40 protein-coding genes and 1 pseudogene are annotated in these 47596 nt (G+C 50.2%); 30 read left to right on the top strand and 11 right to left on the bottom strand.

Translation table 11 applies throughout. The annotated features are described in order from the left end of the window. The 21 genes and pseudogenes from B5F39_RS13700 to B5F39_RS14495 form a co-directional block, all read left to right on the top strand. Nucleotides 1-327 (top strand): annotated as a pseudogene (locus B5F39_RS13700) (NAD-dependent epimerase); the annotation flags it as partial. After that, on the top strand, nt 317-1552 hold the full coding sequence (locus B5F39_RS13695; protein WP_087368659.1) for a glycosyltransferase family 4 protein: 1236 nt from the start codon (nt 317-319) through the stop codon (nt 1550-1552). The pseudogene B5F39_RS13700 and the gene B5F39_RS13695, both read left to right, overlap by 11 nt. Further along, nucleotides 1545-2600 (top strand): polysaccharide biosynthesis protein, encoded by a 1056-nt coding sequence (locus tag B5F39_RS13690; RefSeq protein ID WP_087368658.1) that lies wholly within the window; start codon nt 1545-1547, stop codon nt 2598-2600. Before B5F39_RS13695 ends, B5F39_RS13690 begins: the two co-directional genes overlap by 8 nt. 30 nt (nt 2601-2630) lie before the next feature. Then, the gene (locus tag B5F39_RS13685; protein WP_087368656.1) at nt 2631-3746 is read left to right on the top strand and encodes a capsular polysaccharide biosynthesis protein CapF; all 1116 of its coding nucleotides are present in this window, start codon (nt 2631-2633) and stop codon (nt 3744-3746) included. Between the two features lie 76 nt (nt 3747-3822). Beyond that, the gene (wecB, locus tag B5F39_RS13680; protein ID WP_087368654.1) at nt 3823-4962 is read left to right on the top strand and encodes a UDP-N-acetylglucosamine 2-epimerase (non-hydrolyzing); all 1140 of its coding nucleotides are present in this window, start codon (nt 3823-3825) and stop codon (nt 4960-4962) included. Nucleotides 4963-4964: 2 nt separating this feature from the next. Beyond that, complete coding sequence (locus B5F39_RS13675) at nt 4965-6110, top strand: N-acetyl sugar amidotransferase (protein ID WP_087368652.1); 1146 nt, start codon at nt 4965-4967, stop codon at nt 6108-6110. Between the two features lie 5 nt (nt 6111-6115). Then, complete coding sequence (gene hisH, locus B5F39_RS13670) at nt 6116-6730, top strand: imidazole glycerol phosphate synthase subunit HisH (protein WP_087368650.1); 615 nt, start codon at nt 6116-6118, stop codon at nt 6728-6730. Between the two features lies 1 nt (nt 6731). Then, the gene (locus B5F39_RS13665; RefSeq protein ID WP_087368648.1) at nt 6732-7514 is read left to right on the top strand and encodes an AglZ/HisF2 family acetamidino modification protein; all 783 of its coding nucleotides are present in this window, start codon (nt 6732-6734) and stop codon (nt 7512-7514) included. Between the two features lie 21 nt (nt 7515-7535). Beyond that, nucleotides 7536-8720: a CDP-glycerol glycerophosphotransferase family protein gene (locus B5F39_RS13660; protein WP_087368646.1), complete on the top strand. Its 1185-nt coding sequence runs from the start codon at nt 7536-7538 to the stop codon at nt 8718-8720. A 35-nt stretch (nt 8721-8755) separates the two neighbouring features. After that, nucleotides 8756-9484 (top strand): IspD/TarI family cytidylyltransferase, encoded by a 729-nt coding sequence (locus tag B5F39_RS13655; RefSeq protein ID WP_087368645.1) that lies wholly within the window; start codon nt 8756-8758, stop codon nt 9482-9484. A 10-nt stretch (nt 9485-9494) separates the two neighbouring features. Beyond that, a complete protein-coding gene (locus tag B5F39_RS13650; protein WP_087368643.1) occupies nt 9495-10589 on the top strand; it encodes an NAD-dependent epimerase/dehydratase family protein in 1095 nt (364 codons plus the stop codon). A 71-nt stretch (nt 10590-10660) separates the two neighbouring features. Further along, complete coding sequence (locus B5F39_RS13645) at nt 10661-11827, top strand: glycosyltransferase family 2 protein (protein WP_087368641.1); 1167 nt, start codon at nt 10661-10663, stop codon at nt 11825-11827. 43 nt (nt 11828-11870) lie between these two features. Then, a complete protein-coding gene (locus B5F39_RS13640) occupies nt 11871-13022 on the top strand; it encodes a polysaccharide pyruvyl transferase family protein (RefSeq protein WP_158096076.1) in 1152 nt (383 codons plus the stop codon). Nucleotides 13023-14285: 1263 nt separating this feature from the next. Then, nucleotides 14286-14975 (top strand): acyltransferase, encoded by a 690-nt coding sequence (locus B5F39_RS13630; RefSeq protein ID WP_143330766.1) that lies wholly within the window; start codon nt 14286-14288, stop codon nt 14973-14975. A 58-nt stretch (nt 14976-15033) separates the two neighbouring features. Continuing rightward, nucleotides 15034-16809 carry an HAD-IIIC family phosphatase gene (locus B5F39_RS13625; RefSeq protein ID WP_087368634.1) on the top strand — a complete coding sequence of 592 codons (1776 nt, stop codon included), beginning with the start codon at nt 15034-15036 and terminating at the stop codon, nt 16807-16809. Between the two features lie 31 nt (nt 16810-16840). Then, nucleotides 16841-17077 (top strand): acyl carrier protein, encoded by a 237-nt coding sequence (locus B5F39_RS13620; RefSeq protein ID WP_087368632.1) that lies wholly within the window; start codon nt 16841-16843, stop codon nt 17075-17077. Nucleotides 17078-17132: 55 nt separating this feature from the next. After that, nucleotides 17133-18026, top strand: a complete 894-nt coding sequence (locus tag B5F39_RS14320) for a hypothetical protein (protein WP_158096074.1) — start codon at nt 17133-17135, stop codon at nt 18024-18026. After that, entirely contained in the window at nt 18023-19204 is a 1182-nt protein-coding gene (locus B5F39_RS13615; protein ID WP_255376034.1) for a Coenzyme F420 hydrogenase/dehydrogenase, beta subunit C-terminal domain, read from the top strand. Before B5F39_RS14320 ends, B5F39_RS13615 begins: the two co-directional genes overlap by 4 nt. A gap of 136 nt (nt 19205-19340) precedes the next feature. Next, nucleotides 19341-20792, top strand: coding sequence for a polysaccharide biosynthesis protein (locus B5F39_RS13610; protein ID WP_158096072.1), 1452 nt, complete (start codon nt 19341-19343; stop codon nt 20790-20792). Beyond that, nucleotides 20776-21726, top strand: coding sequence for an aldo/keto reductase (locus tag B5F39_RS13605; protein ID WP_087368627.1), 951 nt, complete (start codon nt 20776-20778; stop codon nt 21724-21726). The genes B5F39_RS13610 and B5F39_RS13605 overlap by 17 nt, the downstream gene beginning before the upstream one ends. Before the next feature lie 426 nt (nt 21727-22152). After that, nucleotides 22153-22488: a GNAT family N-acetyltransferase gene (locus tag B5F39_RS14495; protein WP_204245127.1), complete on the top strand. Its 336-nt coding sequence runs from the start codon at nt 22153-22155 to the stop codon at nt 22486-22488. Between the two features lie 129 nt (nt 22489-22617). On the opposite strand, the gene B5F39_RS13595 is transcribed toward B5F39_RS14495, so the two are convergent. Next, entirely contained in the window at nt 22618-24141 is a 1524-nt protein-coding gene (locus B5F39_RS13595; protein WP_087368625.1) for an ATP-binding protein, read from the bottom strand. A gap of 179 nt (nt 24142-24320) precedes the next feature. Here B5F39_RS13595 and B5F39_RS13590 point away from each other — a divergent pair, with 179 nt between their 5' ends. After that, on the top strand, nt 24321-24716 hold the full coding sequence (locus B5F39_RS13590; RefSeq protein WP_143330764.1) for an AlpA family phage regulatory protein: 396 nt from the start codon (nt 24321-24323) through the stop codon (nt 24714-24716). Between the two features lie 281 nt (nt 24717-24997). Here B5F39_RS13590 and B5F39_RS13585 read toward each other — a convergent pair whose 3' ends face one another. From B5F39_RS13585 to B5F39_RS13575, 3 genes are read right to left on the bottom strand one after another with little or no spacing between them, the layout of a single operon-like run. Continuing rightward, on the bottom strand, nt 24998-26518 hold the full coding sequence (locus B5F39_RS13585) for a tripartite tricarboxylate transporter permease (protein ID WP_087368621.1): 1521 nt from the start codon (nt 26516-26518) through the stop codon (nt 24998-25000). A 27-nt stretch (nt 26519-26545) separates the two neighbouring features. Beyond that, nucleotides 26546-27034, bottom strand: a complete 489-nt coding sequence (locus tag B5F39_RS13580) for a tripartite tricarboxylate transporter TctB family protein (protein ID WP_087368618.1) — start codon at nt 27032-27034, stop codon at nt 26546-26548. Between the two features lie 50 nt (nt 27035-27084). Further along, nucleotides 27085-28071 carry a tripartite tricarboxylate transporter substrate binding protein gene (locus B5F39_RS13575; RefSeq protein WP_204245126.1) on the bottom strand — a complete coding sequence of 329 codons (987 nt, stop codon included), beginning with the start codon at nt 28069-28071 and terminating at the stop codon, nt 27085-27087. A 614-nt stretch (nt 28072-28685) separates the two neighbouring features. Between B5F39_RS13575 and B5F39_RS13570 the strand changes: the two genes are divergently transcribed. Then, nucleotides 28686-29738, top strand: coding sequence for a uroporphyrinogen decarboxylase family protein (locus B5F39_RS13570; protein WP_087368616.1), 1053 nt, complete (start codon nt 28686-28688; stop codon nt 29736-29738). Here B5F39_RS13570 and B5F39_RS13565 read toward each other — a convergent pair. Then, nucleotides 29705-30655, bottom strand: coding sequence for a LysR family transcriptional regulator (locus B5F39_RS13565; protein WP_087368615.1), 951 nt, complete (start codon nt 30653-30655; stop codon nt 29705-29707). The genes B5F39_RS13570 and B5F39_RS13565 overlap by 34 nt on opposite strands. Nucleotides 30656-30737: 82 nt before the next feature. Here B5F39_RS13565 and B5F39_RS13560 point away from each other — a divergent pair, with 82 nt between their 5' ends. Beyond that, a complete protein-coding gene (locus B5F39_RS13560; RefSeq protein WP_087368613.1) occupies nt 30738-32039 on the top strand; it encodes an L-serine ammonia-lyase, iron-sulfur-dependent, subunit alpha in 1302 nt (433 codons plus the stop codon). Nucleotides 32040-32116: 77 nt separating this feature from the next. Here B5F39_RS13560 and B5F39_RS13555 read toward each other — a convergent pair whose 3' ends face one another. Both B5F39_RS13555 and B5F39_RS13550 read right to left on the bottom strand, forming a co-directional pair. Next, a complete protein-coding gene (locus B5F39_RS13555; RefSeq protein ID WP_087368611.1) occupies nt 32117-33532 on the bottom strand; it encodes a Na+/H+ antiporter NhaC family protein in 1416 nt (471 codons plus the stop codon). Nucleotides 33533-33569: 37 nt separating this feature from the next. Beyond that, nucleotides 33570-34931: an amidohydrolase family protein gene (locus B5F39_RS13550; RefSeq protein ID WP_158096071.1), complete on the bottom strand. Its 1362-nt coding sequence runs from the start codon at nt 34929-34931 to the stop codon at nt 33570-33572. 626 nt (nt 34932-35557) lie between these two features. Here B5F39_RS13550 and B5F39_RS13545 point away from each other — a divergent pair. Both B5F39_RS13545 and plsY read left to right on the top strand, forming a co-directional pair. Then, on the top strand, nt 35558-36748 hold the full coding sequence (locus tag B5F39_RS13545; RefSeq protein ID WP_087368607.1) for a dicarboxylate/amino acid:cation symporter: 1191 nt from the start codon (nt 35558-35560) through the stop codon (nt 36746-36748). 149 nt (nt 36749-36897) lie between these two features. Continuing rightward, nucleotides 36898-37491, top strand: a complete 594-nt coding sequence (plsY, locus tag B5F39_RS13540) for a glycerol-3-phosphate 1-O-acyltransferase PlsY (RefSeq protein WP_087368605.1) — start codon at nt 36898-36900, stop codon at nt 37489-37491. Here plsY and B5F39_RS13535 read toward each other — a convergent pair. Together B5F39_RS13535 and pgsA are read right to left on the bottom strand one after the other, a co-directional pair. Further along, nucleotides 37457-37981, bottom strand: a complete 525-nt coding sequence (locus tag B5F39_RS13535; protein WP_087368664.1) for an N-acetyltransferase — start codon at nt 37979-37981, stop codon at nt 37457-37459. The genes plsY and B5F39_RS13535 overlap by 35 nt on opposite strands. Before the next feature lie 106 nt (nt 37982-38087). After that, nucleotides 38088-38636 carry a CDP-diacylglycerol--glycerol-3-phosphate 3-phosphatidyltransferase gene (pgsA, locus tag B5F39_RS13530; RefSeq protein ID WP_087368603.1) on the bottom strand — a complete coding sequence of 183 codons (549 nt, stop codon included), beginning with the start codon at nt 38634-38636 and terminating at the stop codon, nt 38088-38090. Between the two features lie 301 nt (nt 38637-38937). Here pgsA and rpsO point away from each other — a divergent pair, with 301 nt between their 5' ends. The 3 genes from rpsO to dut all read left to right on the top strand — a co-directional run bounded on the left by rpsO (nt 38938) and on the right by dut (nt 42083). Then, nucleotides 38938-39204: a 30S ribosomal protein S15 gene (rpsO, locus tag B5F39_RS13525; protein WP_087368601.1), complete on the top strand. Its 267-nt coding sequence runs from the start codon at nt 38938-38940 to the stop codon at nt 39202-39204. 114 nt (nt 39205-39318) lie between these two features. Continuing rightward, on the top strand, nt 39319-41646 hold the full coding sequence (locus B5F39_RS13520; protein ID WP_087368599.1) for a polyribonucleotide nucleotidyltransferase: 2328 nt from the start codon (nt 39319-39321) through the stop codon (nt 41644-41646). Next, a complete protein-coding gene (gene dut, locus B5F39_RS13515) occupies nt 41646-42083 on the top strand; it encodes a dUTP diphosphatase (protein WP_087368597.1) in 438 nt (145 codons plus the stop codon). The genes B5F39_RS13520 and dut overlap by 1 nt, the downstream gene beginning before the upstream one ends. A gap of 771 nt (nt 42084-42854) precedes the next feature. Here the strand turns inward: dut and B5F39_RS13510 are convergent. Together B5F39_RS13510 and B5F39_RS13505 are read right to left on the bottom strand one after the other, a co-directional pair. Further along, nucleotides 42855-43625 (bottom strand): hypothetical protein, encoded by a 771-nt coding sequence (locus B5F39_RS13510; protein WP_239391301.1) that lies wholly within the window; start codon nt 43623-43625, stop codon nt 42855-42857. A 271-nt stretch (nt 43626-43896) separates the two neighbouring features. Then, nucleotides 43897-45435, bottom strand: coding sequence for an S-layer homology domain-containing protein (locus tag B5F39_RS13505; protein ID WP_087368596.1), 1539 nt, complete (start codon nt 45433-45435; stop codon nt 43897-43899). A gap of 918 nt (nt 45436-46353) precedes the next feature. Here B5F39_RS13505 and B5F39_RS13500 point away from each other — a divergent pair. After that, nucleotides 46354-47508 (top strand): site-specific integrase, encoded by a 1155-nt coding sequence (locus B5F39_RS13500; protein WP_158096070.1) that lies wholly within the window; start codon nt 46354-46356, stop codon nt 47506-47508. The last annotated feature ends 88 nt before the right edge of the window (nt 47509-47596 follow it).

Below are 47596 nucleotides of genomic sequence, written 5' to 3'. Positions count from 1 at the left end.
GATAACCGCCGCAGCATGATATACATAGACAACTTCTGCGAATGCGTGAGACAGATAATAGACGCTGCCAGAGGCGGCATATTCTTCCCTCAGAACGAGGAATACGTCTCGACGAAAGACGTGATAGTAAAAGCCAGAAAGCTGGCCGGACATCGGACGTGGATACTGCCATGCCCTCAGTTTATCATCAAACAGTTAAGCAAAAACGAGACATTCAACAAAGCGTTTGGCTCGAAAATATATGATAAAGCACTCTATGGTTATCGTAAATATAACATAGTAAGCTTTCATGACAGCTTGGCAAGGACTGGCGGATATGTCAAATAAAACGCACATACTCGTCATATCCCAATACTTTTATCCCGAGCAGTTCAGGATAAACGACATATGCTCCGAATGGGTCAGGCGCGGCTATGAAGTCACTGTCGTAACAGGTATGCCGAATTATCCGCAGGGAAAATTCTACGAAGGCTACGGATATTTCAAAAAACGCAGAGAAAACTATAACGGCGTGGAAATAATACGCCTTCCGATAATCCCTCGCGGTCACAGTTCCGTCATGATGGCGCTGAACTACCTGTCTTTTATAGTCTCAGGCTTTTTCTGGGCCAAGCTTACCTCATTAAAGGCGGATAAAGTCTTTACGTATGAGGTTTCTCCGATGACGCAGGCGCTCGTTGGAATATGGTACGCGAAGCGCAGGGATATACCTTCCGTGCTATATGTCACAGACCTTTGGCCAGAGAATGTGCAGTATGCCGGAGGCATCAACAACACGAAAATATTGAATCTGATCGGCAGTATGGTGGATTACATATACAGAAAGACAGGCTTGATACTGACGTCGTCGAAAAGCTTCATCTCCGCGATAAAAGCCCGCGGCGTCCCTAACCATAAGATAAAGTTCTGGCCGCAATATGCGGAGGATTTCTATATGCCGATAGAACAAAGCGTCAGCCTTTCGGATATTCCGAAAGACGGCCGTCTTAATCTGCTGTTTGCAGGAAATATAGGCAAATCGCAGGGGCTTGAAGTATTGCCTAAAGCAGCAAAAAGGCTAAAAGATAGAGGCATCTTAGTCAGATTCAACATCGTCGGAGACGGAAGATTTAAAGAAACGCTTATGCGCCTTGTGGACAGCATGGATGTGTCGGACTGCTTCAACTTCATAGACAGGCAGCCGGCGGCAAAGATACCGGAGTATATGAGTGTGTGCGACGTAACGCTCATAACCTTGGCTAAAAATGAAATATTCCGCATGACGCTTCCTGCCAAACTCCCGTCATGCCTTGCCTGCGGCGTCCCTGTAATCGTATGCGCCGACGGCGAAATACAGCAGGTCATTCAAGAATCGGATGCCGGCTTCTGCTGTGACGCCGGTGATTACGAGGCGCTTGCCGGCATTATAGAACAAGTCTCTAAAACGCCGGATGAAACATTGAAAGAATTAGGCAGAAACGCACGCAGATATTTCGAATCACACTTCGAAAAACAAAAACTGCTCAACCAGATAGACGTAATCTTCGCCAAGGCAGGTCATACAAATGTTTGAGAACAACATTCTCCTAATCACAGGCGGCACGGGATCCTTCGGACACGCAGTCTTGGACCGTTTCTTCGACACGGACGTGCGTGAAATCCGCATCTTCTCTCGCGACGAGAAGAAACAGGACGACATGCGCACCGAATACGGCAACAACCCGAAGATAAAGTTCTATATCGGCGACGTCAGGGACGTGAACAGCGTCAAAAACGCAATGCACGGCGTGGACTACATATTCCATGCGGCGGCATTAAAACAGGTGCCCTCGTGCGAATTCTTCCCGCTCGAAGCCGCCAAGACAAACATCATAGGCACGGACAACGTACTGTCCGCAGCGATAGAATACGGCGTAAAGAAAATAATCTGCCTATCTACAGACAAAGCCGCCTATCCAATCAACGCGATGGGTACGTCCAAAGCCATGATGGAAAAAGTGGTAATAGCCAAATCGCGTACCGTAGATCCTTCAAAGACTACGATTTGCTGCACGCGCTACGGCAACGTAATGGCCTCGCGCGGTTCGGTAATTCCGCGTTTCGTCGAGCAGATAAAAGCAGGCAAGCCGTTGACCATAACCGAACCCGCCATGACGCGCTTCATCATGAGCCTCGAAGAAGCCGTAGAGCTCGTCGTATTCGCTTTCGAACACGCGGAGAACGGGGACATCATGGTACAGAAAGCACCTGCCTGCACAATAGCGGTACTCGCCGAAGCAGTAAAAGAATTATTCAACTCGTTGGCCGAAACTAAAATCATCGGCATCCGCCACGGCGAAAAAATGTACGAGACGCTCCTCACCAAAGAAGAATGCGCCCACGCAGAAGACATGGGCAACTTCTTCCGCGTCCCCTGCGACAAACGCGACCTTAACTACGAAAAATACTTCGACAAAGGAACTCCGAAAGAGACAGCCATAAAAGAATTCAACTCCGACAACACCGAACTATTGGATGTAGAAGCCGTAAAGCAAAAGCTCCTCTCACTCAAATACATACAAGAAGAGCTCGCGTCTTGGGAAGAACATAAAAACAAGAGCAAAGATAAGGATAAGAACTAAAGAAAAAGGACAGAAAGGAGGAAGCATAAAATGAAAATCCTTGTAACCGGAGCCAAAGGCTTCATAGGCAGAAACCTAACAGAAGAACTCAAAAGACATGGACACGAGATACTATCCTACGACATAGACAATACCGAAAAACAGCTCGACGAATACGCTTCAAGCTGCGATTTCGTATATCATCTCGCCGGAGTAAACAGGCCGGAAAACCCCGAAGACTTCATGTCCGGCAACTTCGGCTTCACATCGACGTTACTCGACAGCCTGAAAAAACACGGGAACAAAGCTCCCGTAATGCTCTCCTCCTCCATACAGGCCGAGCTCGACAACCCATACGGCAGAAGCAAAAAAGCCGGAGAAGAACTCATATTCCAATACGGCAGAGACAACGATGTGAAAGTCTACGTCTACCGCTTCCCCAACGTCTTCGGCAAATGGTGCCGTCCGAACTACAACAGCGCCGTAGCCACCTTCTGCCACAACATAGCGAGAAATCTGCCCATACAGGTAAACGAGACAAACCCGACATTGACCTTGGTCTACATAGACGACCTTGTAAAAGAACTCCTAAACGCTCTTAACGGCGAAGCGAACACCTGTATGGAAGATAGCAAGTATTGTACCGTGCCAGAGCAGTATAAAGTCAAACTGCTCGACATAGTAAACATGCTCTACACCTTCAAAGAGAGCAGAAAAGACCTCTACATCCCCGACATGAGAGACCTGTTCTCGAAAAAGCTCTACGCTACATATCTCTCGTACCTGCCGGAAGACAAATTCAGCTACGAGCTCACCATGCACTGCGACGCCAGAGGCAGCTTCACAGAAATGCTCAAATCTAACGAAAGAGGCCAGGTCTCGGTCAACATATCAAAACCGGGCATAACCAAAGGCAACCACTGGCACAGTACGAAAAATGAGAAATTCATAGTAGTAAGCGGCAAAGCGAGAATATCGTTCAGAAAGATTGGTTCTGCCGAAGTCATATCCTACGACGTAAGCGGAGACAAAATAGAAGCCGTAGACATCCCGCCGGGCTACACCCACAGCATAACCAACACGGGAGAGACAGACCTCGTGACTGTAATGTGGGCGAACGAACCTTTTGATCCGAATAATCCCGACACCTACTACGAAGAAGTATAGAGAGTATCGGGTATAGGTTATAAAACAGAACATATAGCTATAGAGCAGAGTAAAGAGAATATAAGGATAGAAAAAGATGAACGATACAAGAAAATTAAAACTTATGACCATACTCGGAACGAGACCTGAAATTATCCGCCTCTCCGAAGTCATAAAGAAATGCGACAAATACTTCGACCACATACTGGTCCACACAGGACAGAACTGGGACTACACCCTCAACCAAATATTCTTTGAGGACTTAAATCTCCGTGCGCCCGACTACTACCTCGACTCGGTAGGACAGGACCTGGGAGAAACCATAGGCAACATAATCGCCAAGTCCTATAAACTCATGGCAGAAGTAAAGCCCGACGCGCTGCTCATACTCGGAGACACCAACTCCGCACTCTCGGCTATATCCGCAAAGAGACACAAGATACCGATCTTCCACATGGAAGCCGGCAACAGATGCTTTGACGAAAACCTGCCGGAAGAGATGAATAGAAGGATAGTAGACCACATAGCCGACGTGAACCTCTGCTACAGCGAACACGCCAGACGCTACCTCAACGCCGAAGGCAGGCCGAAAGAAAGGACATACGTCACGGGTTCGCCTATGGCCGAAGTCCTATCCGCGAACATAGACAAGATAAACAAAAGCAGAGTGCTGGAAGAACTCGGCATCAAGCCGAAGAAGTACATACTGCTCTCGGCGCACAGGGAAGAAAACATAGACATAGAGAAAAACTTCCTCTCGCTCATGAACGCGGTAAACGCGATGGCGGAAAAATACGACATGCCTGTAATCTACAGCACGCACCCTAGAAGCAAGAAGTTCATAGAACAGAGGAACTTCAAATTCCACAAAAACGTAAGAAGCATGAAGCCCTTCGGCTTCAGCGATTACAACCATCTTCAGATGAATGCCTACTGCGTAGTATCCGACAGCGGCACGCTGCCGGAAGAAGCTTCGTACTTCAGAAGCTTCCCCGCCGTGTGCATAAGGACCAGCACTGAAAGGCCGGAGGCCATAGATAAGGGGAACTTCATCATTGGCTCGATAACGGAAGAAAGCGTTCTGCAAGCCGTAGAGACCGCGGTGCAGATGCAGGAAAACCATGACTTAGGAACACAAGTGCCGGACTACACGGACGATAACGTATCTACGAAAGTCGTGAAGATCATTCAGAGCTATGCGAGCATTGTTGACAGGATGGTTTGGAGAAAAGCGTAAGCATGAGCAGTATCCAAAAGAGACCTTATCAGATATGCACTCGATGCGTCATGGACACCACGGACTCAAAGATAACCTTTGATGAGAACGGCGTCTGCGACCATTGCAGAAATTTTGATAAAAAGATAAAACCATACTGGCATCCGAATGAAAACCGCCTTGAGGAACTCGAAGCGATGGCTGCTAAAATTCGTGAAGCCGGAAAAGGACGTGATTACGACTGTCTGCTCGGCTTAAGCGGAGGCGCGGACAGCTCCTATATGGCCTACATCGCTAAGGAGGTTATGCGCCTTCGTCCGCTCGCGTTCGTCGTAGACACCGGCTGGAATCTGAATGTAGCCGTTGAAAATATCGAGAAGATAGTCAAAGGTCTGGATCTCGATATGTACACGGAAGTCGTCAACTGGAAAGAGATGAGCGACTTCCAATTGGCTATGTTCAAGTCGCAGATATCCTCGCAGGACGCTCCGCAGGATCATGCTATTTTCGCGGCATTGTACAATTATGCTGCAAAACACAAAATAAAATATATATTGACAGGCTCCAACAACTCAACCGAATTTATCCGTCCGCCGCTGGAATGGATCTATATGAACGACCTTACTTTGTATAAGGACATACATGAAAAATTCGGCAAGCGTAAACTTAAAACTTATCCGACGTGCGGAATATTGAAATACCGCATTCTATATAAATACGTATATGGTATGCAGCGTTTTTATCCTCTCGACTATGTTGTCTACGACAAAGCGAAGGCAGAGAAATTTCTGCATGAAAAATATGGCTGGACGAAATATGAGAACAAGCACTACGAAAATGTCTTTACCAGATTTTTCGAAGGTTATTATCTGCCAGCTAAATTTGGTTTCGATACGAGGAAGAACGTGTTTTCAACTCAAATTCTTGCTGGCACTATGACGCGCGACGAAGCGCTGGAGAAGCTCAAGACGAATCCATACGACAGAGACCAGATGGAGCAAGATAAGGAATATATAGCAAAGAAACTTGGAATTACTACAAAAGAGTTTGAAGAGATAATTGCCGGAGAAAACAAAACGCCGTTTGATTACAAAAACTCATTCTGGCTTATAAAGCTCGGCCTTTCCGTTTGCAAAATGCTTGGCATTGAAAGCAGGAACATGAGGTAAGAACGATGATAGCAATAATTGATTACGGCCTCGGCAACGTAGGATCCATCAGGAATATGTTAAAGGTGATAGGCGAGAAATCCGTCATCACCTGCGACAAAGAAGAGATCGCTTCGGCAGACAAGATAATTCTGCCGGGCGTCGGAGCATTTGACGCCGGGATGAAAAATCTGAATGAGCGAGGCTTGTGCGAGTTCTTGAAGAAAGAAGCTGCCACCGGTAAGCCGATGCTTGGTATCTGCCTCGGTATGCAGCTGCTTGGAAGAAAGAGTGAAGAAGGGAATCTCGACGGGCTCGGACTTATCCCGTTTGATAACGTGCGCTTTCGTTTCCATGCCGATACAGACCTCAAAATACCTCACATGGGCTGGGACGTTGTGACCTTCAAGCATGATTCTCCGCTGACTTATGGAATTGACGGTTCGAAACAAAGATACTACTTCGTCCACACATATCACGCGCTCTGCGACAATGAAGAAAACGTCCTTATGACATGCGATTACGGTTATGAATTTGCCGCTGCCGTCAGAAACACAAATGTTTACGGCGTGCAGTTCCACCCCGAAAAGAGCCATGACTTCGGTATGCGTCTGCTTGAGAATTTCGTAAAGAGGTGCTGACATGTATAACCGTCCTCGTATAATTCCTGTTCTGCTGATTGACGACAGAGACCTCATAAAGACGAAGCAGTTCGGCTCTCCCACATATCTCGGAGATCCTGTCAACGCCGTGAAGATATTCAACCGCAAGGGGATAGACGAAATGGCTATCCTCGACATATCGGCGACGAAGCTGGGCAAAGAGCCGGACTGGGAGCTTCTCGATGATATAGCGAGCGAGGCATTTATGCCGCTCAGCTACGGCGGAGGCATTACTACGGTTGAACAAGTTAAGCGGCTTCTTGCCACAGGGTATGAAAAAGTCGTGATTAATACTTCGTTCGTCAGAAAACTGGAACTCGTGACGGAGGCGGTAAATCTCGCCGGAGGCCAGAGTGTGGTTGTATCGATAGACGCTAAAAAAGTCGATGGACGATACAAATGCGTCATATCAGACGGACAAGAGGTTATCGACAGCACTCCTGTTGAACTGGCGCAGAAAGCTGAAGCAATGGGCGCCGGAGAAATATTCCTCAATTCCGTAGATAGAGACGGCATGATGGATGGATATGACTTGGATTTGGTCAAAAGCGTTGCGGACGCTGTAAACATTCCTGTCACGGCATGCGGCGGTGCCGCTGGCATAAATGACTTAGAGCGCGTACTGCACGAAGGCAAGGCACATGCAGCTGCCGCAGGAAGTATGTTCGTGTTCTACGGGCGGTTGAAGGCTGTGCTGATTACGGCTCCGACGGAGCAAGAACTGATTCGCAATGGAATATATATTGACCAAGCAATTAAATAAATTCAACAATGAGGAATTAAAATGCTTAGTGAACTCATAAGATATTATAAAAAAATAGCCTTGCGGGTAGCTTTATCACCTATAAAGCTGTTTCCGCAAAAGCAAAATCGTGTGTTTTTGCACAATGACTTGGCATACAACTATTCGGAAAATCCCAAATGTGTCGCAGAGTATCTTATAAAAAATTATAGTGGACAATTTGATATTGTCGTATCTGTAAAATATCCAGAAAAATACGAGTACCTTTCTCAGAAAGGAATCACAGTTGTTGGTTTTAATTCGTTGCGCTATTTTTTCTACGCTTTGACATCCAAAGTCTTTCTAACTAACAGTGGAGGATATTCATATCTTCCGCTTAGAAAAGGTACGTGTGTAATCAATACACATCATGGCGGCGGAGCATATAAAAAAATGGGCAGGTATATGTACACCGATACATGGCTGTTCAGACATGACCTATTGCTCTCTGCCAAGCAAACGACGGTGTTTTTATCGACATGTAAACGCTTCACAGAAATTGCTGTGGACTCTTTGCTGATGCCTAAAAATATATTTTGGGAAATTGGCATGCCTCGCAATGATATGCTGATCAATAGGGATGAAAAACAATATCATGCTATACGTAAAAAACTAGGACTAAAAGACGATGAGCATTTAGTTCTATATGCGCCGACATATAGGAAACCTGATGATAACTATTTTAAGGAATCTATAGCTATTTCTTACGGTATTGACTGTGAACGTGTATGCAATGCTTTAAGTAATAGATTTGGAGGAAAGTGGAAGTTTGGCTTTAGACTGCATCCGTGTGTAGTCAATAGATGTGAGTTGCCGCAGGGAGACATATTAAACCTCTCAGATTATGAAGAAATGCAGGAACTGCTTTTAGCTGCCGACGTGATGATCAACGATTTTTCATCATCTATGTGGGACTATATGCTCACTGGCAGGCCAAGCTTCTTATTTGCGATTGATCTTGATCACTATGTTCGAACGACTGAGGTTTATACTCCTGTTTCTGAATGGCCTTTCCCTAAAGCAACGACCAATGACGAATTGGAAAAGAACATATTAGAGTTTGATGAAAAATCATACAAAGCTGCATGTGCCAAACATTATAAAGATTTAGGTGGTTGCGAGACAGGCAAGGCGACACAGCTAGTTTGTGAGTATATATATAAAATTTGTTTCGGTGATAAAAGATAGTACCATCAAATAAAGTTGTGGAGATATAACACCAAATGAACATCGCCCTAATCTTCGCCGGAGGCACCGGCGTCAGAATGAACAGCGTGGCCAAGCCCAAACAGTTCTTGGAGCTGCACGGGAAAGCCATCATCATATATACGCTTGAAATATTCGAACGGCATCCGGACATAGACGCCATCGCTGTCGTTTGTCTTGGAGGCTGGGAGGACTATCTTGCCGGTCTTATAGAGAAAGCCGGTATTAAAAAAGTTCGGTGGATTGTAAAAGGCGGAGCCAGCGGGCAGATGTCCATATACAACGGGCTATCCGCTATATACGGAGATGCGTCCGTGCCGCGCGACAGCATAGTGTTGATACACGACGGCGTGCGTCCTTTAGTAACGGAACAGCTTATCACTGACAATATAGAGTCCGTGAAAAAGCACGGTTCTGCCGTTACCGTTACGCCCGCCATAGAAACCGTTATCAACATCGACCCCAATAACGAAGCTGTCGTTGACGTGCTTGACAGAAATGTCTGTCGGCTTGCCAAGGCTCCGCAGAGTTTTGTCCTCTCCGACATCATGGCCGCGCATAAGCAGGCGCTGCATGACGGACGGAGGGATTTCATAGATTCGGCTACGTTGATGAAACACTACGGGCACTCTATACACACGGTCGCCGGGGCAGTAGAAAACATAAAAATAACGACTCCTTTGGACTTCTACATATTCAGGGCGATCATGGACATAAAAGAAAACGCTCAAATCATGGGACTATAGGTGATGACAAATGGATAAAGCCATACTTGAAAGCTCTAACCCCATTTTACAGGAAGATTTAGAGAACATCGTTGAAAGAAGCATGCCTGCTCTGGAACAAATGAACGGCAGCACAGTTCTCGTCACAGGCGCGACAGGGCTGATCGGCTCCCTTGCTGTGCAGGCATTGGCCTGCGCTAACAGAGTTAAAAAGACTAACATCAATATATTAGCTTTTGTGCGCGACGAAGCAAAAGCAGAACATGTACTCGGACACATCATACATAGACCGGATGTTAAGCTGATCATTGGCAACGTCAATGAAAAAATAACAATCGGGCAAAAGGTAGACTTTATAATCCACGGTGCCAACCCGACCGACTCCAAATATTTTGTGACACATCCTGTTGAAACGATAAAGACGATACTTACAGGTACGGAGAGCATTTTAGAGCTTGCTCTTCAGAAAAAAATCAAAAGCATGGTCTATCTGTCGTCCATGGAAGTCTACGGTCAATTTCCAAACGAAGTAAAAAACGTAACGGAAGACAAGTTGGGATACATAGACATATTGGACATTCGCTCCAGTTACTCGGAAGGCAAACGTATGGCCGAGTGTATGTGCGCTTCGTATGCTGCGGAGTACGGAGTGCATGTTAAAATCGCAAGGATAAGCAGGATAATCGGCCCTGGAATTGTTGATAAAAACGACAACAGGATACTGACGCAATTTGCCAGATGTGTAGCGGAGCATCGCGATATCGTTCTGCACTCTACAGGCGAAACACTTCTTAATTACTGCTATACGGCGGATGCGCTGGCTGCCATTTTTACTCTGATGGTAAAAGGTAAGGATGGCGAGGCATACAACGTGACAAATGACAAGGATGTGTTATCTGTAAAAGAACTGGCTGAGACGCTCGCAGGAAAATATTCCGATTCAGGTATAAAAGTTATATACGACATACCGGATGATGCAAGTAAGTATGGATATAACAAAATTAGCACTCATATATTGAGTAACAATAAAGTAGAAGCGCTTGACTATATATTTGAAATTAACTTGGCGAATACATTTAAACGGTTAATTGAGAGTTTTGAACTAGGTGCTTCATTTCATAGATAGGCGCGTAAAAATGTTGAAATCTGATGTATAAATATTTGTTGAAACTTGCTTATCAGTTACGAGATACCTAAATGCTTTTGATGTGTGTTGAAATTAAAAATGTTATTAAGAAAGTGGGGGCTATAAAAATGGAGGATTTGGTATACAAAATTCCAACTATATCTATTATTATCCCAGTATTTAACATAGAATATTATCTTGATAGATGCATAAAGAGCGTTCAAAAACAGACATATCAAGATATAGAGATCATCTTAATTGACGACTGTAGTACAGATCAGAGTCCTACCATCTGTGATAAATTGGCTTCTAATGATAGAAGAATCAAGGTCGTCCACCATCAAACGAACAAAGGTGTTTCTGCGGCCAGAAATACAGGTATCAAACTTGCAACCGGTGAATGGATAATGTTTGTAGATGGAGACGATTGGATAGATCCAGATGCAGTTGAGCAGCTTTATCAACGCATTCAAGAATATTGTGACGTTGTTGTTGCCACATATACTTGGGAACGTGAAGGCGAGAGTAAGCAGGCTTCTCCTGTGGGATTTGAGGAACATATATATAAAAGCACTGACCGGAAAAAATATTTATTAGGTTTGTGTCTTGTTAGGCCTGTCGAAATACCAGAGACTTTTCCCGAAGATATGTTAAAATGTCCAACATTTGGAGGTCCTATCTCTAAATTATATAGAAAATCTTTTTTAATTAAAAATCGCATTATTTTCCCCACGAATATAAAATTTGGGGAGGATCGAGTTTTTAATTTAGAGGTAATGTATTATGCAAGGTCTGTTCAATTTTTTAATAAATCAATATACCATTATTACATAAGAACTGGATCTGCTCTTAATAGTGAGTTATCTATTTGCTTTGACAAACGCAGTGCTCATATAAAAGCAATATATTTATTTATGCATAAATATTCATTAACGCAATGTTTATCTATTTATTATAACTACTGTTGTTTTATAAATATAAGAGAAACAATACAATACATTTGTATGTCTTTAAATTCAATTCACACTTATTTTTTAGCATGGGGAGAAATAAAACATATCTTAAATTCGTCAATTTATAGAGGTGCAATTAATAATCTGCAAATTAAAAATATTCAAGCAATACGTGATAAGGTTATTCTGTCATTTTTGAAGATGAGATGGACCTTTGCGATTTTATTCATTTGTTGGACTTATTATACTGTTTATAATAATCGAAACAGACTAACAATTGTTTAGTAGTGTTATGGAATTTGTTATAAGGTTGGGAGGCAAAGTTGTTATGAATAATAAGAGGATCGGTATATTAACACATTATTATGGCTCTAACAATTATGGAGGTATACTGCAGGCGTATGCTCTTTGTCGCAAACTTAATTTAATGGGGTATTCAGCAGAACAAATCTGTTATCCGCTTCATGAACCAATGTCATTGCAGGAATTATCAAAACGATTAAATAGGAATATGTCATTAGAGAAAATACTTACTATAGTTCCAAGAAAAATACTATATATAACGAATAATTATAAAAATAGCAATATTTTATTGGACAGATATAAATCATTTAGTGAATTTCGGGAAAAGAGTATTCCTCATAGCAAAGAACTATATCTAGATTCGACTATAGCAAATTGTGTTGATGACTATGATATTTTTATTACAGGAAGCGATCAAGTATGGAACCCTATCTGGTTTAGAAAAGGCTTTTTTCTTGATTTTGTACCGAAAAAGAAAAAAAAGATTGCATACGCAGCCAGTATTGGCCAATCTACTCTTACTAATGAACAACGGACATTGATGAAACACAAACTTGCGGATTTTTATGCTATATCCGTACGAGAAAAGTCGTCAGTAAAGTTGCTTTCGGAAATTACTAGTTGCAAAATAGAGTGGGTGCTTGACCCGACCATGCTACTTCCGATGCCGGAGTGGGATGCCGTTTGTAGCGAGCAATTGGTGGCAGGTCCTTATATATTGTGTTATTTTCTTGGGAATGCCCTGTTAGGACGTAAAATGGCTGAACAATTCGCCATGCAGCATAAACTAAGCGTGGTAAATATTCCTATGTTAGGCAAATATAATAAACTAGACGGTTTTGGAGATATAAAATTATGTAATGCATCGCCGAATGATTTTATTTCTCTTATTAAATATGCAGATTGTATATTTACAGATAGTTTTCATGCCTGTGTATTTTCAATATTATATAGAAAACAATTCTATGCGTTTAATCGAGATGATGGTAGAAGCATGATTTCTAGAATAGAATCCATATTAGAAATAATCCACGGTGAAAAACGTTTAATAGAAGATAGCAATCTCTGTGGCATCGCTCAAATAAATGATATTGCTCCAATAGATTATACCGGTAATAGAGAAAAGCTAATGCTTATGCGGCAAAAGTCAGAAAGTTTTTTAATTGATAATTTATAAGATATATGGATTTAAAATAAGATGTCTACTATTGGATTGTATATTTCTATGTTTATAATATGTAGCGTCACGTTGCGATATGTTGGGATTTTATACAAACGTACAATATGTCAATGTACTGCAAAGCATATATGTATCTCAAATGACATTACTTTTAAATACTTAATGGTTGGAATGTTTTGTCTTTCGCCTTTGATTTTTTTATATGGCTTTCGCTATGGTATTGGAACAGATTATTATGCATATGAGGATATCTATTATCAGTTACATAATCTTCATTTTTTTGAGTATATAAAAAAGCATTTATCTGGAGAAATTTATCTGGAAATTGGTTACTATTTCTTAAATAAAATTGCCTATAATTATACTGCTCTACAAATAATTATAGCCATATTAATTTATTGTGTTATAGTTATATCAATTATTCGGAGTCAAGTTCATTGGGGAATGGCCATCTTAATCTATTTATGTGAGCATTTTGCCTATTCTATGAATGGGATCCGTTTTGTAATAGCATTGTCATTCATTTTATTAGGATATACATATTTAATTGATAATAAAACTCTTAGATATCTTATATTTATACTAATAGCAATGTGTTTTCATAAATCAGCTTTAATATCAATCATTTTTGTTGGATTACGGGAATTTAATTCTAAGCTATTGAATAAAATAAGAGACTGGATGTTAGTTTTGAGTATTATATGTTTTCCTTTGATAGTGCCAGTATTGTATAATCTTACTAAAAAGGTTTTAATTTTTGAGCGTTATTGTAGCATAGACATGTATGCATTTCATATACCGTCGTTAATTTCTTTTAAATGGCTATTGCATATACTTCCTGTTATTTTGCCATTAGTCATTGTGTGTAATAGAAATTTAATTAATAATGTGAAAAGTGTCATTATAATGCGGATTTTTTTATTGGAAATTCCTTTTAGGATGTTCGGATTTTATAATATATGGTATGGAAGACTGGCTAGGATCCCCCAATTAATTGAAATAATAATGATACCAATGATTTTATCAAATATAAAAGAACATCAAGTAAGATATATTTTGACTATATATTATTTTTGTTGGTATATATTCTACTTTATTTATCAAACATATTTTATAGGCAATAGTGAAGTGATCCCATATCAAAGCATTTTTACAAGATATCTTAGATAATAAATTAAAATATAATATCGAAGAGTTTGTACATTAAACTTGATTTTTTATTTAAATCTGAAAAATAAAATATCATATGGAGTGAATATAATGTTTAGATTAGTTTATCATATACATATATTAAAGAATATGAATTTTTTTAAGTTTATATTCTATAACTTCTTCTGTAATAAAGTGAAACGCCACGGAAAGGGTTGTATATTGCCTATGCGGGGCGCAGTCATCTCTTTGGGCGAAAGTTCTCAGATTGAACTTTACGATAATCATTTCCTCGTCAACACTAACAAGCCTTCCGGTTCCAGGACGGAGGCCTACGTTATAATGCGTTCCGGAGCACGCCTTGTTGTGCGCGGCACGACATCGCTGAACTACGGAGCCACGATAGAAATCCACGAGAACGCCATTGTAGAAATCGGCGGTGCATATATCAACACAGGCGCAGTCATCCTGGCCGCAAAGCATATCAATATCGGACAAGGCGTTCTTATTTCCCGCCATGTCTTCATATACGACAGCGACCATCATCCTATTTACAACGAAAAAGGCGAAATAGCCAATCCAGCGCGAGACGTTGTGATCGGAGATCACGTCTGGATCGGGCTAAAGTGTATAGTGCTGCGCGGCAGCAATATCGGCGAAGGGGCTATGGTGGCTGCGGGCTCCGTCGTCGGCGGAAAAATAAAGCCCGGCGTTCTGGCGCAGGGCAACCCGGCGCGAGGATATTCTTCCGTCATTTGGTCGGCGTCGCCTAAGCAGGATGCAGAAACTGCTGAAAAGTAGTTTGAGCGACTGTACTCGTTGATGTTCCACACCATTTTATACAAGGGCGTGATTTTTCATGGACGGTATGCAAATAAGTAAAATATTAAAGGAAGCAAGGAAGTTTGCGAAAACTGCTCTGGCCTGCGAAAAGTATGACATAAAAATCGCCGTGCTCGGCTCGTGCTCGATACAGTACTTTGTGCTGCTTTTGAGATATTATCTCTTTCAAAACGGGATAACAGCCGATATTTACGAAGGCGAGTACAACGGAATCGCCATGGACGTGCTGGACGCCGGCTCCGGGCTTTACTCGTTTGCGCCGGACGCAGTGATCATTCTGCCTGATTACCGTGACATCAAAGCCTACCCAAAGCTATTATGCGATGAAGACGCGAGCCAACTCTGCGCCGGTTTTATAGACGGCTATAAGAAAATGTGGGCAGCGCTGACAAATCGCCTTCCTGGGATAACGGTGCTCCAAGGCAACTTCGTCCTGCCGCTCGAATCTCCGTTAGGGAATTTAGAGGCTAATTATAAATTCTCACGCCGTAGCTTTATCCGGCGGATAAACGGCGAGTTGCTGAACGTCAGGCCCGCTAACGTCATCTTGGTCGATATGGAATATCTGGCGTCGGCCATAGGCAAGAGGACGTGGTTCGACAATTCGCAGTACTTCCTTACGAAAATGCCATGCAGCCTCGAATGTCTCTGGGATTTGACGGAACTGTTCGCGAAGCAGATACTGGCGTTAAAAGGCAAGGTTAGAAAATGTCTTGTGCTCGACTTGGACAACACCCTGTGGGGCGGCGTCGTAAGCGAAGAGGGCTGCGATGGGATCAATCTTGACCCGAACAACGCAGTCGGCGAAAGCTACCTCGCATTTCAGCAATATGTGCTGCCGTTGAAGGAAAGAGGCGTGATCCTCGCCGTGTGCAGTAAAAACGACGAAGAAGTCGCCAAAGAACCTTTCATGAAGAACAGATACATGAAGCTGAAGTTGACTGACATCGCCTGCTTCGTCGCCAACTGGGAAGACAAGGCGTCGAATATCAAGCGCATAGCCAAAGAACTGAATATAGGCCTGGACAGTATGGTTTTCTTCGACGATAACCCTGCAGAGCGCGAAGTGGTAAGACAATTTCTCCCGATGGTGGAAGTTATAGAAGCCCCGGAAGACCCGTCGGATTACGTAACGGCGCTTGACGAGGCTATGGCCTTTGAATGGACTCAGCTTACCAAAGAAGACATCGCACGGAATCAGTCATATATTGCCGAAACCCAGCGCAGGGAAATGGCCGGCAGCTTTGTAGACTACGGCGACTACCTGAAAGCTCTCGATATGCGCGCAAGAATCGGCATTGTCTTGGACAATCAGATCGCGCGTTTTTCGCAGCTCATCAATAAGTCAAATCAGTTCAACCTTAGGACGCAGAGATACTCGGAACAGACAATAGCGGAGTATATGAAATCGGACGACGCAAAATGTATATCTGCGGAACTTAGAGACAAATTTTCCGACTACGGGCTTATCTCCTGCGTCATCCTGCGCAGGGCCGGAACGGTCTGTTTTATAGACACGTGGGTAATGAGCTGCCGAGTTCTCAAGCGCGGGCTGGAGTACATGATGTTTGAGCATATCCTCTCGGCCGCGCGTGAATGGGACTGCCGCGCCGTCGTGGGCGAATATATCCCGACCGCAAAAAACGGCATGGTAAAAGACCTCTACGAAACGCTTGGGTTTGTCCCAGCAGAATCAGTCGAAGAGATACATAAAACTACGGACGACAGCGCGCTGTACAGTTTCGATACAGCCGCGGAACCGTCGAAAAAATACTATATATCGGCAGAATAAACAAAAAATACATAAAGAACGGAGAATAAAAATGAATATAAGAGAAGAATTACAGGAAATATTCAGGGATTTGTTCGACGACGAGACGATAGTCCTCTTCGACGAGATGACCGCCGACGACATCGAGGACTGGGATTCGCTGTCGAACATCAGCCTTATCAACGATATTGAGGCGCATTTCAAAATAAGATTCACGACGGAAGAAATCATGTCGTGCAAAAACGTCGGCGCGTTCATCCGCCTTATTGAGGACAAAGCGGATAAATAATAAGGTGCGTCCCTTTAGTGATATTGGTGTGCTCACTGTGAGTATATGCTGTACTTTGGCGCGAAATCTGCGGCTTTACAGAAACGCCGCAGCGGGGGCGCGGAAATATGTCGGCGATATACCGGACGGGCTGGAGTATTACGTTCTCGGCTCCACAACCGCGTCGTGTGCCTATGACTTCCAGGCAGTTGGGGGCAACGGGTTCAACGGCGCCGTCGCGCCGCAGACAGTAAGTTATGATTATAGGCTGCTGGAGCAGTATCATACGAAAATGAAGAAGGGCGGTACTGTTATATGGTCGCCTTGCGTTTTTTCTCTGTGTGTTCCTGAATATGAAAAAACAAGGATGCATCTGAGATACTGTTATGTATTTGAAAAGGCAAATATATACAGAGCAAACGGACTGACTGAAATACTTGCCGCTGTATACCCAATAATTTGTTTGGCGGCATTGCCTGTACGGCGTTATGCTTTTCCGATAGCCAGAAGGATAAAACATAAGTTATTGGGGAACGGAAAGTCAGTACCCATGGATGCGGCGTCTCGCCTGGCGGCAAGCGCCGAAGGCAGCTGCCGCGGGTGGGAAAAAGAATTTATGCTTAACGAGATGCACATTTCGGCTCTTTCGGATATGAAGCGGCGTATGGAATACTGCTTGTCTTACCTTCGTAAAATAAAAAAATTATGCGAGGAAAATCAACTGAATTTTGTCATCGTGATACCGCCTGTAAGCCGCGCCATGCTTGCCCGCCTGTGCCGCGACGACTTGGAGCGGTTTCTGCTGCGGCCGATTGAGGAGTCGGGCGAGAGTTTTAGGATATGGAACTACTTCGACGACAAGTTTTTCTCGGACGACAAGTTCTTCGACACGGCTATCTGCATGAACGATACCGGAAGGCGGCTGTTTACCAAAGAAGTAATAAAAAGAATCGGAGCGGAGATTTTATGATTGAACTGGCGAGCGTTACTGACTGTACCGGGTGCAAAGCGTGCGGAGACGCGTGTCCTGTGAACGCGGTTAAATTTCAAACGGATGCAAAAGGTTTCTGGCATCCGGTCATTGATCATTCGGCGTGCATCAAATGCGGCAGATGCCGCAAAACTTGCGTCGTGCTGAAAGATAGCCAGTCCGACATACAGAAAACTACGCCAGTAGTATATTCCGCATACAGTAAGGAATTTGCTGTGAGGGAAAAAAGCACGTCGGGCGGGATGTTTTACGAACTGTCCGCCCATGTGATCAGTCATGGCGGCGTGGTCTGCGGCTGCCGGTTCAGCGACGATTACCGCGCGGCTTACCACACTTTTGCGGAGAATATGGACGAGCTTGAGCCTCTGCTGAGTTCCAAATATTTCCAGAGCGACACCGGCGGCGTTTACAGGCGAGTACGAGGCTTTCTTCAGGACGGGCGTAAAGTGTTGTTCTGCGGCGCTCCCTGCCAGTCCGCGGCTTTGCAGCGGTATCTCCCTGCAAATCTGCTGGAAAATTTGATAACGGTGGATTTTATCTGTCTCGGTATAAATTCCCCAAAGGGTTATCTAAAATTCGTCGACGAACTGGAAGATCGGTACGGGGCAAAGGCGCGCAAAGTCCGATTCAAGGATAAAAGCAGAGGATGGCAGAACCTCGGAACGAAAGTATGGTTTGAAAACGGCAAAGAATATTACGGCAACCGCTACACCGACGCATGGGTAAACAGTTACGTCGTCGGGAAATTCATGATAAGGCGTTCATGCGCCGTATGCCGCTTCAAGGGCTTGCCGCGGGTGAGCGACATAACGATAGGCGACTTCTGGGGCGGCGACTACACGTGCGACGAGCGCAAAAACGGCGTGTCGCTGGTTCTGCTGAACTCGCCCAAAGGAGAAGAACTTTTCCGCGCGGTACAACCAAAGCTCGTTATAAATAAAACAACGCTTGAAACAATAGGAGCGGGCAATCCGATGATGGAAAGCAGCGTCAAGCTGAACGGAGAACTTCAGGATGCGTTTTTTAAGAGGCTTGAGAATGAGAAATTCAGTGAAGTAGCCTGGTCGCTTCTGCACAGGCCTGTATGGAAACGATATGCGAGATGGTACGCAGATTTGTTGAAAGATATGGTGAGGCGCGCGGTACGCGGCAAATAATGCGAATATGGCTCTTTTATAACGGTGGTATTTAATGCAGAAATCTATGAGAGTCCTCCATAACATCTTTTGGGGAGTTGTAAACAGGTTCTGCCATATGCTCTGCCCTTTTATCATAAGGACTGTCATCCTGTATATGATGGGTACTCTGTATGTCGGGCTGGACGGGCTTTTCCTGTCTATCCTCGGCCTGCTGAGCTTGGCGGAGCTTGGATTCGGCTCCGCACTGACTTATTCAATGTACAGACCGCTCGCCGAAGGCGACGGCCAAATGGTGTGCGCTTTGCTGCGTTTTTACAAAAAATGTTACCGTATTATCGGCTGCGTGATATTGGCTATAGGGCTTGCGCTGCTTCCGTTCATAAAATATCTCATACGCGGCGAATACCCCGCCGACGTTAATATATATATACTTTATCTGGCGTATCTTTCAAACAGCGCAGCGAGCTATTTCCTGTACGCCTACAAAAATTCGCTTTTAACGGCGATGCAGCGTTACGATATAGTGAATAACATAAACTCCATCGTATATATCATACAGTCGGCGCTTCAGATTGCCATACTGCTGGCCTTCCGTAATTACTACGGTTACGTTGTCTTGATGCCTATATTTACGGCTATAACGAATCTGGCGACGGAACGTTACTCGTCGAAACACTACCCGCAATATCAGTGCAGAGGAATACTGCCGGCTTCCGTTCAGCAAGATATCATGACCAACGTAAAGGGGATAATCTTTCAGAAAATCGGCGGAGTCGTCTTAACCTCCGTTGACAGCATCGTGATTTCGATGTTCTTAGGATTGAATATATTGGCAATATATAATAATTACTATTATATTATACTGGCTTTGTTCAGCGTTTCTGGGACTCTTATGCAGTCTATGATTCCGACAGTAGGGAATTCATGCGTCGTGGAATCCAAAGATAAAAACTTTGGAGATTTCAAGAAATTCAATTTCATGTATATGTATATAGCGGCATGGGGAAGCTCATTTTTGCTTTGTCTTTATCAGCCGTTTATGAAGCTGTGGGTCGGCGAAGAGCTCATGCTCACTTTCCCGTATGTCGTGATGTTTACAGTTTATTTTTTCATATATAAATGGATGGATATGCTGCATGTCTATACTCAGGCTACGGGCATATGGTGGCAGACAAGATATATTCCGCTTATCGCAGCGGCGGTCAATCTTACATTTAATATTATTCTTGTAAAAATAATTGGGCTGCCAGGGGTTATCATATCGACGATAATAAGCATATTATTTATATATAATCTCGGATATTTGATTGCCATGTTGAAACTTTATTTTAACAAGGTAAATCTGCTGCCAAGGATGATATTACGCCAGATGTATTATTTATCCGTCGTCGTGATAAGTTCCGGGCTAACATATTATATTGCGGCTCTGTTCGGCGGAGAAGGGGTAATAGGGGTTATCTGGCGCGTTGTTGTGTGCTTGACTGTCCCTAATATCGTGATGCCTTTGTTGTTTTGCAGGCTTGCCGAGTTTAATGCGGCAAAATGGTTTTGTGCCGCTGTCTTGAAGAATTTTATCGGGAGGAAGACTAATGTCACGAGAAGTTAAGCCGGTTGCTTTGTCAAACGGCGTACAGCTGCCGTCGATAGGATACGGCACAGGCGTCATACGTAAATATTCACGTAACAAACTCCTATTTGCTAAAAGCAACGTTCACGCCGCGTTGAGCTCTCTGAAGCATGGAAGACTGAATAAGCAGTTAAGGATGGATGTTTTCGCCGAAAGCATAATCAGAGATGCGTATTACGCTGGTTTCAGGTTGTTTGATTCAGGCAGAATATACGGATATTCCGAAAAGATGATTGGCGACAGCCTGCGTGAGATAGACAGGAAATCGTTTTGCCTGGTTACAAAGATATCGGACATGGACCTAGAACGGGAATGCAGCCCAAATACTGTGCGTGAGAATCTTGCTGTTTCTCTGGAATATTTGCGCACTGATTATGTCGATGCGTATCTGCTGCACTGGCCGCACGGCGACTGGATAAACATATATCTTAATATGGAAAAGGAGTATAGAGCCGGGCGTACAAAGTCGCTGGGCGTTTGTAATTTTACGGAAGCGCATTTTGAACAGTTATTTGCTAAATGCAGTGTCATTCCACACATTTGCCAGACGGAGCTGCATCCGTTCAACTCTAAACCACGGCTGCGTGAGTTTTGCCGTAAACATGGTATTACACTGATGGCGCACACGCCGACGGCCAGGATGTGTGACAAAGCAAGAAATTGCAGGACTCTGACTACGCTCGCAGAAAAATATAATAAAACAGCAGCGCAGATTATTATAAGATGGCATATGCAGAATGGCGTTATCCCCATCGTCGCGAGCGTATCACGAGCACATATGACAGAAAATATAAATTGCAGTGATTTTATGCTTTCGCGAGACGATATGGAGCAAATAGAGCTGCTGAATGAAAATTACGTAATGTTGAAATCCGATGGGATAGACGATCCTAATTACGCATATAATCTCTAGCCCATAATTTGCTTAACATAAAAATCCTGAAATATAGATATTACGATTATCAAAGAGGATCCCATAATGAACAAACGACTCATCGACCAATGGCTCTCTTCTCACGGCATAACGCTTGAACAAGGCTTTGTACCGGCTCTGAAAGATTACGCCCGGGCCTATAAAAAAAGACCGGTCTCGGTATGCTTAAGATATATGCGCTGTTAGGATGTTCAAAGCAACAGCTATCATACTGGCAGATAAATCCCTACTCAACAAGCACAATATATAACAAGACAAAAATTCTTGTTATACAAAGAGCACAGAAACTCTTTTCACTCTCTCCTAGATTTTCAAGGAAGAAGTTCGACTGCGGCGAGGAGGCGCTGAACTTGTACCTCAAAAACATAGTTTCTCAGGATGTGAGGCGAAATCCCGCAGTATGTTATGCTTCCTGGTGGACGCGACGAAGTAATCGGATATTACACGCCCTCGGCAGCCTCTGTATTGCTGGACTCCTTGCCGGGATACAGAGCTGGAAAGCTGCGCTATCCGGTGATCCCGGCGGCTTTGCTTGGCCGCCTTGCAGTCGCCCATCGCTTTATTGGTGAAGGGCTCGGCAAGGTGTTGCTCTACGACGCTATCGAACGGACGAGACGAGCGGAGATCGCCTGCTATGCCGTGATAGTCGACGCGAAGGACGAGAAAGCAAGGGATTTCTATATTGCTTTCGGATTCGAACCTTTCAAGATATCACCGCTGAAACTTTTCTTTGTACTCTAATCTGCCGCATATCTTACGATCCACTAGCAATACTCAAGCTGATGAATAAGCAAGTCAGGTGTATTAAAAATTCCGCAATCACAAACGCAGAAAAAGAGATTTGAGTCTACATTATCGCTGATCCTTCCATTATTCGCTGACGGAATCGCTGATTTTTGAATCGCTGATTTTATATTTACGATTTCGATTGTTTCCTTCAGCTATTATAAGGCCTTTATCGGCCAATTCATTGAGGATTTGCCGCGTTCTCGGCGCTTTAAGGCCCAGATATTCAGCGATTTCGTGTGTAGTACATTCTGCTCTATCCCGCAGCAATTGAATTATTTTTGCTGTTTTGTGATTCGCCTTCTCATGTAGATTTTGTTTAGGAGCGGCATCGACCGTTTTTTCATCAGATACATGGCTTTTCTTTTTCGAGTCGCTCATAGGCAGTATCAAAACAGTCCTGTCCGGATTGTATGACTCTTCTACCTCCGGCTCTCTCCAGCCCTGTTTTTTCCACACGGCGTAGATGTCGGGGACGCCGCTGCCGGCGCGCTCTCCTATGCCTATAAGATTTAGCATCTTCATTATTGTTTTGTTGCGCGGGTCCGACACACCTCCTTTGAGCATTTGCGCCTTTCCGATTCTTATTCCGCCAGGATTCTCAAAAACAATGCGGTCTGGGTGCTTCAAGATGACGATACCTTTAGGCAGGAAAAAATCAGCATTGATGATACAGTTGGCAAATGCCTCCCTCATGGCTCTATGTACGGGGGTATCATCGACTCTTACTATTCCATCCAGCTTAAACGGAATTTTGATGTCTTGAGTAAACTTAGGGATAACGCGGAACAGAAACTCATATAAATTCCCAGACCAATCTCCGGTGCCGCTATACACTCTGTCAGTCCAACGCGTCGCCGGGTCAAGCTCTTCCCTGTAGTCCAGAAAATATTCAGGGAATTCATAGTTGATCCTGTAATCGTATCCGAACATAAGCAGCCCGGCCGCCGTGGGATATAGCGCGCCGTCGTCTCCTATCTTAGCGGCCCCGATGCGCTCAAGGTAATCGTGGTCCTGCAAATCTCTCCAAACATGCGTCTCTTTATGAGCTACATGGCGGTTGCGATAGCTGTGTACAGACTCGTAATCCAAATCCGCCAATGACCGCGCGGTCAATATTTTCGCATCCGTACTATCGTCAGGCTGGTCGCGGAGCATAGCTTTGATTTCGCTCTTTGTGCAATGGTAGTCCCCTTCCCAGTTGCGCCGGAAAGTTCCGCCGAAAATATTGTCGTTTATATAAACTGGCCTGTCTTCCCTGTTGGCGGGGGGGATATGAACAACCAGCACAACATCCCCGTTGTCCATGACATAGGATTGGACGTCTTTGTCCATTAAAAGGTTGATAGAAACTTTCTTGGGATTGTTTACCATGTCAAAAAGTTCCTTTTTCAGCCGTCTGTCGTCTGCCAATCCTGTCGTCGTGATGCTCCCGTCAGCGTTTTCAATTGCGCCCAGGATGATCACGCCCCCGTCGCAGTTCGCAAATGAAGAGTATGTCTCCCACAACGAACCGGGGAGCCCTCCGCTTGCCCTTTTAACTTCGAGACGGTTATTCTCTTTATATGAATAAAACTTCTTAATGTCGAACTCGTGCTCCTGCGCCATATCGTCCCTCACGTTTTTATTTGTCAGTTACTGAGTATATTATATGAATAATTGCAGCAAAACAACCCGATGAAAGTATGCGTCATGGCGTTTTCCACGCGCAAACGTCCGGCAGAGAATAACGCAGTTATCCACTGAGTGTCGCGCATATCTGTCTTACGCCTCAGTACCGTCTTGATATGGCGGGCGTTGACGGCATGGATGTTTACCTCGCTGTAGAAGCAGAGGGCAAGCATGCAGGCGCCTCATTTACATACTTTACGGCGATTGGCCGTCGTGAAAGGTTGTTTAGCTGGGAGGAGCCGTGCCATAATATGATTGTCAAAGGAAAACGATGCGCATCGTTGAACAACATAGAAACGTGCAATAGAAAGGATAGCAAAAAGATGGTTGAAAGTATGTTTTATGATTTAGGCGAAATTCAGCAGCTTACGGGCTGGAGCAGATCGACAGTCCTGCGTCGTGTAAAGGCCGGACATTTCCCGCAGCCTATCAACTTAAAGCTATACGGAGCCGGAACACGTAAGGCTCTGCAAAGGCTGCGCTCTGACGTAGCAAACTGGCTGGCCGCATAACTTTTTATTTGACAAGATGCGCCACTGCTCCTATGCTACTTGTAGCATTCCAAATATTTGGAATGGGCAGGGCGCAGTCTAGTGTATGACTGGATTTAGCTTGTACCTTCTTGACACCATTTTTAACCTAACACGAGTCCGAATGCGGCTCGTTTTTTTGTGCTTTTTCCCTGTATTGATCAGTGTTATATAGTATAAAGAGAAGCCGGGCTGTTGTGCGCAGCTCCGGTTTCTCTTTTATCGGGGGATGGCCGTCAGGCTGGTTTTGCTATGCGCGTGTTTTACGCGGTTTTGCCTTTTGCCGAGCGTTTTTCGAAGTAGCTCATAAACACCGGAATCAGTGCGAAGAGTATGATTATGAGCATTATTATCATGGCTATCGGGCGGTGGAAGAAGTAGGTTACAAGGTCGCCTCTCGCAAGTATCATAGCGCGGCGGAAATTGCTTTCGAGTATTCCGCACAGCACCATTCCGAGGATGAGCGGCGGCGTTTCGAATCCGTACATCTTCATGAAGAAGCCTATCACGCCGAAGAGTATCATTATGAACACCTCTTCCATGCTGTAGTTGAGCGCGTATGTGCCGATGACGGAGAAGGCGATGATTATGGGAACGAGTACCGCGTTCGGGACGAGGCAGACGCGCGCGAACTGCTTCGTGAGCCCGAGACCGAGTATGCCCATCAGGATGTTGGCGAGTATGAACCCGATGAATATGGCGTATGTGCTTCCCGCCTGGGGCCCTGTGAAGAGCGAGTTGCCGGGAACCATGCCGTGCATGAGCAGTCCTCCGTACATTATCGCCGTAACGGCGCTGCCGGGGATGCCGAGCGTGAATAGCGGTATCATGGCGCCGCCGCAGGCGGAGTTGTTGGCAGCCTCGGAGGCGGTGATGCCTTCCATCGCGCCGTGTCCGAACTTTTCCGGCGTTTTAGAGAATTTCTTGGCGAGGCTGTAGTTTATCCACGAGGATATGGCCGCGCCGGCCGCGGGGACGAAGCCGATGAACGTTCCGATTAGAGAGCTGCGTATCATCGTCGGCATGATGGTCTTAAACTCTTCCTTCGTCGGGAAACGGCGTCCTCTCAGCGCCGCAGCCGGGTCGTCCACTATCATTCCCTTGCCCTTTATCATGTCGGCGACGAGTATCAGCGCCTGCGCCATGCTGAAGAGTCCGACCAGGACCGGCGTGTAGTCTATGCCGTTTTCAAGATACATCGAGCCGAATGTGAAGCGCGAAACTCCCGTGATGGGGTCAAGTCCGACCGTGCCGAGCAGAAGCCCGAGCGCCGCCGAGAAAAGCCCTTTCGAGAGATTCTTTCCGACGAGGCCGGAGACTACGAGCAGACCGAAGCATGCGACGAGGAAGTATTCAAGCGCGGAGAAGCGCAGCGAGAGTCTGCCGAGCGGCGGGGCGAAGAATAGGAGCAGGAAGCCGCCGACGAGGCCACCGAATACGGAAGCTATGGTGACTACGCTGATCGCCTCCATGCCGCGCCCCTGCTTCGTAAGCTCGTAGCCGTCTAGCGCGGTCGCGGCGGACGCCGCGGTGCCGGGCGTCTTGCAGAGCGTCGCGGTGATGGAGCCGCCGTAGACGCCCGAGGTGTAGAGCGCCGCCATCATCGTCAGCGCCGCCGCCGGGTGCATGTTGAAGGTTATCGGTATCAGCAGGGCGACGCCGACGGATGGGCCGAGTCCGGGGATTATCCCTATTATCATGCCGGATACGACGCCTATTACCAGCGACACCATGCATTCAAGGTTGCAGAGAACGGCGAAGCCGTCCATTATTGCCTGAAGCATAAGTTAATAAACTCCTTTCAGCCGGATTTATTTGAACCTGAACAGGTCGCCGAGCAGTCCGACGCGGTGTATCGGCAGGCCGAGGACAGGGACGAAGGTTATGTAAATGACCACGGTGTAGATGATCGTTACTACGATTATCTTTTTCCAGCTTCCGGCTTTAAGATAGCGCATCAGGGCGATAAGGAAGACGGGCGTGGAAGCGAAGTAGCCGAGCCACCAGAAGAGCGCAAGATAGGCGAGGCAGATGGCGTAGGCGATCAGAGGCTCCTTGCTGTCCTTGATCGTATATGCGTAGTTGTAGCCCGGCGCTCCCGAGGCCGCGGCGGCCTTGGTGGCGCGCATCCCCTTCATGATGATGCTGGCGGAAAGGACGCACATGGCGGTGAGAAGAAAGCATGGGAGCACTTTTGCGCCGGCGGCGTTGATCGACGTCCATCCGTAGGCGAGGAACGCCGCGCAGACGATCAGCAGCCCCGTGCCTATGTATACGTCGCGATGCATTTTATGATTCATAAATTCATCTCCACATTTTCATACGTTTAAGAGAAAGAAAAAAGGGGGAGTTACTTTATCCCCCATATCTCCTTGCGCGTTTCGAGCTGGCTGTTCAGCAGGTCGGCATAGGCGTCTCCGCTCGTCGTGTCCACCTGAAGCCCCATCGACTCCATACCCTTGATGTAGTCGGGGTCTTCCATGCACTTGAGCATGGCGGCGAGCACCTTGTCTACGATAGCCTTGTCCACGCCCTTCGGGTAGAAGAAGCCGCGGCAGGCGAACGCTATATAGTCTCCGCCGTTGATCTCCTTAAGCGTCGGCACTTCGGGGAGGAACTTGGAGCGCTCCGGCGCGAATACGCAGAGCGTCTTCAGCTCTCCGCTCTGGCGCTGGATGTAGACGTCGCCGACCGATGCGAAATAGACGTCGATATCTCCGGCGAGAAGCATACTGCGTCCGTCGCTGGCTCCGTCAACGGGAACGGTGATGATCTTCGTGCCGTAGGTCTTGTTGAACCACTGCGCGGTGCTCGCGTCGCCGTCGGTGATGCCGCTCGTCTGCGCCGTTACGAGCACGTCGTTGTTCTTGGCGTATTCTATGAATGATTCGAGGTCGGTGAAGCGCGTCTCGTTACTGCGGATGGCGAGGACGTTGTAGTCTATGACCTGATTGCAGAGAAGCTGAACGTCGTCCAGCGTTATCGTCCTCGGCGTCACGTCGTCGTACGCGCCGGTGACGAAGTTGTGGTTTATCATGCCCATCGTGTACCCGTCGGGAGCGCTGTTTTTGATGACGTCGGTCCAGCCGATCCAGCCGCCGGAGCCTGTGACATTTTCAATAAGGATATTTACGCCAAGCTCTTTTGTAAGCAGCTTTTGTATATTGCGCGCCCCTACATCTGTACCCGAGCCGGCAGAGAACGGAACAACGATTGTAATTGATTCTTCTGGGAATTTTTCAACGGAACTCGCCGCGCTTCCGCAGGCAGCGAACCCAAAAGTCATTGATGCCGCGACGCCGATAGACAACAATGTGCGCATCATGCTGAATTTCATTTTCTGTCTCCTCCTTAAAATACCTTAAAACTCCATCATAACTGTTTGCGCCGGAATTCATCAGCCGTGTTTTCCGCATTGCCACGGCGTTGGTTGTGCCTAATAAATCCCTCCCTCTCTTTGTTAACATAACAGCAGACTATACAGAACCAATATCCATGTAAAGCCATGCTATATAAATGACTTGCAAAATATTTACCCTGTGCGTGTCGTGGTTATTATATTTTCCCCGGAAAGCGGCCCACAAACAATTTTTTATCTCAAAGCTACAACTAAAAGGCTGTAAGATGATGAATATCATATATGAGGTTGATTCATGCCTTAAGTTTTAACTGTAGTTTTTCATAAAAGCTTTAAGATAATTAGATAAATCTGGAATTACAGTTTTACAGTTGTGACGGCCAGCCTATTATGTGTTGGACTCTCGTCCTCGCCAGCGCCTATCATAAAGGCATGAACTGTTTGCCCGTTTTCGGCGTTGGAAATGCCTGTGCGAATTAGAATTCAAGCTCCCAAATAATGGAAATATGAGGATAGTATCAGCAGCTTAGGCTGTTTTTGCCGCCGGCCGTGAGGCCGGATTTGATTTGCTTTCAGCGTGAAAGGATATTTAGATGATAGAAACTACTAAAACCGAGAGAGTCCGCGCGGCGGTCGCGGGGGAGCGGACGGGGCGCATTCCTTATTCTTTCTGGACGCATCTGCCGGGCATCGACCTAGACCCCGAGCTTCTCGCGGAAAAGACCTACGAATTTTACAAGGAATACGACATCGACGTCATAAAGACGATGAACAACGGCATGTACGCCGTGGAGGACTTCGGCTGCACCGTCGATTATTCGGAGATAAAGAAGGGCGGAGCCGCGAAGCTGACTAGCACGCCTATAAGCCGTCCCGAAGACTGGGACAAGATCGAGGAATGCAGCGTGGAGAAGGGCTCGCTCGCGAGGGAGCTTTATTCGCTGCGGCTTCTGCTCGAGCGTTTGAAGAAGGACGGCGAGGACGCGCCTGTGCTTTTCACCGTGTTCAGTCCGATGACTATCGCCGATAAGCTGTCCGCGAAGAAGATGCTTACGCATATAGAGGAAGGACACGGCGATAAGGTCAAAGCCGCGCTTGAAAGGATAGCGCGCACGACGGCGGCGCTCGCGGAGCGCGCGATAGAGCTGGGGGCGGCCGGCGTATTCTTCGCCTCGCAGATGAGCAATTACGACGCCGTTTCCGCGGATATGTACAGGGAGTACGGCGCTCCGTACGACAGGCTTGTCCTCGCGCGCTGTTCGGGCGGCTGGATGAATACGCTGCACGCTCACGGCGGCAACATCATTTTCGAGATACTCAAGGATTATCCCGTCCAGGTTTTCAACTGGCACGCGTGGGAATCGCTGCCCTCGGTCGCGGCGGTCCGCGCGCTCACCGGCAAATGCCTGATGGGCGGCATGAACCGCATGGACATAACTAACGGCGACAGAAACGCCATCACCGAGCAGATTTACCAGAGCTGCACGCTGACCGGAGGCCGCGGCCTCATACTTACGCCGGGCTGCGTGATACGCTATCCGCTGGACAAAGAGGTGCTGCATTTCATCCGCACTGTGAAGGACGAGGTGGAGGCGTTTTTATACGAGGAAGCTTACGCGTCCGCGCCTGTGCCGCTTGAAGCGTAGAACTGCTTTGCGATTTTTGTGAACGCCCTGGCCGCCAGAGAGAGGTATTTATCTTTCAGGCGGCTGAGCGTTATCCAGCTCCGTCCCTCCTCGTACAGAAGCGGAAAAAGCGTGGCGCTGCTCAAAAGCTGGCGGCTAAGCGGCGACTGAGGCGCGGCAAGGAAGCTGTTGGGGCAGACGCATATTCCTGCGCCGCCGCAGCACAATGACAACATACTTATGGTGTTTCGCGTCTCAATGACTATGTTCGGCTGAAAGCCTTCTTCGCGGCATGCTCCGTATAGCACCTGTCCGAGCCAGGTGTCGGCGTTGATGCCGATGAACGGGCATTTGCCGAAGAAACTCAGCGGTACCGGCTCGTCCTGCGGAAAGGGCGCGCGCGTGCCGAAGTAGTGGTCGAGTATCTGATTCGGCACGACTATCTGAGTCGTCTCGAGGTATAGGCGCTCGCTCGCGAGCCGTTCCGCATCGTCGAGTTCGAAGCCTATCGTCAGGTCTGTCTTCTTGGCGTAGAGCGCTTGTGTTATGGTGTTGCTGTCGCCCTCGACTAAATGAATTTTTATCTGTGGGAACTGCTTTTGAAAGGCGATCACAAGCGGCGGCAGAACGACAGCGCTGCGGGAGCTTGGTATCCCGATGGTAAGGTCGCCGCGCTGGAAGTCACGCAGGTCAGAGAGCTGCTTTTCGAGGTTAGCCTTCTCCTCGAGGATGGATTTGGCGCTTTTTAGGAAATATCCGCCCGCCTCAGTAAGTTGGAGCGGTATCCCGCGGTCGAAGAGAGGAAGACCGAATTCATGTTCGAGCTTGTGTATGTGGGCGCTGAGCGACTGCTGGGAAATATACAGGCGGTTCGCCGCTTTTGAGAAATTCATCTCCTCCGAGAGGACGACGAAATATTCGAGATTCAGGAAATTCATGCGTTGACCTGTCCTTTCTTCAGCGCCGCTTTACGCGAACCTTGGGCGGCTTAATAAAATTCAATAAAAAGGAGATTTGCTTATGAAACAAATCGATTATAAAAATCATCTTAACATCCTGCGCCATGAACTTCAAGTCGCGCTCGGATGTACGGAGCCGATAGCCATAGCCTACGCCGGCGCGAAGGCGAGAGAAGTCCTCGGGAAAATGCCTGAGTCGTGCCATATCAGGTGCAGCGGCAACATCGTCAAGAACGTCAAGGGCGTGACGGTGCCGAACTCGGGAGGGCTTCGCGGAATGGAAGTCGCGGCTGTGCTTGGGATCGTAGGAGGCGACCCGAACCGCGAGCTGGCGGTGCTAGAGGGCGTAACAGACGAAGACCGCGCGCTGACGAGGAAGCTCCTTTCCGAAAAGTACTGTACCTGCGAGCTTGTCAAGGGTGTCGAGAACCTTTATATCACCGCCGAGGTAAAAGCCGGCGGAGACAGCGTCTCTGTAGAGATACAAGAGCAGCATAACAACATCACAAAAATCGTGAAGAACGGAGAAGTCCTGTTCGAAAAGAATGAGTCGCGCGAGACTGGCGTAGAGCAGGAGGGCGACCCGGAAAAGATAGATATACGTTCGATAATCGAATTCGCTGACTGCGTTGAGATGAAGGACGTCGAACCCATACTGGAGCCGCAGATAAGGTACAACAAGGCTATATCGGAGGAAGGTCTTCACGGGGAATGGGGCGTGCAGGCGGGGAAGAGCCTGCTCGCGCGCGCGAAAGAACCTGACATACACATAAAGGCCAGGGCCGCGGCCTCCGCCGGCAGCGACGCGCGCATGGCGGGCTGCCCGCTGCCTGTCGTCATCAACTGCGGCAGCGGGAACCAAGGCATTACGGTGACGATGCCCATAGTCGCCTACGCCGAAGAGTACGGCGCGGACGCGGAGCTGACATACCGCGCGCTCGCCCTCGCCAATCTGCTCGCCGTCCATCAGAAAAAGTACATCGGGAGGCTTTCGGCCTACTGCGGCGTAGTCAGCGCCGCGGCAGCCTCCGCCTGCGGCGTCGCCTATATGCTGCTGCGAGGCAGGGGGGCGGATACGGAGGAGGTCTACGGCGCTGTATGCCGCACAGTCACGAACGGTATATGTACGATAGGCGGAATGGTATGCGACGGCGCGAAGTCAAGCTGCGCCACGAAAATCAGCGTCGCGGTCGAGAACGCGCTGATGGCTATGGACCTCGCAATGGAGGGGCATGTGTTTCAGCCCGGCGAGGGGCTTACGATGGACGGCGCGGAAGAGACGATTCAGGCCGTAGGACGCATGGGGCGCGAGGGAATGCGCGAGACCGACATTGAGATACTGAATATAATGCTTGGGCATTAGTAAACATAAGGAAAATAAAAAAGAACGGCGGAAGGCTTCGAGCCCCGCCGTTCTTTTTTATCGGCTGACAGCGTAGCTTAAATTACAAACCCAAGCACCCCGTACAGCACCATCGAGACTAGCGCGAATCCTACGGCGTAGGGGATCTGCGTTTTTACGTGGTCGATGATGTTGCAGCCGGTCGTGGCGCAGGACATTATCGTCGTGTCGGATATGGGTGAGACGTGGTCGCCGAATATCGAGCCGCCGAAGAGCGCCCCGGCGACGAGCGGCACGTCCATCCCCATGTTTATCGCCATCGGCAGAGCTATGACGGACATTATCGCCATCGTGCCCATCGACGTGCCGGTCGCGAAGGAGAGCATCATCGATATGATGAAGGTCAGGAGCGGCAGAAGCTCGGGGACGAGCGCGCTCATGAATATCGACGACAGATAGTTGCCGGTGTCTAGCTGCTTGACGAGCGTCCCCATCGTGAGGCCGAGCAGCAGGATGCAGGCTATCGGCAGCATCGTCGCCATGCCCTTGAGCATTTCGCCGACGAGGCGTTCGAGATTGTAGAGCTTCTCGACGCGGCACATGACGGCTATGACGAAGACGGAAATCATGCAGCCCCAGAGCAGCGACTGCATCCCGTTTCCGGCGGTCGGGTTGCCGTCGCCCGTCACGATGAGCACGGCGAGGATGACGCCGACCATCATGAGCATCGGGACGAGCATGTTCTTCATGCGCGGCACGACGTCGCGCTTGACCGTCGCGGCGGCCTCTTCCTCCTCGGGCGCGGAGCGCGGGTCGTCGAGTTCGCCCGTCGTCTCGGCGCGGAGTTCGGCCTTCTTCATACCGCCAAAGTCGAGCGGCATGAATGTTGAGAGCATGGAGAACACTATCGCGATTATACAGTAGAAGTTGAGCGGTATGGAGCGCATGAGCGTGGATATCGCCTCGCCTTCGGAGACGCCGCCCGAGGTGAGGTAGCCGGTCATCGCGGCGAGCCAGCCGCTGAGCGGGAAGAGGACGCACCACGGCGTCGAGGTGGTGTGTACGAGGAAGGCGGCCTTTTCGTGCGAGACCTTCATCGTGTCGTTGAGCGGGCGCGAGACGGAGCCGGTCACCATGCAGCTAAGCGAGCCAGACGTGAATACGACGATGCCGAGCAGCCAAGTGAAAAATTCGGCGGATTTCTTCGTTTTTATGATTCCCTTCTTCTTCACCATGATGTCTACGAAGCCGTCGATTCCGCCCGAGTGCTCGATAAGGTAGATAAGAGCGCCGATGAGGAACATCGACATGATGACGATCGTGTTCCCGCTGCTTTCAAAGGTGTGTACGATGCTGTAGAATGCGCCGTTGATTCCGGTGAATACGTTCCAGCCGCTCAGTATAAGAGAAGCTAGCGTTATGCCTACGAATAGAGCGACGAATACGTTCTTGATGATGAGCGCGAGCGCTATCGTCACGACCGGCGGCACAACGGACCAAAAACCGAATTCCATTTTATGATTCCTCCAATATTTTTATTTGCTCTTTTAACTACTTGCGCACGGAGCGCCCAAGCACGCCGTCGACGACGCGGCAGTCCTTCGCCGCGAGCTTTCCGCCTATCCATACGCTGTCGATGCCCTCGGGCGGCAGGACAGGCTCCATGAAGGTTGCGCGGTCGCGTATCTTCGCAGGGTCGAATACTACGACGTCGGCGTCCGCTCCGGGCGTCAGCCGTCCCTTGTTTTTGAGCCCGAGCTTGTCCGCCGGCATTACCGTCGCCATTCGCACGGCCTCGTACAGCGGCAGCTTGCCCGTCCTTACGTATTCGGCGAAGAGGCGCGGGAATGCGCCTGCCGCGCGCGGATGGCCCTGCCCGTGGTTCATGATGCCGTCGCTTGCCAGCATGACGTTGGGATGCGCCAGAGCCATGTCTATGTCGGCCTCAGCCATGACGTAGCAGACGGTCAGGCAGTCCGGATTTTCGCGGCGCACCTCGTTGAATATCTCTTCCGTGCATCTCTGTCCGCGGTACTTGCCCTCGCATATCTCGACGGCGTCGTAGCCGCAGTTGTAACGCTCGCGCCAGCCGTCGTCGTAGGTCGTCGAGCCTATCATGGTGGAGAAGGCCGTGTAAGGGTAGCAGTCGCAGCTCGCGTCCATGCCGCCGATGCGGTATTCGTCTACGAGGCGCAGGAGGTCGCGCATCTGCCCGAAGCCGCCCATCGAGCCGATGTGCGATACCTGAGCCGCTACGTCGAGCTCGCGCCCCGCGTCGAGAAGCTCGCGCGCCGCAGGAACTATCATCGCCGCGTCGTCGCGGACGTGCGCCGCTATCACCTTGCCGTCTTTGCGGCATGGCGCCGCCGCGCGGCGAAGCTCCTCCGCGTCGATGCCCGGCACGTAGCGTATGCCGAAAGAGACGCCCAGGCATCCCTCGTCCAGCGCCCGCGCCGCGTGCTTTTCTATCGCGCGCAGCTCGTCTTCCGAAACGTGGGAATATTTGTCGCCGTGTCCGGCGCTCTCGCGCAGATATGCGTGCCCCGCGAACATGCCGACATTCACCGCAGCGCCCTCGCGGTCTATTACGCCGAGATACTCGCCCGGCTCGTGGACGTTGAGGCCGCATTGTCCGCCTATCGCCGTCGTCACGCCCATGCGCAGCATACAGTTGAAAATGGCCCTTTCCTCGTCGCGGTAGAGAGTCCCGTCATCGTTCAGCGGGTCCTCGTGCATATGTATGTCGATGAATCCAGGCGCTACGGCTCGCCCGGCGGCGTCTACAATCTCGTCTGCCTCCGGCTCGCTTTCCGTGACGGCGGCTATCTTGCCGTCCTCCATCAGGACGTTTAGTACGCTTTGTATCCTGTTGGCGGGGTCGAGAACGAGTCCGCCCTTTATCAAAGTTCTCATCTCAGGCGCTCCTTTCGTCTTTCCGCGGCGCTTCATAATATAGTTACGAAACTTTTGCACAATAGCGTCGCCGCAGCAAGCGCACATATTATATGTCAAAAATCATTTTTTTCAACTAAATTACAGAAAAATCTTCGTCCGAATTGCAAGTTGTCCTATTTTTGCGTAATTTTGGTTCAAAGTCGCCATAGTCGTGAGACATGGCCGAAGAACACAAAAAATTATGCTTAATAAATATAACTATATATTATATATTAAGCAAATAATAAATTATTTTTGAAAAATTCACGCGCCGCGCACAACCATTTTGTTCCGCTGAGCGATCGGGGGCGCGCCGGAGATATAGACAAAAGCGCGGCTTTTGGTATGATAAATAAAAGAGTTCCATTATAGGTTTGTCCGCGCCCGCGCGGTGTAAAAACATAGCGGCGGCGTATATCGCACAGTCAGTCCGGTAAAACCGCAGCCGCCGCACATTGTACCAGGAAGGAGGATGAGCGACAGAGCGGGCCGTCAACTGCGCCATACTGCGCGTATGAGCGCGCCGCGCGCACTTGCGGAGATGCGCGCCGGCGCGGAAGCGCATTGTGCAATCCATTACATCTGAAAGCAAGGAGTGGATATCCATGAAGTTTCTCACCAGCCTGCCTATGAAACTTTTGCTCGGCGTCATACTGGGCGTCGCAGCGGGACAGGCCGCGGGCGCCGGCCTGATGAACGTCGTCGTGACCGTGCGCTATATCCTCGGTCAGCTCATACTGTTCTGCGTTCCGCTCATCATCATAGGTTTCATCGCGCCGTCTATAACGCTGCTCGGCAGCAACGCCTCGCGGATGCTCGGATTCGCCGTCGCCATCGCCTACATATCGTCGATAGGCGCGGCGTTCTTCTCGACGGCGGCGGGCTACGTCCTGATACCGAACCTCTCCATCGTCTCGAACGTCGAGGGGCTTCAGTCGCTTCCAGACCTCGTCTTTAAGCTCGACATACCGCCCGTCATGTCCGTCATGAGCGCCCTCGTCTTGTCGATGTGCATCGGACTCGCGGCGGCGTGGACGAAGGCGGCCTCCATTACGAACGCGCTCGAAGAGTTCCAGCGCATCGTCCTCGCGATAGTCTCGAAGATAGTCATCCCAGTGCTGCCGTTCTTCATCGCCTTCACCTTCTGCTCTCTCTCCTACGAGGGCAGTATAACGAAGCAGCTTCCTGTGTTTATCCAGGTTATACTGATAGTCATGGCCGGCCATTATATATGGATGGCCCTGCTCTACGGAATCGCCGGAATCTATTCCGGCAAGAATCCGTTCGACATAGTAAAGAACTACGGCCCGGCCTACATCACGGCCGTCGGCACTATGTCCTCGGCCGCGACGCTCGCAGTCGCCCTGCGCTGCGCGAAGAAGTCGGAGCCGCCTCTGCGCGACGACATGGTGGACTTCGGCATCCCGCTCTTCGCCAACATCCACCTCTGCGGCTCCGTCCTTACGGAAGTCTTCTTCGTCATGACCGTCTCTAAGATTCTCTACGGCGTGATTCCGCCGGTAGAAACGATGGTGCTCTTCTGCCTGCTGCTCGGTATATTCGCGATAGCGGCTCCCGGCGTCCCCGGCGGCACAGTCATGGCGTCGCTCGGCCTCATCACCGGCGTGCTGGGCTTCGACGAATCGGGGACGGCGCTCATGCTGACGATATTCGCGCTTCAGGACAGCTTCGGCACAGCCTGCAACGTCACCGGCGACGGCGCGCTCACGCTGATGCTCACGGGCTACGCCGACAAGCACGGCATCAAGCCGCACGACGTGGAAAGGATAATGTAGCGGCCGCGTTGCGACGCCGGCGCGCGCGCAGGGCGGGGGCGTCGGGCCTCCGCTCCGTTCCTGCGTGAGGCGGATTTGACTTGTTCGCGCGCGCGGCGTACAATCGGCGTGGCTTTTGCCGTCCTTATTATGATACGCGGGTGATAATTATGGGCTTCATACTTTGCGCTCTCTTCGGCTACCTCGCAGGCTCGTGCCCGACCGGCTACCTCGCCGTGAAATACGCGCGCGGCGCGGACATACGGTCATACGGCTCGGGCAACACCGGCGCGACGAACGTAGGCCGCCTGATGGGGAAGAAATGGGCCGTCGCCGTCGCCGTCTTCGACATGCTCAAGGGCGGCCTCGCGCTGCTCGCGGCCTCGCGCTTTACGTCATCGCCCTCGCTGCTCGCGCTCACGGGAGTATGCGCCGTCCTCGGCCACAACTATCCCGTCTGGCTCGGCTTCAAGGGGGGCAAGGGGGTGGCTACGACTTTCGGCGTCATCGCCTTCTTCGACTTTTTCACGCCGTGGCCCGCGCTCTTGGGCGGCCTCGTCTGGTACGCCGTCATGCGTTTCACGAAATATGTCTCCGTAGCCTCGCTCGCGGGGCTCTTCGCCGCGGCCCTGCTCACCTTTTTATGGGGAATGCCGAAGCCATACGCCGCGGCCGCGCTCTTCCTCGCCTGCCTCTCGTCGTGGCGTCACCGCGCCAACATAGCGCGCCTCATGGACGGCACGGAGTCGAAGGTGAAGTCGTAGCGCGGACGGACTGCGGCCACAGCCGGCGCAGCATCACGTATTCTTCGCCCTCGCCGCGGACTACTTCAAATCCGGCCCTGAGATACATTTTCACGGCGTAGTTGGCCCTTTGTACTGAGAGGGAGACGCGCTTGTAATTCCTTTGTTTAAGCAGGCGGAGCATCTCGCCGAGCATGGCCGTGCCGGCGCCGCGCCCGCGGTATTCTTTCAGCACCGCTATAGCGAGCGAGGGCGTTTCGCCGTCCACGTGACCGTAGTCGTCCATGACGCGCGCCCATATCGCGCCTATGACGCGCCCGTCCGCTTCGGCGGCGAGCGCCGCGTCGTCCCTTCTTTTGCCGAAATCCTCGATATATACACGGAGCTCCGGCAGCCTCACTATCGAACGCGGCGGCGCTGGAGCCCCCTCGGGCACGAAAACGGCCTCGTATAAAAAATCCTCGAGCAGCACGTATTCATGCTCAGCCATCGGCCTGACGGCGAAGCGCATAGTTTTCTGCCCCCATTCGCGATTTTCCGGAACGCCCGGCAAAACGAAGCCGCCCGCGCCTTTCGCGTGAGCGGCCTGTACCTTAAGCCCTTTTCCCGTAAATCCGTCAGCTCAGCAGATCCATGCTGTTGCGTATATACTCGATGCCGGACCACACTGTGAGAACGACGGCGAGCCACATCACTGCCATTGCGCCGGGGATGTTGAAGAGCAGCAGTATTATCCCGATTATCTGAGTCACCGTCTTGAGCTTGCCGCCCTTCGAGGCCGCTATCACTACGCCCTCGGAGGCTGCGACCATGCGGAGGCCGGAGACTATGAACTCGCGCGATATTATCACGACCACCATCCACGCCGGGAAACGGTGCAGCTCGACCAGCGCCGTAAGCACTGCTATGACGAGTATCTTGTCGGCTAGCGGGTCGATGAATTTTCCGAGGTTCGTGACAATGTTGCGCTTGCGCGCGATATAGCCGTCCACCGCGTCCGTAATGGAAGCGACTATGAAGACGGCGGCGGCTATGAGGTCTCCGACGTTCAGCCCCATGAACGAGCCGAGCTGTCCGCGGAGCGTAAGGAATACGAGTATGACGGGAACCAGTATCACCCTGAAAAGGCTGAGCATGTTGGGCAGATTCCACGGCGACGACGGCATTTCCATTCCTCCGTATGCGCGTCCGCGCACAGGCGGCGCGCGCGTTTTTGCGTTTCGTTATTTATATCATAAAAAGCGCGTTTTTGACACGGTAAACGGCGCGCGCTGGCCTTTTTTGCCTTTGCCGCCGGGCTCGGGCGCGCGCCCTTCGCCCTCATTTTGCGGGAAAACCGCGCCGGGGCTTGCCGGACGCCAGCCTATCTGTTAATATACCTCGTACCTTCTACACGGACATGCGTCTCCAAAACATGCCTGAGTTGAGGGAATATGGGCGTAACAGGCCCGGAACGGAGTGATAGGTATGATAGAGAAGGATAAGAAGCAGTCGATAATCGAAGAGTACAAGACCCACGAGGCGGACACCGGCTCTACCGAGGTACAGGTCGCCATCCTCACGGCGCGCATCCGCGAGCTCACCGAGCACATGAAGGTCCACAAGAAGGACTTCCACAGCCGCCGCGGTCTCCTCATCATGGTAGGAAAGCGCCGCAGGCTCCTCCAGTACCTCAGGAACAAGGACTTCGGACGCTATCAGACGCTCATCCAGCGCCTCGGACTCCGCCACTGATCCCAAAGCGGATTTTCGGCACATTTTAACGGCGAAAGGGCTCTCCCTTTCGCCATTTTTTATTATTTTGTGTTATCCTTCTTTACGTGATGATAATAGGCAGGAGGAATAATCTTGAAGAAAATCTACGAACTTGATTTCTACGGCAAAAAATTGTCGTTTGAAGTCGGACGCATGGCGAAGCAGGCCAACGCTGCGGTACTCGCGAGACACGGCGACACGGTGATACTCGTTACTACCGTGCTCGCGGAGAAGGCGCGCGAAGGGCTCGACTTCTTCCCGCTGCTCGTCGATTACGAGGAACGCTACTACGCGGCGGGCAAGGTCCCCGGCGGCTTCATCAAGCGCGAGGGCCGTCCCTCCGAATCCGCTATACTCAGCGGACGCATGATCGACCGCTCGATACGCTCCCTCTTCCCGGAATGGATGCGCCACGACGTCCATGTAGTCGCGACGGTAATGTCGGTAGACCAGAAGAATCCAGCGAACATTCTCGGCATCAACGGCGCTTCTCTCGCGCTCGCCATATCCGACATCCCGTGGAACGGCCCGATAGGCGCGGTGCGCATCGGCTGCATAGACGGCAAGCTCGTGGTCAACCCCGACGAAAAAGACCTTCCGAACAGCACGCTCGACCTCACAGTCGCGGGACACCGCGGCGGAATAACGATGGTCGAGGCCGGGGCGAAGGAAGTCTCCGAAGACCTCCTCGTAGACGCGATGGAGCTCGCGAACGAAGCGATTGGCAAGATAATGGACTTCATCGACGAAGTCGTAGCCGAGATAGGCAAGCCGAAAGCCCAGCTCCCCGCGCCCGAGGTCATAGAAGAGATCGATAACTGGATGCGCGACAACCTCACAGACGAAATATACGCGGCCGTGCAGATAAACCAGAAGCAGCCGCGCGGCGCGGCGATAGCGGCGGCCCAGCAGAAAGCCGAGGACTTCTTCGCCGAGAGCTATCCAGATTCTTCGAAATACATAGCCTCCGTAATGGACGAAATGGTAAAGAAGGCGGTGCGCCGCCTGCTCCTCGTCGATAAGAAACGCGCCGACGGACGCGCGATGGACGAGCTCCGCCCGATAACCTGCGAGGTGGACATACTGCCGATGACCCACGGCTCGGCGCTCTTCACGCGCGGCGAAACGCAGTCCCTCGGCGTCACCACCCTCGGGATGATGGGCACCGACGACCAGGTCATGGACGGCCTCAAACTCGACGAGCCGTCGAAACGCTTCATCCTTCACTACAACTTCCCGCCGTACTCCGTCGGCGAGGTGCGCCCGATGCGCGGCCCCGGACGCCGCGAAATAGGGCACGGAGCTCTTGCGGAACGCGCGCTGCGCGCGGTATTCCCCGAAGAAGAGTCGTTCCCGTACGTCGTGCGCCAGGTCTCCGACATACTTGAGTCCAACGGCTCCAGCTCCATGGCCTCGGTATGCAGCGGCAGCCTCGCCATGATGGCGGCCGGCGTCCCCATCAAAAAAGCCGTCGCGGGCATAGCGATGGGCCTTATCGCCGACAACGGCCAGGTCTGCATCCTCACCGACATCCAGGGCCTCGAGGACCACTACGGAGACATGGACTTCAAGGTCGCCGGCACGCGCGACGGCGTAACGGCGCTCCAGATGGACAACAAAGCCGGCGGCATCACGCGCGAGATACTCACGCAGGCGCTCGCCCAGGCGAAGAAAGGCCGCTACCAGATACTCGACATAATGGACGCCGTGATCTCAGAGCCGCGTCCCGAACTCTCGCCGACCGCGCCGAAAATCGTCACCTTCAGCATCGACCCTGAAAAAATACGCGACGTCATCGGCTCCGGTGGAAAGACGATACGCGGCATAGTCCAGCAGACCGGCGCGAAGATAGACGTCGAAGACAGCGGCAAAGTCAGCGTCGCGGCGGTCAACGAAGACGCCGCTGCGATGGCCGTCAAGATAATAAAAGACCTCGTCCGCGAAGTCGAGCCCGGGGAGACCTTCGTCGGCACGGTCACGCGCATGCTCACCTTCGGAGTGTTCATCGAGGTACTGCCCGGCAAAGAGGGGCTGCTCCACGTCAGCGAAATCAGCAACTACCGTGTGCCATCCGTCGAAGACGCATTCGAGATAGGCGACAAAGTGCTCGTCAGCGTCAAAGAAATAGACGACATGCACCGCGTCAACCTCACGCGCAAGAAGCTGCTCGACAAGCTCGACGAGCTTGCGCAGGAGCCTGAATTCAGCGAGCAGGTGCTCGTGGAGAAGGCGCGCGAAGAGCGTTACTCACAGTTCCCGAAAGGCGGAGGCGAGCGCCGTGACGGCGGACGCGACCGTGACAGGGGAGGCCGCGACCGCGACAGAGGCGAACGCCACGAACGCCCGCGCGGAGGCGACGACTTCGAAGGCGAAAAGCAGCACCGTCCAGCGCGCCGCTTCGAACGCGAGCGCAAAAACTGATGGACGTAATAAAAGTTAAAGTGAAAGCCGCGGACGGCGTCACGCCGCCCGCCTACGCCACGCCGGGGGCCTCCGGCATGGATCTCCGCGCGAGCGAAGCCGCAGTCATAAAAGCCGGCAAGCGGGGTATAGTGGGCACTGGGATATATATCGAACTCCCGGAGGGCTGCGAGGCGCAGGTGCGCCCGCGCAGCGGCCTCGCGCTCAAGCACGGAGTAAGCGTGCTCAACGCCCCAGGCACGATAGATTCAGACTATCGCGGCGAAATCCGCGTCATCCTGATAAACCTCGGCGAAGAGGACTTCGCGATAGAGCCAGGCGACAGGATAGCGCAGATGGTATTCGCCCCGGTCGCGAAAGCTGAACTTGAAATCGTGAGCGAACTCGGCTGCACCGAGCGCGCGGAAGGCGGCTTCGGAAGCACCGGAAGAAAATAGCGCGCCCCGCCAATAACCAAAAAACAAAACCCCCGCGCAGAAACGGCGAAACGCCGCGGAAACGCGGGGATTTTTTATATCACTGTGATGGCGGAAATGCAGTAGGAATGATATCGTTGATTGACTGTTTACTTATATAATCGCTTATATAGCTTTAACTTTACACACAAAAACTATGTCGTCCCGCAATGCCCCTGTGCGGGACCTCCGTCCAGCGCCACGCAGCCTCACCATTGTGGCTATATCACTTTGGGTTTAGGCTCGGTGTTTAGAGCGGAGGTTCCGCGGAGCCTGCCCCGCTTCATCGGGTACAGAAAATTCGCGGAACGACGGTGTTTTTTATGCAAAAGTTAAACTAATATAACTGTACAAACAGGCCGGGCAGCATCATGTCACGCCGCGCTTGGCGCAGCATCTCGCGGCATTATGTGTGAGTCTTCAAAGTTTGACTGCACGAGGTTACGTGCCCTCCGAGGAACATACCCGGCAGTAATCTTGTCCCGCGGAGATTTTTTGTGTCCGCTATTCGGACAGCGCGGGGCGTCCACAGCGGTGCAAGCAAGCGGACAAAAATGTGAAAACGAGCACCTGCGAAGGCTGAGAAGGGCGAAGCATGACGAAGTGCATTCTTTTTATATGGACCAGCTTTATAACATATAGTCGCTAAATAACAAAAAACCCCTCTCGACTCTCGGTCGAAAGGGGCGTTGTGTCAATACGGTTTATTCTGTGTCAATGCCTTGTTCTCTGCTATACAAGTCAAGGCACGCGCTACTGAATAGTGGCAAGCTCGTCAAGCCTCGACTGTACGGTGCTGATTTCGTCGTCGATAGCCTTGAGGCGCGCGGCTTCATCCGCTCTGTCCTTGCGCAGATTTTCAAGGCGCTTGATAAGACGGTCGGTCTCAAGCCGCGCCGCGGTCGCCCCAGCGTAAAGCTTGCTCGGGTCGTCCTTATTGATGTCCCAGAAGAAACGGGCGTTTCTTCCGCGCGAAGATATTATCGCGCTTATGCCGGGGCTCAGCGTTATAGTTACGCGCTTCTGCCCGTCGAGTATATTCTTACCCGTCTTCGGGTCGAAGCGGTTGAAGAACACAAGCCCGTCTTTTTCTCCCTGGAACGGGAAATTCAAACGTTTGTCATAGTCGGCAGGCTCGTATGTTTTATTACCTATAGTCATGTCTATCATCTTATCGAAAGGCCCCGGGTGCATCGTCGGACCGTTGTTTACAAACTCAACTTTTATAGGAATCATCTCGCTGAGATTGAGCATCTGGAGATAGCGGTACTTATAGCGCTCAAGCTCGTCCTGCGTCCAGAGGTTCTTCTCGGCTTCCGCCTGTATCTCCGCTTCCACAAGCTCTGCGGAGTAGTAAGTTACGGCGACCGTCAGGTTGCTGGTGCCGTCCTCATATTTTGCCGTTTTGCGCCATCTCATAAGAATATTGTCTAAAGACGCGGCGTAAGCCGCTGCGCATATTGCCGTTATGAATACGGCTATGGTGAAAATCTTTATCCATGAGGATGTCTTCTGCTTAGTCAATGTTTAATCCTCCTGTGTGGTGGATGTCGTGATGTGGTTAATTGTTTCATCATATTTAGTCAAATAACTAAATAGCATGAAACTTTTGTCTTACTTTTTAGTTGTTAGGCTAAAATTGACGCGAATAACCGCATGGTGAAACCGGACTGGGATTTGTCTTCTGTAGTTAAATGACCATACGGCGGCGTGGCTGGATTCCGTAAGCAGGCGGAGTATACCTAGAAAAAGAGAGACCCTTTCGGGTCTCTCTGAGGATTTCAGCTAGGCTGAATTAGAAGTCGATAGCGGTACGGAAGAGTACTACGCTTTCGTTACCTTTGTAAGCGTTCGCACCAGTGCCAGCACCGTCACCGTAGTCGATGTAGTTGTAGGCGAGCCAGAACTTAATCTGCGGCGTGTACTGATAGCCTATACCAATCGTGTACTGGTCTGTGTCGTCGTAATCAACGCTGTCCCAGTCGGTGGTGAGGTACTGGAGGAAGCTGCTCCATTTGCTGTCGCCCCACTGCTGCTCAGCCGTGATGAGCCACGTCTTGTTCGTGCCGTCCTGTCCAACTGGTCCATTAAGATCAGGGTTGAATATCGCCGGATACTGGTTGGCGGCTCTCGGTCCGATGAAGGAGTTGTCCTGCTCAATGTACTGCACCCACAGCGAGGTAAACTTAAGGAGATCCTGTTTGACATCGAGCATCGCGCTCCAAGCCATCGGGCTGTCCTCGTAGACGGGGTTGTCGCCGAGATCCTGCCAATAGTAGTAGCCACGGAGGGCTATCGCGGGCGTGAAGCTGTAGCTGAGGTACGCGCCATACTGCTGAATGTCGTCGGTTACGACCTGACGTCCCAGTGTGTTATCCGTGACCATGGCATCGCCGTCGTTGTCAAAGAAGATGCCCTGAACACCGAGATAGAAGTTTTCGCTGAAGTTAGCCTGAAGCTTAAGACCATACTCCATGAAATCATTATTATCACCGTAGGTGCTGCTACCATAATTGCTGTCAAGGATATTGAAGTTACGACCGATGAGCAGTTCAGCGTCGAGCATACCGAAGCTCTTCTGGAAGTTGAATCCGTCGTATTTCTGATCCTTCCAGAGTCCACCTTCGTTATCGCCCATTACGCTGTGGTAGAGTCCGGCATCGCCTTCCCAGTCGCTATAGATGCGACCGAGACGGAAGTTGATGTCTCCGGGCAGCTTCATGTTGACGAAGAAACGATCCATGAACCAGTTGTCAAGGTCGCCGTAACCATCGTTGAAGCGGGCGCGGAAGAAGAAGTACGTATTTTCGTCAATGTACTTCGTGACCATCAGACGGGCATAGGCAAAACCAAACTGATTCTTTTCTGGAGTATCTCCAAAAGAATAGGAATTATTGCCATTGTCATCATTGCTCGCGAAGCGGGCGTCGAACCAGAACTGTCCGTTCACTTTCCATCCACCGAGACGGTCCTCAAGCACCGCGACGCGCTTGTCGAGGGAATCGACCTTCACGCCGAGGGCGTCGAGCTCATCCTTGAATTCCATGACGAGCTTCTTGAGGAGTTCCATATCCTGCTTGGAAGCCTTTTCCGCGTCCACCGTCACGAGCGCGCGCGCCACTATCGACGCCATCTCATAACGAGTTGCCGGCTGGGCACCCTTGAATGCACCATCCGGATAGCCAGAAACGATGCCACGGGAGGCGAGGAGGCCTACCGCGTCATACGACCAGTGTCCCTGCGGGACGTCCATAAACGGGTTTGTCGCTGCAAGTGCCGGGGCGGCGAAGGCCACGACGGCTACCATTGCCAATACTGCCATAAACTTTTTCATAGTTAATGTACAACCCCCTTGGTTGTGTTTGTGTGTTTTTGTATTACGGAAATTTCCGCCTCGGGGGCCGCGCTTTTTCGCGTAAGTATCCAATGTTCCCTTGACGCTTATTTCGCACGGTGCTCTTCGGTTTTTCTTTCCGTCTTAAATTTCCGCTCTCCTTTGTTGGCTGGGGGTTGGTTTTCACCTCGCTTTCTTGCCGTCCAGGGTCGTCGCGGAAGTCTAAGCTAATCGGGAGTCCAAATTGTCAAGATGCGTTCCGGCTTTCGCCGTGTCAGACTGCGGTTCTGTCTGTTCGTTATGGATTTTACAATATATTTTTTTTCATCGCATGGGGCCAGAGACCTATGTTTCATATAATTTACATAAAATTGTACAGTTTAAGGATGCTTGTTTAACTTAAGCAATACCCAACGGCAACTTACATGTATTTCGCTGCCGCCGCGCCGTTGTGGTTTTCTCAGCACGCACGCGCTGATATAATGTCTGCGGAAGGGCCTGTGGCAGTGTTTGCCGGGCCTGCCAGCTTGAGGGATTCCCCCGGCAGGAAGGGGGGATGACCGGATGGCAAAGGACGAAAAAAGCCGCTCACTTTTTGAGTGGACGGCTCTAATCGTTAAGCTGCTTACAGCGTTAACGGCGCTTTTCGCAGCTTTGGCGGAATTGCTCCGCCTCCTTTAGCTGATTCCTCACTTGGCCTTGAATGTCTAGGCTGAGTCCCCATCTCAGCTCGGACAGGCCGGAGAGAGGCGTTTTTCCCGCTTTCCCTTCCGGCGGGGCCTCTCTTTTCCTTTCGTAATTATAGCATTTTTCCCGGTTATTTTTATAATCTGCGCAAATTTTGCAAAATCTCCCTGGCGCGGCGCGCATTTACAATCTGTTACACAGGAATTACACAAGAACAGGGAGGTAATGTGTATGACTTTGGTTTATCTTACGCAGGCTATCTGCAACGCGGCCGTCCCGCGCGAGCGGCGCTATGACCTGCGTGACTCGCTTGTCCGCGGCCTTTTTATGCGCGTCGAGGTCTCCGGGCGGAAGACGTGGTATCTGTGTTACCGCACGCCATCGCCCGAGCGGCGGCTGCGTAATAAGAAGATCGCTTCCGCGCTTTATACGCAGCTCGCCGTGGCCAGGCGGATGGCTAGGGAGTATCTCGCCAGGCTTTATCTTGAGCGTATCGACCCGGCCGAAGTGAGTCTGCCGGCGGAGCGCAAGGCTGTTTCGCTGCGCGCGCTTATCGATATGTACGAGCCGTGGGTGTGTTCGCATCAGAAGAGCGGCTCGGTGACGATAAGGGCGCTGCGTCTTTTCGACAAGTTTATGGATATGCCCGCGTGCGCGCTTGACCGCGATACTGTGGAAAGGTGGCGCTCAGAGAACGCGGGGCGGCTGAAGCGCGCAACTATCAACAGGCGCGTCGCGGCTTTGCAGGCGCTTTTCGCGTGGGGGGCGAAGGAAGGGATTCCGGGAGTTTCGGCTTTTCGTCTGCCGAAGCTGGCTCAGACGGATTCTAAGGTCGTGACGCGGTTTTTGAGCGACGACGAGCGCGCTCGCCTTATGTCGGAGCTCGCCGCCCGCGAGGGCAGGTCCGGGCCGGATTATCTGATGCCCGCCGTCGTTCTCAGTCTGAATACCGGGATTCGCAAGGGGACGCTGCTGGGGCTGCGCTGGGAGGACGTGGATTTCGCGTCGCGCACGCTGCGGCTTCGCGCCGAGATTATGAAGTCAGGGCGCGACGCCGTCATGCCGCTGAACGGAGCCGCGCTTTCGGCGCTTTCCGCGTGGCGCGAGAAGGGCGGAGGACGCGGCGGCTTCGTGTTTCCTATGGACGACGGCAGCCGAAGGCGCGATACGGCGCACGCTTTCAAGCGTGTGCTGGATAAGGCGGGGATCAAGAATTTCACGTGGCACTGCCTGCGCCACGACTTCGCCAGCCAGCTCGCTATGAAGGGGGTGCCTATGCATATTATTCAAAAGTTGATGTGTCACGGCTCTATGGCGATGACGCAGCGTTACGCGCATCTTTCTCCAAATTCGCTTGAAGAGGCGGTGCGGCGCATCGCGCCATGATTACACATAGGTTATACACGGGACGCAAACTGCCCGCGCCGCCGCCAGTGGCGCGCCGGGGCTGCGCATTCAAGGGTGCCCAGCCGGC

Source organism: Cloacibacillus sp. An23 (assembly GCF_002159945.1).
Lineage (GTDB): Bacteria > Synergistota > Synergistia > Synergistales > Synergistaceae > Caccocola.
Note: the sequence above shows the minus strand (reverse complement) of the source record. Positions and strands in the feature narration are given on the sequence as shown.

Excerpts from the sequence above, each read along its gene's own strand:
- B5F39_RS14495 (WP_204245127.1), top strand. The coding sequence starts at position 22,153 with ATGCTTCCTGGTGGACGCGACGAAGTAATCGGATATTACACGCCCTCG.
- B5F39_RS13665 (WP_087368648.1), top strand. The coding sequence starts at position 6,732 with ATGTATAACCGTCCTCGTATAATTCCTGTTCTGCTGATTGACGACAGA.
- B5F39_RS13580 (WP_087368618.1), bottom strand. The coding sequence starts at position 27,034 with ATGAATCATAAAATGCATCGCGACGTATACATAGGCACGGGGCTGCTG.
- B5F39_RS13660 (WP_087368646.1), top strand. The coding sequence starts at position 7,536 with ATGCTTAGTGAACTCATAAGATATTATAAAAAAATAGCCTTGCGGGTA.
- B5F39_RS13620 (WP_087368632.1), top strand. The coding sequence starts at position 16,841 with ATGAATATAAGAGAAGAATTACAGGAAATATTCAGGGATTTGTTCGAC.
- B5F39_RS13560 (WP_087368613.1), top strand. The coding sequence starts at position 30,738 with ATGAAACAAATCGATTATAAAAATCATCTTAACATCCTGCGCCATGAA.
- B5F39_RS13605 (WP_087368627.1), top strand. The coding sequence starts at position 20,776 with ATGTCACGAGAAGTTAAGCCGGTTGCTTTGTCAAACGGCGTACAGCTG.
- B5F39_RS13650 (WP_087368643.1), top strand. The coding sequence starts at position 9,495 with ATGGATAAAGCCATACTTGAAAGCTCTAACCCCATTTTACAGGAAGAT.
- B5F39_RS13550 (WP_158096071.1), bottom strand. The coding sequence starts at position 34,931 with ATGAGAACTTTGATAAAGGGCGGACTCGTTCTCGACCCCGCCAACAGG.
- B5F39_RS13695 (WP_087368659.1), top strand. The coding sequence starts at position 317 with ATGTCAAATAAAACGCACATACTCGTCATATCCCAATACTTTTATCCC.
- hisH (WP_087368650.1), top strand. The coding sequence starts at position 6,116 with ATGATAGCAATAATTGATTACGGCCTCGGCAACGTAGGATCCATCAGG.
- B5F39_RS13590 (WP_143330764.1), top strand. The coding sequence starts at position 24,321 with ATGGCGGGCGTTGACGGCATGGATGTTTACCTCGCTGTAGAAGCAGAG.
- B5F39_RS13500 (WP_158096070.1), top strand. The coding sequence starts at position 46,354 with ATGACTTTGGTTTATCTTACGCAGGCTATCTGCAACGCGGCCGTCCCG.
- dut (WP_087368597.1), top strand. The coding sequence starts at position 41,646 with ATGGACGTAATAAAAGTTAAAGTGAAAGCCGCGGACGGCGTCACGCCG.
- B5F39_RS13615 (WP_255376034.1), top strand. The coding sequence starts at position 18,023 with ATGATTGAACTGGCGAGCGTTACTGACTGTACCGGGTGCAAAGCGTGC.
- B5F39_RS13625 (WP_087368634.1), top strand. The coding sequence starts at position 15,034 with ATGGACGGTATGCAAATAAGTAAAATATTAAAGGAAGCAAGGAAGTTT.
- B5F39_RS13630 (WP_143330766.1), top strand. The coding sequence starts at position 14,286 with ATGTTTAGATTAGTTTATCATATACATATATTAAAGAATATGAATTTT.
- B5F39_RS13655 (WP_087368645.1), top strand. The coding sequence starts at position 8,756 with ATGAACATCGCCCTAATCTTCGCCGGAGGCACCGGCGTCAGAATGAAC.
- B5F39_RS13570 (WP_087368616.1), top strand. The coding sequence starts at position 28,686 with ATGATAGAAACTACTAAAACCGAGAGAGTCCGCGCGGCGGTCGCGGGG.
- wecB (WP_087368654.1), top strand. The coding sequence starts at position 3,823 with ATGAACGATACAAGAAAATTAAAACTTATGACCATACTCGGAACGAGA.
- B5F39_RS13690 (WP_087368658.1), top strand. The coding sequence starts at position 1,545 with ATGTTTGAGAACAACATTCTCCTAATCACAGGCGGCACGGGATCCTTC.
- B5F39_RS13610 (WP_158096072.1), top strand. The coding sequence starts at position 19,341 with ATGATGGGTACTCTGTATGTCGGGCTGGACGGGCTTTTCCTGTCTATC.
- B5F39_RS13505 (WP_087368596.1), bottom strand. The coding sequence starts at position 45,435 with ATGAAAAAGTTTATGGCAGTATTGGCAATGGTAGCCGTCGTGGCCTTC.
- B5F39_RS13555 (WP_087368611.1), bottom strand. The coding sequence starts at position 33,532 with ATGGAATTCGGTTTTTGGTCCGTTGTGCCGCCGGTCGTGACGATAGCG.
- B5F39_RS13675 (WP_087368652.1), top strand. The coding sequence starts at position 4,965 with ATGAGCAGTATCCAAAAGAGACCTTATCAGATATGCACTCGATGCGTC.
- B5F39_RS13595 (WP_087368625.1), bottom strand. The coding sequence starts at position 24,141 with ATGGCGCAGGAGCACGAGTTCGACATTAAGAAGTTTTATTCATATAAA.
- B5F39_RS13535 (WP_087368664.1), bottom strand. The coding sequence starts at position 37,981 with ATGCGCTTCGCCGTCAGGCCGATGGCTGAGCATGAATACGTGCTGCTC.
- plsY (WP_087368605.1), top strand. The coding sequence starts at position 36,898 with ATGGGCTTCATACTTTGCGCTCTCTTCGGCTACCTCGCAGGCTCGTGC.
- B5F39_RS13585 (WP_087368621.1), bottom strand. The coding sequence starts at position 26,518 with ATGCTTCAGGCAATAATGGACGGCTTCGCCGTTCTCTGCAACCTTGAA.
- pgsA (WP_087368603.1), bottom strand. The coding sequence starts at position 38,636 with ATGCCGTCGTCGCCGTGGAATCTGCCCAACATGCTCAGCCTTTTCAGG.
- B5F39_RS13545 (WP_087368607.1), top strand. The coding sequence starts at position 35,558 with ATGAAGTTTCTCACCAGCCTGCCTATGAAACTTTTGCTCGGCGTCATA.
- B5F39_RS13645 (WP_087368641.1), top strand. The coding sequence starts at position 10,661 with ATGCTTTTGATGTGTGTTGAAATTAAAAATGTTATTAAGAAAGTGGGG.
- B5F39_RS13685 (WP_087368656.1), top strand. The coding sequence starts at position 2,631 with ATGAAAATCCTTGTAACCGGAGCCAAAGGCTTCATAGGCAGAAACCTA.
- B5F39_RS13640 (WP_158096076.1), top strand. The coding sequence starts at position 11,871 with ATGAATAATAAGAGGATCGGTATATTAACACATTATTATGGCTCTAAC.
- B5F39_RS13565 (WP_087368615.1), bottom strand. The coding sequence starts at position 30,655 with ATGAATTTCCTGAATCTCGAATATTTCGTCGTCCTCTCGGAGGAGATG.
- rpsO (WP_087368601.1), top strand. The coding sequence starts at position 38,938 with ATGATAGAGAAGGATAAGAAGCAGTCGATAATCGAAGAGTACAAGACC.
- B5F39_RS13575 (WP_204245126.1), bottom strand. The coding sequence starts at position 28,071 with ATGAAATTCAGCATGATGCGCACATTGTTGTCTATCGGCGTCGCGGCA.